This window comes from Hydrogenophaga sp. GW456-12-10-14-TSB4, from assembly GCF_059424305.1.
Genome location: NZ_JBWKZH010000054.1, coordinates 1 through 40,651 on the forward strand (window position 1 = coordinate 1; position 40,651 = coordinate 40,651).

Genomic DNA, 40,651 nt, shown 5'->3' on the forward strand with positions numbered 1-40,651 from the left:
CGCCCCGGTGAAACCCCCGCTGCCGGTGCCCACGCCGCTGCCCGACGAGCCCTCGTTCTTCGACCAACTGCGCGAAAACCCGCTGGCCCTGCCGCTGGCCGGCGGCCTGCTGGCTTTGCTGGCAGGTCTGGGCCTCTACCGCATGCGCCAGCGCAAGCACGGCTCCAGCGTGGACAGCTCCTTCCTTGAAAGCCGGTTGCAGCCCGATTCGTTCTTCGGCTCCAGCGGCGGTCAGCGCATCGACACGGCAGAGTCCGTGGCCTCTGGCTCGTCCATGGTGTACTCGCCCAGCCAACTGGATGCGGCGGGTGATGTGGACCCGGTGGCGGAAGCCGATGTCTACCTGGCCTATGGCCGCGATCTGCAGGCCGAGGAAATCCTCAAGGAAGCGATGCGCAGCACCCCCACGCGCGTGGCCATCCACAACAAGCTGCTGGAGATCTATGCCAAGCGCCGCGATGCGCGCGCGTTCGAGGTGGTGGCCACGGAGGCTTATGGCCTCACGCAGGGCCAGGGCCCCGAGTGGGAGCACGCCTGCGAACTCGGCAAGGAACTGGATCCCTCCAACCCCCTGTACCAGCCGGGCGGCAGCCCTGCCGTCAAGGTCGCGGCCACGGCCGGCATTGCCGGTGCCGGTCTGAACACCATGCCCTTCACCGCCAGCACGCTCAACGAGCCCGGCAAGGCGGCCACCCCGTCCGGCTTGGGGGACCTCGACCTCGATCTCGACTTTTCACTCGACGAACCCTCGGACGCGGCACCGCTGTCGGCAGCGTCCGCCGCAGAGGCCGGCATGTCCAGCATGGACGACCTCAAGATGACCGAGGCCCTGACCAGCGCCCGCGTGCAGGAAAAAGAGGGCCCGTCCTCGTCGATGTCGATGGACTTCGATCTGGATTTCCCGTCGGGCCCTGCCCCGCTGCAGGAGCATGCGCCCGAGCCGGCGCAAGCCCTGGATCGCACGCCGGCGTCCGACTTCGACGCGCTGTCGTTCGACGATGGCCCGATCCTCGACCTTGACGCCTCGCACGCGCCGAATGCCAGCGCACCGACCCCGCCCCCGGCAGCGCCCGAGATGCTGTCGTTCGACCTGAACAACCTCAACCTCGACCTGAGCGCCCCGCCGGTGGAAGACGACGCCACCTCGGCCGGCCGCCTGACGGAAGAAAATCCGCTGGAGACCAAGCTGTCCCTGGCCGAAGAATTCCGCGCGATCGGTGACTTCGAGGGTGCACGTTCGCTGGCCGAGGAAGTGCTGGCCGAAGCCTCCGGTTCGCTCAAGGCCAAAGCCGGCACCTTCCTGGCGGACCTGGCCTGACGCGCACCCCGGGTTTCTCGCCTTTGCCCCAGCCACCCCAGGAGCCCAGCCGCACCCGCGTCGCACTGGGCGTGAGCTACAACGGTCGCGCCTACGACGGCTGGCAAAGCCAGCCGGGCGGGCGCACCGTGCAAGACCACCTCGAACAGGCGCTGGCGCGGTTCATCGCGCAGGACGCGGTGAAGACCCTTTGCGCCGGCCGCACCGATGCCGGCGTGCACGGCCTCATGCAGGTGGTGCACTTCGACACCCCGGTCGAGCGGCCGGAGAACGCCTGGGTTCGCGGCACCAACAGCTTTCTGCCCGACAACATCGCCGTGCAATGGGCGCGGCACGTGCCGCAGAGCTTTCATGCCCGGGCGAGCGCCCGCTCGCGCCGCTACGCCTATGTGCTGCTCGAATCGCCCGTGCGCCCGAGCGTGGACGCCGGCCAGGTCGGCTGGGTGTTCCGCCCTCTGGCGCTGGAGCCCATGCTGCAGGCCGCGCAGACCCTGCTGGGCGAACACGACTTCACCTCGTTCCGGGCAGCGCAGTGCCAGGCCCATTCGCCGGTCAAACACCTCATGCGGGTGGACATTGCACGCCGGGGAAGCTATTGGCGCTTCGAGTTCGAGGCCTCGGCCTTCCTGCACCACATGATCCGCAACATCATGGGCTGCCTGATCGCCATCGGCAGCGGCAACCGCCCCGCTGCCTGGATGACCGAGGTGCTGGAGGCCCGCAGCCGCGACGCCGCCGCCCCGACCTTTTCCCCTGACGGCCTGTACTTTCTCGGACCGGTCTACGATGCGGGGTTGGGCCTGCCCCAGCGCACACCCGCCTTCGACTGGCTGCCATGACCACCCACCACCGCACGCGCATCAAGATCTGCGGCCTCACCCGTGAGGCGGACGTGGACGCGGCCGTCCGGGCCGGCGCCGACGCCATCGGCTTCGTGCTGTACGCCCCAAGCCCGCGCCATGTGACGGCTCAGCGCGCGGGCGAGCTCGCACGCCGCCTGCCGCCCTTCGTGACGCCCGTGCTGCTGTTCGTCAACGCCTCCGCCGACCAGATCCGCCAGGGCTGCGAGGCGGTGCCCCAGGCCCTGCTGCAGTTCCATGGCGATGAAACGCCCGCTGAATGCCAGGCCGTCGGCCGCCCGTACCTGCGCGCGGCACGGATTCCCACCGGCCCTGCGGGAGCGGGCTTCGATCTTCTAAAATACGCTTCGGACCACTCGGCCGCCCAGGCCATCCTGCTCGACGCGCTCGTCGAGGGCTATGGCGGCGGTGGTCAATCCTTTGACTGGACAGCCTTCCCTTGGTCACATCCACTTCTAAACGCCAGCTCTCGCCTCGTTTTGTCTGGTGGACTCACGCCTGCAAACGTGACCGATGGCATCACGCGCGTGCGGCCCTGGGCCGTTGACGTGAGCTCCGGGGTCGAAGCCGCCAAAGGCATCAAGGACCCCGACAAGATGCTCGCCTTCGTGGCCGCCGTTCGGGCGGCCGATGCGCAGACTCCCTGCCCGACCTGATCCCCTCCATGGGGTCAGGCTGGCAGTCCCACCGAGACACCCCATGCAGACGACCTACCAACAACCCGACGCCCGCGGCCATTTCGGCATCTACGGCGGCAGCTTCGTGAGCGAGACGCTCACTCACGCGATCAACGAACTCAAGGCCGCGTACGCGAAGTACCAGCACGACCCCGAGTTCCTGGCCGAATTCGAGAGCGAGCTGGCCCATTTCGTGGGCCGCCCCAGCCCGGTCTACCACGCCGCGCGCATGAGCCGCGAGGCCGGCGGCGCGCAGATCTTCCTCAAGCGCGAAGACCTCAACCACACCGGCGCGCACAAGGTGAACAACACCATCGGCCAGGCCATGCTGGCGCGCCGCATGGGCAAGCCGCGTGTCATCGCCGAAACCGGCGCAGGCCAGCACGGCGTGGCCACCGCGACCATCTGCGCGCGCTATGGCCTGGAGTGCGTGGTCTACATGGGCAGCGAGGACGTGAAGCGCCAGAGCCCCAACGTGTACCGCATGAAACTGCTGGGCGCCACCGTGGTGCCGGTGGAGTCGGGCAGCAAGACGCTCAAGGATGCCCTGAACGAGGCCATGCGCGACTGGGTGGCCAACGTCGACAACACCTTCTACATCATCGGCACCGTGGCCGGCCCGCACCCCTACCCGATGATGGTGCGCGACTTCCAGAGCGTGATCGGCAAGGAGTGCCTGGTGCAGGTGCCCGAGATGCTGGCCGCCGCCGGATGCCGCGGCGAACAGCCCGACGCGGTGATCGCCTGCGTGGGCGGCGGCAGCAACGCCATGGGCATTTTCCACCCCTACATCCCCTATGAAGGCACCCGCCTCATCGGCGTGGAGGCCGCTGGCGAAGGCCTGGAGAGCGGCAAGCATTCGGCCTCCTTGCAAATGGGCAGCCCGGGCGTGCTGCACGGCAACCGCACCTACGTGCTGCAGGACGACAACGGCCAGGTGACCGAGACCCACAGCATCAGCGCGGGCCTGGACTACCCCGGCGTGGGCCCGGAACACGCCTTCCTGAAGGACATCGGCCGCGCCGAGTACGTCGGCATCACCGACACCGAGGCGCTGGAAGCCTTCCACCACCTGTGCCGCACCGAGGGCATCATCCCCGCGCTGGAGTCCAGCCACGCCGTGGCCTATGCCCTCAAGCTGGCCAAGACCATGAAGCCCGATCAATCCATCCTGGTCAACCTCTCGGGCCGGGGCGACAAGGACATCGGCACCGTGGCCGACCTGTCGGGTGTCGATTTTTATGACAGACCTTCCATGCGCGGGCTCACCGTGAAGGGGGGCAACGCCAAATGAGCCGCATCGAAAACACCCTCTCCCAGCTCAAGGCCCAGGGCCGCAAGGCCTTGATTCCTTACGTCACGGCCGGCTTCCCGTTCGCCGACATCACGCCCGACCTGATGCACGGCATGGCCGACGCCGGGGCCGACATCATCGAGCTGGGCGTCCCCTTCTCCGATCCGTCGGCCGACGGGCCCGTGATCCAGAAAGCCGGCGACCGCGCGCTGGCGCTGGGCATCGGCCTGACCCAGGTGCTGGCCATGGTGCGCAGCTTCCGCGAGCGCAACGACACCACGCCGGTGGTGCTCATGGGCTATGCCAACCCGGTGGAACGCTACGACCAGAAGCATGGCGCCGGCGCCTTCGTGCGCGATGCCAGCAGCGCGGGCGTGGACGGCGTGCTGATCGTCGACTACCCGCCCGAGGAATGCGAGGAATTCGCCGCCTCGCTGCGCGCACACGGCATGGACCTGATCTTCCTGCTGGCGCCCACCTCCACCGATGAGCGCATGGCGCAGGTGGCGCGCGTGGCCAGTGGTTATGTGTACTACGTGTCGCTCAAGGGCGTCACCGGTGCCGGCACGCTGGACGTCGGTCAGGTCGAGGCCATGTTGCCCCGCATCCGCGCGCACGTGAGCGTGCCGGTGGGCGTGGGCTTCGGCATCCGCGACGCCGAAACGGCGCGCGCCATCGGCCAGACGGCCGACGCGGTCGTCATCGGCAGCAAGATCATCCAGTTGCTGGAGAACGAACCCCACGAAAAGGTGGTGGCGGTGGCCATCCAGTTCCTTCGCACCATCCGGAAAGCGCTCGACGCATAACCGGGCCCCCACGCTCCACCGCTGCGCGGGTCGCTGCCCCCAAGGGGGCTGGGCCTGCCTTGGGGGCGGCCCGGCGGCTGGCCCGCGCCCGACCTCTCCCATGGTTTAATTCCCTTTGTCCCCCCGCAAGGAGAGAAACATGTCCTGGCTCGAAAAACTGCTCCCCCCCAAGATCACCCCCACCGACCCGACCGAGCGCCGCAGCGTGCCCGAGGGCCTGTGGATCAAGTGCCCGAGCTGCGAAGCCGTGCTCTACAAGAACGATCTGGAAAAGAACCAGAACGTCTGCCCGCATTGCAGCCACCACCACCGCATCGGTGCGCGCGCGCGCCTCAATGCGTTCCTGGACGCCGAAGGCCGCTACGAGATCGCCCAGGAAGTGCTGCCGGTGGATGCGCTCAAGTTCAAGGACAGCCGCAAGTACCCGGAACGCCTGAAAGATGCGCTGGAAACCACGGGCGAGACCGATGCGCTGGTCGTCATGGGCGGCGCGGTGCGCGGCATCAGCCTGGTGGTGGCGTGCTTTGAATTCGACTTCATGGGCGGCTCCATGGGCTCGGTGGTCGGCGAGCGCTTCGTGCGCGGCGTTGAAGAGGCCATCGCCCAGAAGGTGCCGTTCATCTGCTTCACCGCCACCGGCGGTGCGCGCATGCAGGAAGGCCTGCTCTCGCTCATGCAGATGGCCAAGACCAACGCGGCCCTGACGCGCCTGGCCAAGAAGGGCCTGCCCTACATCAGCGTGCTGACCGACCCGACCATGGGCGGGGTGAGCGCGGGCTTCGCCTTCGTGGGCGATGTGGTGATCGCCGAACCCCGGGCGCTGATCGGCTTTGCCGGCCCGCGCGTGATCGAGAACACCGTGCGCGTGAAGCTGCCCGAAGGCTTCCAGCGCGCCGAGTTCCTGCAGACCAAGGGCGCGGTGGACTTCATCTGCGACCGTCGAGAACTGCGCGCCACCATCGCCAACGCGCTGGCCATGCTGCAGCGCCAGAGCGCCGACGCGGTGGTCGACGATTGAGTTCCACCTCCGGGACTGAGGCGCTCACGCTGTCGCAGCTCCCGCTGTTCCCGCTGCAGACGGTTCTGTACCCCGGCGGCTGGCTTTCGCTGCGCATCTTCGAGGTGCGCTACCTCGACATGATCGGCCGTTGCCACAAGACGGGCGCGCCCTTCGGCGTGGTCTGCCTGAGCGAAGGCAGCGAAGTGCGGCGCCTGGATCCCCAGGCGCCACCCGGCGGCGACGGTTTTGCCAAGGAAGTGTTTCACCCGGTGGGCACCCTGGCGCAGATCGAACACCTGGAACGGCCGCAGCCCGGTCTCATGATGATCCGATGCCGCGCCCTCCAGCGGTTTCACGTGCAGCGGCGCAGCCAGCTGCCCCATGGCCTCTGGGTGGCCGACGTGCAGCTCGACGAGCCGGAGGCCGTGGTGCCGGTGCCGGAGCACCTGGCCGGCACGCGCGACGGCCTGCAGCGCCTGCTGCAGAACCTGCAGGAACGCGACCCGGACAGCCTGGACCAGTTGCCCCTGCAGCCGCCCTACCAGTGGGACGACAGTGGCTGGGTGGCCAACCGCTGGGCCGAGCTGCTGCCCGCACCGGCCGAGCTCAAGCAGCGCCTGATGGCGCTCGACAACCCTTTGCTGCGCCTGGAGCTGGTGTCGGACCTGCTGGACAAGCTGAACCTGAACCGCTGAGCGGTCAGCCCGGCAGCAGCGACAAGGCCTGCATGTAGCGCTCGCTGACCATCAGCGCATCCCAGTCCGGCGCGGCCATGCGGGGCAGCAGCGCGAGGCGGCGTTCTTCGCTCGCCGCGCTGGGCTGCCAGCGGCCCTCCAGCACCGCCCGGGACAGGGCGTCGATCGCCTCGTCGATGGGGGCACCACCATCCACCACCGACTGGTTGCACAACAACACCATGTCGCCACCCGCCGTCAGTGCGGCCAGCGCGGCATCGGTGAAGCTCACTTCACGGCCGCCGATCTGCCTGGCCGCCGCCATGCTGAGGTCGTCGCTGAAGATCGCGCCGGTGAAGCCGAGGCGGTGCCGCAGGATGTCCTGCAGCCAGCGTGAAGAGAAACCGGCCGGCCGGTCGTCCACCTTGGGGTAGATCACGTGCGCCGGCATCACGGCCTGCAGGCTGGCCGAGAGCCAGCCATAGGGTGCGGCGTCCTCGGCCAGGATGGCTTTGAGGCTGCGCCGGTCCACCGGGATCGCGAGATGCGAGTCGGCCTTGACGAAGCCATGGCCGGGGAAATGCTTGCCGCAGTGACCCATGCCACTCTGCAGCAGGCCGTGCATCACGCCCTGCGCCAGCACCGTGACCAGGCGCGGATCGCGCCCGAAGGCGCGGTCGCCGATCACCGAGCTCTCGCCGTAATCCAGATCGAGCACCGGCGCGAAGGTGAGGTCCACGCCGCAGGCGCGCAACTCGGCGCCCAGCACGAAGCCCACGGCGGTCGCGGCGTTGCTCGCCTGCAGGGCCGGCGCGCCGTCGGGCTCACCGGCCTTGGGGCTGCGCAGCCACATCTCGCCCAGGGCGGCCATGGCCGGCAGGTGGGTGAAGCCGTCGGTGCGAAAGCGCTGCACTCGCCCGCCCTCGTGGTCCACCGCGATCAGCAGGTCGGGTCGCACGGCCTTGATCTGGCGGCACAGCGCCGTGAGTTGGGCCCGGTCCTGCCAATTGCGGCCGAACAGGATGGCGCCGCCGACCAGGGGATGGGCGAGGCGCTGGCGGTCCAGCGTGGTCAGGCTGTGGCCGGCCACGTCGATGATGAGAGGAGCGTGAGGGTTCATGGAAACAGATTCGGAAAAGTCAGTCCCGCTCCACCACCACGAAGCTGGCAGCGTAGTCGGTTTCGTCGGTCACGGTCACGTGCGCGCGCAGGCCCTGCGCCTCGAACCAGGTCTTCAGATCCCCGTGCAGGACGATGACGGGCTGGCCGCTGGGCAGGTTGTTGATCTCGCAGCGCCGCCAGGTCATGGGCAGGCGCATGCCCATGCCCACCGCCTTGGAAAACGCCTCCTTGGCGGAGAAGCGGGTGGCCAGGTAGCGCAGGCCGCGCTGGGGCCAGCGCGCGCTGCGCTTTTGCCAGACGGCGAATTCGGCATCGGTCAGCACCTTGCGCACGAAGCGCTCGCCTTGGCGCTGCAGCACGGCTTCGATGCGCCGGATGTCGCAGATGTCGGTGCCAATGCCGTAGATCATGGCGCGAAGGCGTCGGCGATGCAGCGGTTGTAGTCGGCGATGGTGGCGCTGTAGCCCAGCTCCAGCGCGTCGGCGATGAGGGCGTGGCCGATGGACACCTCGCTCACCCCACGCACCGCGCGCAGGAACGCCGTGAGGTTCTCTCGGTTCAGGTCGTGCCCGGCATTCACCCCCAGGCCGGCATCCAGCGCGGCCTGGGCGGCGACCCGGAAGCGCTGCAATTGCGCGTCGCGCTGCGGCGTGTGCCAGGCCGCCGCATAGGGCTCCGTGTAAAGCTCCACGCGATCGGCCCCCACCGCCTTGGCACCGGCCATCTGGTCGGGCTCGGCGTCCATGAACAGGCTCACGCGCACGCCCAGGGCGTGGGCCTCGGCGATCAGCGGGCGCAGGCGTTCGGCGTCGGCCGGGAAGCTCCAGCCGTGGTCGCTCGTGAACTGGCCTTCGCTGTCGGGGACGAAGGTGACCTGCTGCGGGCGCAGCTCGCGCACGAAGCCCATGAGGTTGTGAAACGGATTGCCTTCGATGTTGAACTCGCGGTCGGGCCATGCCTTGAGCAGATCGGCGAGGTCGTGCACGTCCTGCGCGCGGATGTGGCGCTCGTCGGGCCGCGGATGCACCGTGATGCCGCGTGCGCCGGCCTGCAGACACAGCGTGGCCGCCCGCGTGACCGACGGAATGCCCAGATGCCGCGTGTTGCGGACCAGCGCCACCTTGTTGAGGTTCACCGACAAGGCGGTCTGAGGATGCGGGGATCGGGGAGCCACGGTCATGGTGCGGTCGCGGTGGGAAGGGTGTCAGGGGAGGAACCGGTGCCAGGATCCGGCGGCGTTCGCGGCCGGGTCATGGCTTGCACATCGAGCATCAGCTGGCGGGTCTTGAACACGCGCACGCCGCAATGGTAGTGCAGCAGGTTGCGCAGGGGCACGCGCACGGCCTGCAGGCAGGCGGCGCAGGCGCGCAAGGTGGGGATGAAGGGCGCCGGTTCGTCCATGGCGGCCTGCAGGTCCAGCCAGTGTTCTCCGGTCAGCGCCTGGCTGTCGTCGTCCTGCGCGGGCACCAGACCGCTCTCGGGTACCAGCACATAGCGGCGCTGAGGGTCCAGGTCGGCCAGGGTGCTGCTCTCCTGGGCCAGGTCGGGCAACAGGCCCACATCGCGCAACAACAGCAGTTCAAACGCACGCAGGATGAGCGGTTGCGCATCGCTCTTCTCCGCCAGCAGCTGCACGGCGGTGGCGAAGTGGTCGAACAGGCGTTCGTGCGGATCGTCGCGCGCGAGCAGGCGCATGAGCAGCTCGTTCAGGTAGCTGCCCGAGATCAGCGCCTCGCCCGTGGGCATGACGTGCCCGCCCTGCCAGTGCGCCGCCTTGAGCGTCCGCACCTCGGCGCCACCGCTCCAGGACAGGCTCAGCGGCTGCAAGGGCAGCAACACGGGACGGAACTGGGAGGTGGGCCGCTTCACCCCTTTGGCGACCAGGGCGATGCGGCCCTGGCGGCGGGTGAAAACCTCCAGCACCAGGCTGGTCTCGCTCCAGTCGTAGCGGTGCAGGACAAAAGCGGGTTCGTCGGAGAAGCGTTTCAGGGCCATGCCGTCTGGCCTCGTGTGCCGGTCGCGGGTCCAGCGGCCGCCGGCTTACTCGTAGCCGAACGAACGCACGCGAGCGTCGTCGTCCGCCCAACCCGAGCGCACCTTCACCCACAGCTCCAGGAACACCTTGCAATCCCAGAGCTTCTCGAGTTCCTGCCGGGCCTCGGTGCCGATGCGCTTGAGCTTCTCGCCCTTCTCACCGATCACCATGCCCTTGTGCCCTTCGCGCTCGACCACGATGGTGGCGGCGATGCGCTTGAGCGTGCCCTCTTCCTCGAACTTGTCGATGATCACGGTGGAGGTGTAGGGCAGCTCGTCGCCGGTCAGGCGGAACAGCTTCTCCCGAACCATCTCGCTGGCCATGAAGCGCTCGCTGCGGTCCGTCAGGTCGTCCGGGTCGTGCATCCAGGGCTGCTGCGGCAGGTACTTCTCGCAGATCGAGAACAGGCGCTGGATGTCCTTGGGCGCCTTGGCCGACATGGGCACGAATTCGGCAAAAGGATGGCGCTCCTGCATGGAGCGCAGCCAGGGCGCCAGATCGCCCCGGCGGTGCACCAGGTCGAACTTGTTGGCCACCAGCATCACCGGCACATTGGCCGGCAGCAGCGAGAGCACCTTGGCGTCGGCCAGGTTGAAATGACCGGCCTCCACGACGAAGAGAATCAGGTCGACATCGTTCACCGCGCCCAGCACCGTCTTGTTCAAAGCGCGGTTGAGCGCGTTGCCGTGGCGGGTCTGGAAGCCCGGCGTGTCCACGAACACGAACTGCGTGGGCCCCACAGTGCGCATGCCGGTGATGCGGTGGCGCGTGGTCTGCGCCTTGCGCGAGGTGATGCTCACCTTCTGCCCGACGAGTGCGTTGAGCAAGGTGGATTTGCCCACGTTGGGCTTGCCGACGATGGCCACATAGCCGCAGCGCTGGTCTGCGGGGGCCACGGGCGCCGCCTCTGCCGTGGCGGGCGGCAGGTCACCCGCGGCCGGATCGCCGTCGGGTGCAGCGGCCGTGTCTTTGCCCAGGACCCGGGCCAGCATGGCGTCCAGGTCGGGGTTGGCGGATGGAGGTGGGGTGGGAGCGGACATGAATCAGGAAGACGGGTTGGTGCGGGACACCTTGGGGGCATCGGTGGGCTTGGCGGCGGTGGCCGGGCCGGTGGTCAGGTGCTGCAGCATGGCGGCGGCGGCGGCCTGCTCGCCGGCGCGGCGGGAGGCCCCGATGCCACGCTCGCTGTGTCCGGATTCCGTCACGGTGCACTCCACGTCAAAGGTCTGCTTGTGCGCTTCGCCGAGCGTGGCCACGACGCGGTAGACCGGGAGTTTCATTTTGCGCGCCTGGAGCCACTCCTGCAATTCGGTTTTCGGGTCCTTGCCCATCGCGCTCATCTGGGCGCTGAGTTCAACGCCGCTGAACAGGCGGTGCACCAGCGCCGCCGCGACCTCGAAACCCGCGTCGAGGTACACCGCGCCGATCACGGCTTCCAAAGCATCGGCCAGGATCGACGGGCGCTTGTGCCCGCCCGAGCGCTTTTCGCCGTCACCCAGGCGCAGGCAGGCCGAAAGCCCCAGGTCGGAAGCGATCTGGAACAAGGTGTCCTGTTTGACCAGGTTGGCGCGCACCCGGGACAGATCGCCTTCGGGCAACTGGTTGAGCTTCTCGAACAGCAGGCCTGAAATCGCCAGGCTCAGCACCGAATCACCCAGAAACTCCAGGCGCTCGTTGTGGTCGGCCGTGAAGCTGCGATGGGTCAGCGCGCGCTCCAGCAGGCGCGGGTTGGCAAACGGATGTTGGAGGCGCTTCTGCAGCGCCAGCAGTTCGGGGCTCAATGGGACCAGCGCCCGCCGGGGCGCTGCCGGTCCGTCGGGTTCTTCACTTCGAGCGGCCTTCGTATTTCATCACCAGGTGCGCCGGGCCCGCGAGGTGGATCTCGCGCTCATAGGCGAAGGACACCACGACACGATCCCCTTCCTTGCCCACCGTGAGGTCCTTGCCGGCAATGGTGCGGATGTCGTCGATTTGCGCCGCCTTGTCGAAAATGGTGCGCACCTCGGCCACCGTGCTGCCGGCAGCCGCCTTGTCGACGGCCTTCTGCACGGCGAGGTACTCGATGTAGGTGGGGGCCACCTGCGCCAGGATGACGCCCGCGTACGCCAGCAGGACACCGACGATGAGCAGGCCGAAAAAGGTCAAACCCTGTTGTTGTCGCTTCAGCTTCATGTGTTCATCCCCTTGAAACCAACCAGCAGGCTCACTCGAACGACCCGATGCGGCCGAGGTCCCCGAAATTCATCCAGACAAAAAAGGCCTTGCCCACGATGTTCGCGTCCGGCACGAAGCCCCAGTACCGCGAGTCCAGGGAATTGTCGCGATTGTCGCCCATCATGAAATAGTGACCCTGGGGCACCTTGCAGGTGACGCCCTCGACGGTGTACTTGCAGGCGTTGCTGAACGGGAACTCCGTGGTGCCCTGGATGAAGGCCGGCCGGTCGTCGTCGTTGAGCGTGTTGTAGCTGCGCGCGTCCAGGGTTTCGCGGAACTGCCGCGCATAGCGCATGGTCTCGCTGTCGAAGAACTCGGGTTGCGCCACACGCGGCACCGGCTTGCCGTTCACGGTGAGCTGCTTGTTCAGGTAGGCCACCTCGTCGCCCGGCACGCCGATCACCCGCTTGATGTAATCCAGGCTGGGTTGCGGCGGGTAGCGGAACACCATCACGTCGCCCCGCTGGGGGGTGTGGTTCTCCATGATCTTGGTGTTGAAGACCGGCAAGCGCACTCCATAGTGGAATTTGTTCACCAGTATGAGATCGCCCACGCGCAAGGTGGGGATCATGGAGCCAGACGGTATCTTGAAGGGCTCGAACAGAAAGGAGCGCAGCACAAAGACCGCCAGGATCACGGGAAACAGGCCCGCGGTCCAGTCCAGCCACCAAGGCTGGGCGAGCAGTTTCTGGCGCGCGTTGTCCACGTCGCCCTCGATGTGCGTGAAGCCCTGCTTGAGCAAGGCTTCCTTGCGCACGTTGTGCTCATCCAGCAGCCGCTGCGCCGCGCGGCGGCGGCGCGGCAGGAAGACCAGCTTCTCGGCGATCCAGTAAACCCCGGTCACCGCCGTCGCCAGCATCAGCAGCACGGCGAAATTGCCTTCCACCACACCGGTGTACCAAGCGACAGCGTAAGCGACGAACGCCGCCAGGATCACCGCGGTGATCGATGCCATGGCCGCCGGCATCAGTCCTGCACCTGCAAAATGGCGAGAAAGGCCTCTTGGGGCACTTCGACCGAGCCGATCTGTTTCATGCGCTTCTTGCCTGCTTTCTGTTTTTCGAGAAGTTTGCGTTTGCGGGTGATGTCACCGCCGTAGCATTTTGCCAGCACGTTCTTGCGCAGCGCCTTGATGGTTTCGCGGGCGATCACGTTGCCCCCGATGGCGGCCTGGATGGCCACGTCGAACATCTGGCGGCTGATGATCTCGCGCATCTTCGCGGCCACCGCCCGCCCCCGGTACTGCGCCTGGGTGCGGTGCACGATGATGGACAGCGCATCGACCTTCTCGCCGTTGAGCAGGATGTCGACCTTCACCACGTCGGAAGCACGGTACTCCTTGAACTCGTAGTCCATGGAGGCATAGCCCCGGCTGACCGACTTCAGCTTGTCGAAGAAGTCCAGCACGATCTCGCCCAGCGGCATGTCGTAGGTCAGCATGACCTGTTTGCCGTGGTAGGCCATGTTGATCTGCAGGCCCCGCTTCTGGTTGGCCAGCGTCATGACGGCACCCACGTACTCCTGCGGCATGTACAGGTGCACGGTCACGATGGGCTCGCGGATTTCCTCGATCCGGCCCTGGTCGGGCATCTTCGAGGGGTTTTCCACCATCAGGACCTCGCCGTCGGGCTTGACCACCTGGTAGACCACGCTGGGTGCCGTGGTGATCAGGTCCTGGTCGAACTCCCGTTCCAGGCGTTCCTGCACGATCTCCATGTGCAGCAGGCCCAGGAAACCGCAGCGGAAACCGAAACCCAGTGCCTGCGACACTTCCGGCTCGTAGTGCAGCGACGCGTCGTTGAGCTTGAGTTTCTCCAGCGCATCGCGCAGGGCGTCGTACTGGTTGGCCTCGGTCGGGTACAGCCCGGCGAACACCTGGGGTTGCACTTCCTTGAAGCCCGGCAGGGCTTCGGTGGCCGGGCCGGCATTGTTGGGCAGCTTCTTCTCGAGCGTGATGGTGTCGCCCACCTTCGCCGCCTGAAGCTCCTTGATGCCGGCGATGATGTACCCCACCTCGCCGGCTTCCAGGGCGTCGCGCGGCTCGTTGGCCGGCGTGAAGACGCCCAGGTTGTCGGCGTTGTAGACGGTGTTGGTCGCCATCATCTTGAAGCGCTCGCCCTTCTGCAGGCGACCGTCGACCACCCGCACCAGCATCACCACGCCCACGTAGGCGTCGTACCAGCTGTCCACGATCATCGCGCGCAGCGGCGCGTCGGGCCGGCCCTTGGGCGCCGGAATGCGCGCCACCACCGCCTCCAGAATGTCCTCCACGCCCATGCCGGTCTTGGCCGAGCACGGAATGGCGTCGGTGGCATCGATGCCGATCACGTCCTCGATCTCGCTCTTGGCGTTTTCGGGATCGGCATTGGGCAGATCCATCTTGTTGAGCACCGGCACCACCTCCACACCGAGGTCGAGCGCGGTGTAGCAGTTGGCCACGGTCTGGGCCTCGACCCCCTGGCTGGCGTCCACGACCAACAGCGCGCCTTCGCACGCAGAGAGCGAGCGAGACACCTCGTAGGAGAAGTCGACGTGCCCGGGGGTGTCGATCAGGTTGAGGTTGTAGACCTGACCGTCGCGGGCCTTGTACTTGAGCGCGGCGGTCTGCGCCTTGATGGTGATGCCGCGCTCCTTCTCGATGTCCATCGAGTCGAGCACCTGCTCGCTCATCTCGCGATCGGACAGCCCTCCGCACAGGGAAATGATGCGATCAGCGAGCGTGGACTTGCCATGATCGATGTGCGCGATGATCGAAAAATTGCGGATGTGGTTCATCAGGAAAGCGGCTCAGGCACGAGAAAAACGGCGCGTTCACACAGGAACGCGCGGCCATAAAAAAGGGCGCGTCAGCTGCTGACGCGCCCGTAACCAACAATCAATGGCAACTGCGATAGTTGGGGTTTCATTGTAGGCAAAAAGCCCGGAATGCACACCTCCGAACCACCGTCGTTACCCTGTTGCAGCGCAGCAACGTCAAAATTATGCACAGCTTACTCACAGGAAAACGGGACAACTTGTGAGGCAGCTGTGGATGACCTGGGAACATCCTGCGGCACTTCCACATCGTGGATCGATGCGGCACATGGGCACAGGAATTTGTTCAGAACGGGCGCTATTTTAACGAATTCGGTCATGAGACCGGCAATGGTTGTAAGCATTCACTAACAAAAAGAGGGTTTTCGACCCGCCGTACTGTGGAAAACCCCGTGTGGCGAATCGGCCACCGCAAAAAATAACCCCCAATCCCAATCGGGACAGGGGGTTATTGGGCAAGGAACGCGGGCTTAGCGTGCTGCGCGGATCACCGCGTACTGCGCCCACTCGCCACGGCGGAACAGCACGTTGATCGGCCGCGTCTTCTCGACCTTGCTCACCGCGGCTTCCACGTCCTTGACGTTGGCGGTCTCGGTGTTGGCGATGGCCACGATCACGTCGCCTTCGCGCAGCCCGGCACGCGCGGCCGGGCCTTCGGCCGAAGCCACGCGCACACCACCTTTGAGATTCAGCTCCTTCTTCTCGGCTGCCGTGAGCTCGGCCAGGCTCAGGCCCAACGCCTGCAGGGCGTTGCTGGACTGCGGCTTGGTCGGCTCCGGTGCGCTGGCCTTGGCCTCCGGGCGCTCCGGCTCGAGCTCGGCGACGATGACCGAAAGCTCGCGTTGGCTGCCCCGGCGGAACACCGTCATGCTGCTCTTGTTGCCCGGTTTGGTGTTGCCCACCAGGCGCGGCAGGTCGACGGACTTGTCGATCTCCTTGCCGTCGAACTTCACGATGATGTCGCCCGGCTCCACGCCGGCCTTGGCCGCCGGCGAATTGGGCTCCACCCCCCGCACCAGCGCGCCCTTGGGTTGGCCCAGGCCGATGGATTCGGCCACGTCCTTGCTCACCTGATCGATCTGCACGCCGATGCGGCCCCGCGTCACGCGCCCGGTGGCCCTGAGCTGGTCGGACACGCGCACCGCCTCGTCGATGGGGATCGCGAACGAGATGCCCTGAAAGCCCCCGGAACGCGAGTAGATCTGGCTGTTGATGCCCACCACCTCGCCGCGCATGTTGATCAGCGGGCCGCCCGAGTTGCCGGGGTTGATGGCCACGTCGGTCTGGATGAAAGGCAGGAAATCGCCCGTGTCGCGCTGTTTGGCACTCACGATGCCCGCGGTCACGGTGTTCTCCAGGCCGAAGGGGGAGCCGATGGCCATCACCCATTCGCCCACGCGCAAGCGGTTGACATCGCCGATCTTGACTGCCGTCAGACCCGTCGTCTCGATCTTCACCACGGCGACGTCGGTGCGCTTGTCGGCCCCCACGAGCTTGGCCTTGAATTCGCGCTTGTCCGGCAAGGTGACGATGAGTTCGTCGGCGCCTTCGACCACGTGCGCGTTCGTCATGATCAACCCGTCCGCACTCAGGATGAAGCCCGAACCCACGCCCCTGGGCTGCGCCTCTTCAGAGGGTGCACGCTCCTGGCGTGGGCCGCGCGGCGTCATGCCGGGTGGAATGGGAATGCCGAAACGGCGGAAGAACTCCAGCATCTGCTCGTCGGAGCTCGATCCGCCTGCGCCGTCCTTGCTGGCGCGTTCGAGCGTGCGGATGTTGACCACCGAAGGCCCCACGAGATCGACGAGGTCGGTGAAATCGGGCAGCCCGCGCACGCTGGCCGCCGGCGGGGCGGTCTGGGCCACGGCGACGGCAGGAAGCGCCAGACCCGCGGCACCGCTCGCCACCAGCGCGGCCATGGTCAGCAAGCCCGGGAAGAAGGAGCGCGAGGTGTCGGAGCGCGTCATGGAAATCCTTTACAGGTTCGCAAGAAAAGAGGATATGCCGAAACACAAAGAGCTGCTCGGCGCATGGCCGGCAGCCGCCCCGAACGGGGCGTGGACCCGCATCTACCGCGTGCGCTCCAGAGCCACCGCAAACCGGCGCAGGGTGGCCACAGGCACCTCGCCCATCACGGTGAGCCAATGCTCGCCCACGCGGCGATTGACAGAATTCGTGGCGCCCACAGTGGCCGACGCCTCCTGCGTGTGGCGCTGGGCGTCAAACGGCTCGACAAAGAGGGACACCGACGCCAGGCCATCCGAGAACACCCATTGCATGGAGGTCTGCTCTGAGCCACCGGGCGCCTCGCGGGTGTGGCAACTCATGGCGGCGAAGCCGGGCACCGGCTCCTTCAGACGCCAGCCTTCCGCCTCGGCCGTCGTTTTCTTCAGCGCGGGTTTGTGGACCTCGTACCCGCGGGTGTCCTTCATGAGCTTCGAGAGCTTCTCCATGCTCACGGGCGCATCCAGTTGCAGCTCGGAGAAGGCCACCTGCTCCATCACCGCACCCTGCTCGCCCAGGGTCTGCAATTTCACCACCAGGCCCGTCTGGCGCTCGGACCAGATGCGGTAACCGAAACGCAGGTCATCGCGCGGCAGGATCTCCACCATATCGGCCAGGTGCCCCGCCACCCGCTGCACACCGACCTCGCGCGCACTGTAGAACTGCGGAATGAGGTTGTTTGGCGTGCGCAGCAGCTCGGGGAACATGCCCAGCGAGTCGCGCTTTTCGACAAATGCGGTCTTCGCCTCCGGCACGAAGGTGATGACTTCCTTGTTGCGGCGAATGGTCGTTCGGGGCGCGCCGGTCAGTGTGTCGACCCGCTCCATCTGCTGCGAGCCGTCGCACACGTGCCAGATCTTCGATGCCGACATGGCACTGCCCGCGGAGACCACCAGGGTGCCGATGTAGGAGCGCCGGTTCGAGGCCTCGTGCATGCGCGTGAGCCACTCGTTGACACTTCGCACGTTGTTTGAAGGCGGGGCGCTCTGCCCGTGCACCGGCGCCATGAACCCCGATGCCAGCGCCACCAGGGCGGCCACCCCCCAGCGCCGGATGACGGGGCGCCGATGTCGGAACCGCAGCACGCTCACATCACCGCGAAAAGGCAGGGTCATAGCCAGCGTCATGGTGCCTCAGCGTCCTGCGGCGTCGTAGGTGGCATTGCGGATGAAGCCCGTGGGCATCTGAAGCGCCGACATGCCGCCATTCTGGCGGTGCTCGGCCAGCAGCTCTTCCAGGCGCGCGTCGCGGATCAGGGGCCCTTGCCCCGTGTTCACCACCACCGCACTGGACGGCGGCACCGCCACCGTGCCGACGGCCACCACAGCCTCCGCCGCCACGGGCGCGGAAGCCAGTTGAGGGCCGGACACGCCGCCCGCCCCTGAAGGCGCTCCGCTCAAGACCGTCCAGCTGACCGCCATGACGGCTGCCAGCGAGGCCGCGCCGGCCACCAGCTTCCAGCGGAACACCGCGTCGTTGGCCGCAGGCACCCGAACGAGCGACGCCGGGGGATTCTGCACAGGCATCCTCTCGTCGCTCACCGCCGGCACCACAGGCGCCGCCTCGGACCGCAGCCGCTCGCGCACGCCCGACAGAAAGTCGCCGGGCGCCTGCATCGGAGCCACCGCGCGGTTGCCTCGCAACACATCGCCGATCACCTGGTAGGCATGCCAACTCGAGAGCACCTCGGCAGCACTTCCCTCATCGGCCGTGAGCAAACCGTCAAGCAAGGCTCCGTCGGCCTCACCATCGACCAAGGCGGACAACACCTGCTCCGGCGCAACCGGATCGATCTCACTCTGAGAACGAAGGTTCAAATTGACTTGTGCGGCATTCATGATGAACTTCCTGAATTTCCCTACTCGCGGGGCGACGGGCAAGCTTTTCCATGCTCTGCCCCGCCTCTTCTACCAGCGTTTGCCCGTCTGGCGCTCCAACATCGGCTTGATGCGCCCCGAGATCGCCTCGCGCGCCCGGAAGATCCGGGAGCGCACCGTGCCGATGGGGCATTCCAGCGCCGTGGCGATCTCTTCATAGCTCATGCCCTCGATTTCCCGCAGGGTGATCGCCATGCGCAACTCTTCAGGCAGCGCATCCATCGCGGCGTTGACCGCTTCGGCAATTTCCTTGCTGGCCAGCACCGCTTCGGGCGTTTCGGTATCGGCCACTCCTGAATTTAGTTCGCGTTCCGGGCCGGAAGTTTCATCGTCTTCCCCGGATTTCATCTGGGATTGGAAGACCAGCGGATCCCGCTTGAGTTCCATCAGCTGCTTCTTGGCCGTGTTGACCGCGATCCGGTACAGCCAGGTGTAGAACTGCGCGTCGCCCCGGAACTGGGCCAGCGCACGGTATGCCCGGATGAAGGTCTCCTGGGCGATGTCCTGGACCAGGTCGGTGTCCCGGACCATGCGCCCGATCAGCCGCTCAACACGGCGCTGGTACTTGACCACCAGCATCTCGAAGGCGCGCTGCTCGCCAGCGAGCGTGCGCTGCACCAGCATGACATCGCTGTCGGGTGGCGGTGGAGCGGTGTGGTCTTCGAGAGTCATGCGCGCGGAAATATAACCCAGGCCTCCGGCCGGCTCATGACTGAGCCGCCGCCAGCGCCCGGCGCAGGTCGTTCCAGAGAGCCGGGTGGCGGGCACGCTCCACCCAGACCCAGCGGGCGGGCGCATCGACAGGTTGCAGGCGCAACAGGGCGGCAACCTGCCAATCCATGACCCGTTCCACCCGGCGCAAGGGGACGCCTTCGAGACACGATCCGCTGTGCCAATGCCAGGCGCCCGGTGGCCCGGCGGGGTCGGAGCGCTCCGAAGCGCTCCACCGGAGCTGCCCCACGGGCGAACGCTGCCAGGACCGCCAGGCGACAACCACCCAGGCCAGCCACAGCAGACACCCTGCCACGCCCGACCAGGCACCACCGGGAGCCCCGTCGAGCCAGCACCACAGGCCCAGCACCCCGGCGCTCAACGCCCCCAGACACCCGAGCAGGGCGCCATACAAACCACAACGCCCCACCGGAAACCTCACCGATGGGGCGTTGTGCATGCGGATGCGTCGTGAAGATAGGCGCGATCAGGACATTCAGGCGCGCCGGAACACCAGGGTTCCGTTGGTGCCGCCGAAGCCGAAGTTGTTTTTCACGGCCACGTCGATCTTCACGTCCCGCGCGGTATTGGCACAGTAGTCCAGGTCACATTCGGGGTCCTGGTTGAAGATGTTGATGGTCGGCGGCACCTTCTGGTGGTGCAGCGACAGCACGGTGAACACCGACTCGATACCCCCGGCGCCCCCCAGCAGGTGACCGGTCATGGACTTGGTCGAGCTGACCACCATGTTCCTGGCGTGGTCACCCAAGGCCGCCTTGATGGCGTTGGTCTCGTTGATGTCGCCCAGCGGCGTCGAGGTGCCATGGGCATTCAGGTAGTCGACCTGGTCGGGGTTGATCCCCGCGTTGCGCAGGGCACCCAGCATGGCACGGCGTGGGCCGTCCATGTTCGGGGCCGTCATGTGACCCGCATCGGCGCTCATGCCGAAACCGGACAGCTCCGCGTAGATCTTCGCACCGCGGGCCTTGGCATGCTCGTACTCCTCGAGCACCATCACGCCCGCGCCTTCGCCCAGCACGAAGCCGTCTCGGTCCTTGTCCCAGGGACGGGATGCGGTCTTGGGATCGTCGTTGCGGGTCGAGAGCGCGCGCATGGCGGCAAAACCGCCGATGCCCAGCGGCGACACGGTGGCTTCGGAGCCGCCCGCGATCATCACATCGGCGTCGCCGTATTCGATCATGCGGCCGGCCTCACCGATGCAATGCAGGCCGGTGGTACAGGCCGTGACGATGGCGATGTTCGGCCCCTTGAAGCCGAACTTCATCGATACGTGCCCCGAAATCATGTTGATGATCGAGGCCGGCACAAAGAAGGGGGTGATGCGCCGCGGACCTCGATTGGTCAACTCGGTGTGCGTTTCCTCGATCAGCGGCAAGCCGCCGATGCCCGAACCGATCACACAACCCACCCGCGTCGCCTGCTCCTCGCCCAGCTGATCGCCGGTCGGAAGCCCCGAGTCCGCCACCGCCTGCATGGCCGCAGCCACACCGTAATGGATGAACGTGTCCATCGTCCGCGCTTCCTTGGCGGTGATGTACTCATCCAGGTTGAACCCCTTGACCTCTCCCGCGAACTTGCAGGCGAAGTTCGACGCGTCGAACTTCGTGATGAAGTCAATGCCGGACTGTCCGGCCAGGAGGTTGGTCCAGGAATCGGCCACCGTGTTGCCCACGGGGCTGATGCAACCCAGACCGGTCACAACGACGCGGCGACGGCTCATCTGTGCTTCAGGCCTTCTGGTTGGCCAACGCGTAGTCGATGGCTTTCTGAACCGTGGTGATCTTTTCGGCTTCTTCGTCGGGGATCTCGATACCGAACTCGTCTTCCAGTGCCATCACCAGTTCAACCGTGTCCAGAGAATCGGCGCCCAGGTCGGCCACGAAGGCCTTTTCGTTGGTGACCTGTCCTTCTTCCACACCGAGTTGTTCGGCAATGATTTTCTTAACACGTGCTTCGATATCGCTCATAGGTCCCTCTGAGGGTGGTTGAAATACAGTCCGCCATTTTAGCCGTGCCGGGAATATGACCCAGGGTGGCCCGCCGGGCGGCTGACGCGGCGTGAAAAATCGCTGATGCCCCGAGAGGCTCAGGACATGAACATGCCGCCGTTGACGTGCAGTTCCTGCCCCGTGACATACGCCGCCTGAGGGCTGCTCAGGTAGGCCACCGCGTGCGCGATATCGGCCGGCTTGCCCAGATGCCCCAGGGGGATCTGGCCCAGCAGCGCTTTCTGCTGCTCCTCGGGCAAAGCGGCGGTCATGTCGGTTTCAATGAAGCCCGGTGCGACACAGTTGACCGTGATGTTGCGGCTGCCCAGCTCGCGCGCCAAGGCGCGCGTCATGCCCGCCACGCCGGCCTTGGCTGCCGCGTAGTTGGACTGACCCGCATTGCCCGAAGCACCCACCACGCTGGTGATGCTGACGATGCGGCCATAGCGCTGCTTCATCATCGGGCGGATGACGGCGCGGCTCATGCGGAACACGGCCTTGAGGTTGGTGTCCAGCACCGCATCCCAGTCGTCGTCCTTGAGGCGCATGGCCAGCATGTCGCGCGTGATGCCGGCGTTGTTCACCAGCACCTGCAGACCTCCATGGGCCTTCACGATTTCATCGATCAGCGCCTCGGCGGCAGCGGCGTCATTCACGTCCAGCTTCGCCCCCCGGCAACCGGCGGCAGCGCCGGCCACGGCGGACAGGGTCGCGCCGATGCGCGCCGCGCCATCGTCGCTGGTGGCGGTCCCGATCACGATCAGGCCGCGCGCCGCCAGCTCCAGTGCGATGGCCGCACCAATGCCCCTCGAGGCGCCCGTGACCAGGGCCACCTGGCCCGCAAACTTGATTTCAGACATGGGGTTCTCCAGACTTCAGGCCAGCAGGGCCTTGACTTCGGCCAGCGTGGCCGGGTCGAACAAGGCGGCGCCGGTCAAGGACGGGTCCACGCGCTTGACCATCGCGGCCAGCACCTTGCGCGGCCCGCATTCGACCAGGGTGTCGATGCCTCGGGCCTTGATGGCACCGACGCACTCGACCCAGCGCACCGGCCCGAAGGCCTGGCGGTACAGCGCCTCGCGAATGCGGTCCGGATCGGACTCCACTGCGACGTCGATGTTGTTGATCACCGGAATCTGCGGCGCGGCGAACGGCGTCGAGGCGAGCTTTTCCTTCAGCTTCTCAGCCGCCGGCTTCATCAGGCTCGAATGGAAAGGCGCCGACACCGGCAGCGGCAAGGTGCGCTTGGCGCCATGCGCCTTGAGCACCTCGCAGGCCTTGTCGACGGCGGCCTTGCTGCCCGCGATCACAGTCTGCACCGGATCGTTGTAATTCACGGCCTCCACCACCTCGGCGCTGCCGGCCCCGAAGCTGGCCTGCGCCTCCAGGCAGCCCGCGACCACGGCCGCGGCACTCAGGCCCAGCACGGCGGCCATGGCACCGGTGCCCGGCGGCACCGCATCCTGCATGGCCTGCGCGCGAAAGCGCACCAGCGGCGCGGCTTGCGCCAGGGTCAGGGATCCGGCGGCCACCAGCGCGGAGTACTCGCCCAGCGAATGGCCCGCCACCGCCATGGGCAAGGCGCCGCCTTCGGCGCGCCACACGCGCCAGGCCGCCACGCCCGCCACAAGCATCACCGGCTGGGTGTTCACGGTCATGGCCAGCACATCGGCCGGGCCTTCGTGGATCAGCTTGCCCAGGTCTTCGCCCATGGCATCCGATGCTTCCTTCAGTGTTTCCTGAACGGCAGGGTGGTCGCCCCAGGCATCGAGCATGCCCACAGCCTGAGAGCCCTGGCCCGGAAACACAAACGCAAAATTCTTCATGGAGGTATTCAGTTCAGACGAAAGCAGGAAGGCGTTGCTCAGAATTCCAGCAACACCGAGCCCCAGGTGAATCCGCCGCCGACGCCTTCGAGCATCAGCGTGTCGCCCTTCTTGACCTGCCCCTGCCGCACGGCGTGATCCAGCGCCAGGGGAATGGAGGCCGCCGATGTGTTGCCGTGCTGGTCGACGGTGACGACCACCTTGTCCAGCGGCAGTTTGAGCTTGCGCGCCGTGCTGTGCATGATGCGGATGTTCGCCTGGTGCGGGATCAGCCAGTCGATGTCTTCCGTGGTCTTGCCGGCCTTGGTCAACGTGGCCCGCGCTGTGTCCTCCAGCACGCCCACCGCCAGCTTGAAGACCGCCTGGCCGTCCATCTTGAGCAGAGGGTCGCCAAGGATCGCCCCGCCGGACACATGGCCCGGCACACACAGGATGCCCGTGTGCTTGCCATCTGCATGGATGTCGGTGGCCAGGATGCCCGGCGTGTCCGAGGCTTCCAGCACCACCGCCCCGGCCCCATCACCGAACAGCACACACGTGGTGCGGTCGTTGAAATCGAGCAGGCGACTGAAGATCTCGGTGCCGACCACCAGGGCCTTGCGCGAAGTGCCGGAGCGGATCAGGGCGTCCGCCACGGTCAACGCATAAATGAAGCCCGTGCACACGGCCTGCACGTCGAAGGCCGGACACCCCGCGATACCGAGCTTGCGCTGCAGGATCGTGGCGGTCGAGGGAAAGACCATGTCCGGCGTGGACGTGGCGACGATGATCAGGTCGATGTCGCCCGGCGTCGCCTGGGCGGCCGCCATGGCCCGTTGGCAGGCTTCGACGGCGAGGTCACTGGCGTACACCCCGTCGGCCACGAAATGGCGCGCCCGGATGCCCGTGCGCTCCACGATCCAGTCGTCGCTCGTCTCCACGCCGCGCGGCGCCAACAGCTCGACCATGTCGGCGTTGGTCAGGCGCTGAGGCGGCAGGCTGCTGCCAGTGCCGGTGATGCGGGCGTAACGTGTCATGCGACTGAGGGGCGAAATTTCAAAGGGTCGGAATGCTCTTGAGCTCGCTGGGCAAGGACTCCGGCGCAATCAAGGGCTTGGCGTGGGCGATGCGCTCCCGCACGTTGTCCAGCAATTTGTTGTGGGCCGCATCATAAGCCCGGCTCAGCGCATGCTCGAACGCGAACGCATCCGCCGACCCATGGCTCTTGAACACCAGGCCCTGCAGGCCGAGCAGGGCTGCACCGTTGTATCGCCGGTGATCTACGCGATTTTTAAACGACTTTAGAACCGGATAGGCAACGATAGCGGCCATTTTCCTAAAGATGTTTTTGGAAAACTCTTCCCGGATGAATCCGCTGATCATCGAGGCCAGGCCCTCGCTCGCCTTGAGCGCCACATTGCCGACAAAGCCGTCACAGACCACGATGTCCGTCGTGCCCTTGAAGACGTCATCCCCCTCGATATTGCCGAAGAAGTTCAGATCGCCGGTGTTGGACGCATTTCGCAGCAGGATGCCTGCCTGTTTGATGACTTCGCTGCCCTTGATGACTTCCTCGCCCACATTGAGCAGGCCCACGGTGGGTTCGGGGCGCCCCGTGGCCGCGGCCACCAGGGCAGAGCCCATCACAGCGAACTGCAGCAGGTGCTCGGCCGAACAATCGACATTGGCCCCCAGGTCCAGCACGGTGGTCGCACCGCCCCGGGCGTTGGGCATCTGGGTGGCGATCGCGGGACGATCGATGCCGTCCATGGTCTTCAGCACGTACCGGGCAATGGCCATGAGCGCCCCGGTGTTCCCGGCCGACACAGCCGCCTGCGCGGCACCGTCCTTGACCTGGTTGATGGCCACCCGCATCGAAGAATCCTTCTTGCGGCGCAGCGCCACCTCCACCGGGTCGTCCATGGACACGACCTCACTGGCCGGCACCACCTTGCAGCGCACGTTGTTGAGCAGCTGGGGCCAGGCATTGAAAACCTCGGGCTTGCCCACGAGCAGCAGTTGCGCCTGAGGGTGACTGGCCAGAAAGGCCATGCAGGCGGGCATGGTGACGGCCGGCCCGACATCCCCCCCCATGCAATCCACAGCGACGGTGATCATGACAACACCCCGGATCGGGTGCTTTGCGCACCCCAAGAACAAAAAAAGCCCGCATGCAGCATGCGGGCCTGTGCCTCACTGGCCAACCGGACCCCGTTCGCGACACCGCGGCGAGGTCCGTGGCGGCCCACCATCAGGCTTCGGATTTGTTTTTCAGCACCTGGCGACCACGGTAGAAGCCATTGGGGCTGATGTGGTGGCGCAGATGGGTTTCGCCGGTGGTCGGCTCCACGGCGATGCCGGGAACGTTCAGCGCGTTGTGCGAACGGTGCATGCCGCGCTTGGAGGGGGATTTTTTGTTTTGCTGAACAGCCATGGTGGGCTCCTGAAATCGGTAGGGTCAAACGGAGTGGCACAAACGGAGCCCTGAAATCGCTCCGTTCAACCGGTTGCGCGCCTGACCCGAGCACCTGAATGTGCGAATGGATACCAGCGCAAAGCCAAGCATTATAGCCCGAAGGCGGCGATACCGCCAGCCAGGGGCCCGTGGGGCGCCCGAATTTCACTTCTTGAGCTTGGCCAGTTCGGCAAACGGATTCTTCCGGGGTGCCGCCTCTTCAGGCGCCGCCTCGGGCCCGGCCGCGCCCAGAGGGATCGGCTCAGGGCACACGTCGTGCATGGGCACCAGGGGAAGTTCCATCAACAGTTCGTCCTCCAGCACATCGTGCAGGTTGGGCTTGGGCTCGAGCGCCAGCAAATCCTCTTCGCAGTCGTCGTCCTGGGCCTCGGCCGCGGCCTCATCGGCCACGAAGCGAAACCAGCGGTCCACGGTCAACGGGGTGTCCACGGGCGCGAGGCAGCGCTGGCACGTCAGGGGCACCCTGGCCTCGGCCTGCAGATGAAGCCAGACATCGGGCGTGCCGCCGGTGGCCGCCGCCCGCATCTCACCCGTGGCCTGCCAGCGCACCGGCGCAGGGGCGGCCCCATCATTCAGGGCGGCCTCGCCCTGCACACGGGGAAATGCCGAAAGGGGCTCCTCGCCCTGCAGGCTGGCGGCCGCCTGGGCGAAGGCCCGCATGTCCAGGCGCCGGGGGTTCCAGGCCGTCTTGGGGGTGTCTTTGGAGGGTAGGGACATAGTATTTCTACTATATCCCCCCCTAAGAACCGTACGTGCGCCTTTCAACGCATACGGCTCATGCACGACCACTGCGTCCACGGGTTCGTCGAGCTGCATAGCTCTACCCCGCGTACGTCAGATTAAAGTCCCCGTGCTGGGACCGGCTTGGTGACCTCCAAGCCTAGGGCGTGGATACGCCGGTGACACCATGGGTGTAGCAACACACGATTCTGCAAACTGTCCGTGCCACCCAGCCGTACTGGGACGATGTGGTGGTTGTCGAGCCTGCCTTCTTCGTGGTCCATCTCTGTTCCACAGTGCGCACATTTGCCGCTCTGGCTCATCCACAGTTCCAGCCTTTGCCCGCTCCAGACGGATTTCTTCATCCTGTCGCGTTGTAGGCCTTCCCCATAGACTTCCCATGCAGGGTCAAAGGGGTTGTATTCCCCCTTGACTTTCTTGGGGCGGACAATTTGCGTGTCTGCCAGCAGGTACAGCCGCAGCAGCATCTCCTCATTCCAGCGATTGCGCGCCGTTGCCTGGAACTCCCAGCGGCCAGAAGTGTGCTCCCAGTAATGCAGGAACACTTTCCCCCTGGTCCACCGTGAATGCCGGCGCATCCCCCACCGCCACAACCTCCAGAGAATCTGATGGTCGAGCTTGGTGAACGTCGCCTTGGCCACAGCGCCGCGATGGTATTGAGCCCAACCCCGAAGGATTGGGTTTAGCTTCGCGATCAGTACCGCTTTCGGTTGTGAGAGGTGGCTCGCGATGACATCCCGGACCTTGCCGTAGAACGCTTTCACGTTCTTCTGGCTTGGCTTGATGAGCAGTTTTTCCGAGTACTTTCGGAAATTCCACCCGAGAAAGTCAAACCCTTCGTCGATATGCACGATGCGCGTCTTCCCCGCGTGCAGTTGCAATCCTCGCTCGCGCAAGAACGCTTCCACCCAAGGCCTAACCACGGTTTCAAGCACCTCTTTCGAGTCGCCCGTCACCACGAAGTCATCGGCATACCGCACCAGATTGACCTTGGCTTTCCTTGCTTGGGCGATTCCCATTTGGCTCTGCAAGAACCGCCTGAGACCCACTTCAAGCCCGTCCAGCGTCAGGTTTGCCAGCAGCGGCGAGATGATCCCCCCTTGGGGTGTCCCCGCCTCCGTTTTCTGGAGCTGCTGTTTGTCCACCACTCCGCAGCGCAACCACTGCCCCAGCACCCGCTTGTTCATGCGAACGTTGGCGAGCAGCCAGTCGTGGTTGATGTTGTCGAAGAACCCCGTAATGTCCGCGTCCAGCACCCAGCAAGCCGAGGCTTTCTTGGATAAGGACAAGAACAATTGCTGCTGCGCGTCGTGCGTCGACCGACCTTTTCTGAACCCATACGAGTTTGGGTCGGCGTGACACTCCGCGGCGGGTTCCATAGCCAGCAAGCACAGGGCTTGCATTGCACGGTCCCGCATGGTCGGGATGCCCAAAGGGCGCTCCTTTCCATCGGCTTTTGGTATCCAAACCCGCTTTAGCGGCAGGGCCCGGTATCCGTTGGTGCTCAATCGACTAACTGCGTTCCATTTCTTTTGCGGCGTATCCCAAAGTTCGCGATCCACGCCACTGGTCCGCTTCCCTTGGTTCTCGGTCACTTTCCTGACGGCCAATGCCTTGGCTTGCCAGGATCGGGTCAGGCTCCGCTGGAGTCGTTTGACCCTGCGGAAATCCTTCGCCAGTTCTGCCTGCGCGATTCTCGATTGCGCTTTCCCTACGAAGTATTGAACAGCCTTCCAGTCAATGGAGTGCCACTCGCTCACCTCGTCCGGGGACGCAGCATCGAAATCGCTCTCGATGTAATCCATACCTTCTCCGGTTCGGTTAGGACCCGATTGAAGGCACCCATCCCCGGAGGAACAGATGCCCTCCGGGTCGGTTGTTGAAAGACGCTCACGGCTCGCGCCGTCGCACCTGTTGCAAGTCAGCAGGCTTTCACCCCGGGGCAAAGCTTGAACCCCTATGCCGCCCATTACAGACGGCCATTCGCTTTTTGCAACTTCCTCTGCCCGCTACACCATGGCCTTCGCTTGCGCTCGGGTTGCCACTACCCCGAGGGGTGATGGCGGTGCGTCGGGTTTACCTCGTTTCCCAAGATGCCCTGTCGGTCGGCAGACCGACAGATGGGGTTAGGGACTCACTATCCGCCGGATGCTCATCGGGGAACGAGTCGAGTTGTATGACACCCGACTCCCAGCATCGTGCCTTTTGGCCGCAGCTCCCCATCCCTAGGGATGAGACACAAGCGTGAGCTGACTACTGCTCGCGACGGTTCAGACGTGAGTTCACATTGCGTTTCCCATACCCTTTTCCTCGACATCCTCCTTCTGGCTTGCTTCGAAGGTCGAGCCATGCTCGCGCATGACCTGTGAGTCTTGCGGCTCAGGATGTTTATCCGCAGCTTCACACCCCCGGATTACTCCAGACGCATGTGCGGGCGAGGACACGTCGTTCCAGACGTGGTTCTGGTTGAGAACAAGACACCTTGAGCGGTGCCGCTCATAGATAGCTCTGCCGCCGAAGTCGATTGCAACGGTTTGTAAAACGCGCGCGACTCAACCTCCGAGCAGAGATTTGTGTCTCTTTTCAGCTACGAATCAGGTCCCGAGGGAGTCCGATCGAACGTTCGGAAACCCTTGTGGGGGTCCGTCAGTTGCAGCCGAGAGAGGGCCTTTCGGCTGCACAAATTGCCCCCATTTCAGAGGACGTTTCCCGCCTTCTCCATAGAGGAAACGGGCTATCGTTTTATGTCGTCATGTAGACGACTATGAAGCGACTTCGAGTCGCACCATCCGGGCAGTGTAAAAGAATGCAGGGAGAATACCGGGATGACCACCGCTTCCGATCCGTCATCCCATCCCTCGGCCCGCGCCCTCATCCTCGGCTCCACATCGCGCTACCGCCACGAGTTGCTGTCCCGCCTGGGCTTGCCCTTCGAGGCGGTCGCCCCCGACGTCGATGAAACCCCGCAAGCCGGGGAAAAACCCGCCGATCTGGCGCTTCGCCTCGCCATCGCCAAGGCCCGCGACGTCGCGCAGCGCCACCCGCAGGCCGTGGTGATCGGCAGCGACCAGGTGGCCGACCTGGCTGGCGAGCCGCTGGGCAAGCCGGGCACCCATGAACGCGCGGTGGCCCAGCTCAGGCGCATGCGAGGCCAGACCGTGGTGTTCCAGACCGCGCTGGCGGTGGTGTGCCAGGCCACCGGCTTTGAACACAGCGACATCGCCGCGGTGCGCGTGGTGTTCCGCGACCTGAGCGACGACGAGATCGAGCATTACCTGCGGGCAGAGCAACCCTATGACTGTGCCGGCAGCGCCAAAAGCGAGGGCCTGGGCATTGCCCTGCTCGAACGCATCGACAACGACGATCCGACCGCCCTGGTGGGCCTGCCGCTCATCCGCACCTGTCGCCTGATTCGAGCCGCCGGAGTAAAACTGCTATGAGCACTCACTCCGAAGATCGCGGCACGCTCTACCTCGTGCCCACCCCGCTGGACTTCGGCATCGCGCAGGACGCCCCCTCGTCGCTGGCCGAATGGCTGCCGGCTGAAACCCTCGCCACGGCCCGGCGGCTCACGCACTGGATCACCGAAAACGCCAAGAGCACGCGGGCGTTTCTCAAGCGGGTGGACGCCCTCGGTGGCTTGGCCGAACCCCTGCAGGCCCAAAAAATTGCCGAACTGCCCCGTGCGGCCCACAAGAAGGGCGACCATGCTCCACAGGCGGAAGGTGACGCGCAGGCCCGCGAGCTGCTGGCCCCCGCCCTGCTCGGACACGACATCGGCCTGGTCAGCGAAGCCGGCATGCCCGCGATTGCCGACCCTGGCAGTTCCATCGTGCGCGCGGCGCACGCACTGGGGCTGCGCGTCGTGCCGCTCACGGGGCCTATTTCGCTCATGCTGGCCCTGGCGGCCAGCGGATTGAACGGGCAAAGCTTCGCGTTTGTCGGCTACGTGCCCCAGGACACCAGCGAGCGCACCCGGCGGCTGCGCGAACTGGAGAGCCTGGCCCTGAAGACCGGGCAGACGCAGATCCTCATCGAAACGCCCTACCGCAACGCGGCCCTGCTGCAGGCCCTCCTGCAGACACTGCACCCCCACACACGCCTGGCCGTGTGCGGCGCGCTCACGCTGCCTCAGCAGGTCTGTCGCAGCGCGCTGGTGCAGGACTGGAAACGCAAGCCGCCGGCCCTGGCCGGCGAGCTGCCGCTGGAGGCACCTTGCGTGTTTCTGCTGGGCCGGTAAGCCCTTGAAAAATCAGACGTCCAGACGTTTCAGGTGCGCACGCACCGATGCGCTGAGCTCGGCATTGGCCAAGGCCAGATCGATGGTGGCCTCCAGGAAGCCCTCCTTGCTGCCGCAGTCGTAGCGTTTGCCGGCGTACCGGAAGGCCTGCACCTTTTCCTGGCCGATCAGGGCCGCGATACCGTCGGTGAGCTGGATCTCGCCCCCGGCGCCCCGCGGCTGCCGGCGAATGCTCTCGAACACCGCCGGCGTGAGGATGTAGCGGCCGGCCACAGCCAGTGTGGACGGTGCCACGTCAGGCGCCGGCTTCTCTACCATCGCGAACACCTCGGCCAGCGCCTGATTGGCGCCGTGCACATCGACGACGCCATAGCGGCGGGTCTCGGCACGCGGCACGTCCTGCACCGCGAGCACCGTGCCGGGGCTGGACTCGTAAGCCTGCACCATCTGCTGCAGCACGGTGGCACCGCCCTGGGCCTGGTCCTGGCCCATCATCAGGTCGTCGGCCAGCAGCACGGCGAACGGCTCGTTGCCGACCAGCCGTTCGGCGCAGAGCACCGCATGGCCCAGGCCCAGCGCCCGAGGCTGTCGCACGTAGACGCAGTCCATGTCGTCGGGCTTGATGGAGTGCACCAGTTCCAGCAGGGCAGACTTGCCTGCGGCTTCCAGCTCCATCTCCAGTTCGTACGCGGTGTCGAAGTGGTCTTCGATCGCGCGCTTGTGGCGCCCTGTCACGAAGATCATCTCGCGGATGCCGGCGGCGTAGGCCTCCTCCACGGCGTACTGCATCAGCGGCTTGTCCACCACCGGCAGCATCTCCTTGGGAATTGCCTTGGTGGCGGGCAGGAAACGGGTGCCCAGGCCACCCACGGGAAATACGGCTTTGCGGATCGTCATCTTGGTTTGGCTCGCTCGTTCGTGAAGAAAGGCTCACCATGTTAACGGCGCACACGCCGGCGTCCATCGAAAGGCTACACTGCAGCGGATTGAAAGCGGGGCACACGCCCCACCGGTTCAACCCACACCCATCTGGCATGAGCATCACCCCCGTCATCCTTTGCGGCGGCTCCGGCACCCGTCTGTGGCCCTTGAGCCGCCAAAGCTTTCCCAAGCAGTTCGTGCCCCTCGTCGGTGACAAAAGCCTGCTGCAGCTGACCCTGGACCGCCTCGCCTGGTGCGACAACCCGGTCATCTGCGTGGCCGCCGAAGACCATCGTTTCCTCGTGGCCGATGCCATCGAAGCGGAGAACGTGCCCGGGCAGGTGCTGCTCGAGCCGGCGGCGCGCAACACCGCCGCCGCCATGGCACTGGCCGCCCTGCTTGCCCGCGCCAAGGACAACGCCGACCCCCTGCTGCTGTTCTGCCCCTCCGACCACCACATTCCGGACGCCGCGGCCTTCGCCGAGACCGTCCGCCAGGGCGTGCCCGCGGCCGAGGCCGGCGCGATCGTCACCTTCGGCGTGATGCCCAGCTTCCCCAGCAGCGCCTATGGCTACATCCAGCAGGGCGACCACCGCGCCGATGGCAGCCGCAAGGTGGCCCGCTTCATTGAAAAACCCGCACCGGCCGCCGCCCAGGCCCTGCTGCTGCAGGGCAATGTGCTGTGGAACGCGGGCATCTTTCTCGCGCGCGCCAGCACGCTGCTCGCCGCGCTCGGGCAGCACGCCGCCGACATCCTGCAGGCGTGCGAACAGGCCATGGCAAAGACCCGGCAAGACCAGGTGGGACAGATCCACTTCGTTCGCCCCGAAGCCGAACCCTTCCTGGCCTGCCGCTCGCAGAGCATCGACTACGCGGTGATGGAGCCGCACGACGACGTGGCCGTGGTGCCCTTCCAGGGCCAGTGGAGCGACGTCGGCAGCTGGAACGCGGTGGCCGAACTGAGCACCGCCGACGGCGAAGGCAACCGCGTCACCGGGCAGGGCCACGCGCTGAACGCGCGCAACACCTTCATCCACGCGCCGGACCGCACGGTGGTGGCCCTGGGCACGCAAGACCTGCTGATCATCGACACCCCGGACGCCCTGTTGGTGGCCCAGCGGGACCATGCCGAACAGGTCAAGGACGTGGTCGCCCACCTCTCGCAGCGCAAGGTGCCGCAGGCGGCGATGCACCGCCGCGTGGCGCGGCCCTGGGGCTGGTACGACAGCGTGGACATGGGCGAGCGCTTCCAGGTCAAGCGCATCGGCGTGAAGCCGGGCGCCTCGCTCAGCCTGCAGAAGCACCACCACCGCGCCGAGCACTGGATCATCGTCAAGGGCACGGCCGAAGTCACGCGCGGACAGGAGGTCTACCTGCTGTCGGAAAACCAGTCGACCTACATCCCCATCGGCGAAGTGCATCGTCTGCACAACCCCGGCAAGATGGTGCTGGAGATGATCGAGGTCCAGTCGGGCAGCTACCTCGGCGAGGACGACATCGTGCGGCTGGAGGACATCTACGGCCGCCAGCCCGACCCCGCCAACAAGAAGTAAAAGAATGAAAGTTCTGCTCACCGGCGGCGCCGGCTACATCGGCAGCCACACAGCCGTGGCCCTCATCGAAGCCGGCTTCGAGCCGGTGTTGCTGGACAACTTCGCCAACAGCCACCCGGTGGTGCTGGAGCGTCTCGCGCGGATCACCGGCCAGACGATGCCGCTCGAACAGGGCGACGTGCTGGACACGCCCTGGCTCGAGGCCGTGCTGCGCCGCCACCGCCCCGTGGGTGTGATCCACTTCGCCGGCGACAAGGCCGTGGGTGAGAGCGTGGCGCTGCCCCTGAAGTACTTTCACAACAACATCGGCGGCGCGGTCAGCCTGCTGCGCGCGATGGAGACCGTGCACGCGGAAGACCCGTCGCTGGCGCCCACGCTGGTGTTCTCCAGCAGCGCGACGGTGTACGGCGACCCGGCCACCGTGCCCATCACCGAAGACTTTCCGCGCAGCCACACCAACCCGTACGGCCACAGCAAGCTGGTCATCGAAGACATGCTCACCGCCCTGTGCGCGGCCCGCCCGGCCTGGCGCGTGGGCACGCTGCGCTATTTCAATCCGGTCGGCGCCCACCCCAGCGGCCTGATCGGCGAAGACCCGGCAGGCATTCCCAACAACCTGATGCCCTATGTGGCGCAGGTGGCGGTGGGCCAGCGTGAGCACCTCAACGTGTATGGCAACGACTACCCCACGCCCGACGGCACGGGCGTGCGCGACTACATCCATGTGCAGGACCTGGCCGCCGGCCACGTGGCTGCCATCCAGGCGCTGCTGCGCCGCGGCGAGAGCTTCACGGTGAACCTGGGCACGGGCAACGGCCACAGCGTGCTGGACGTGGTGCGCGCCTTCGAGAAGGCCAGCGGCCGGCCGGTGCCCTACAAGATCGCGCCGCGCCGCGCGGGTGACGTGGCCCAGTGCTGGGCCGATCCGGCGCTGGCCCTGCGCCTGCTGGGCTGGCAGGCGAAACACACGCTCGACCAGATGTGCGCCGATGCCTGGCGCTGGCAGAGCGCCAACCCCCAGGGCTACCGGGGCTGAGCGCCCCCTTCTTGGGGCCTCACTTCAGCTGCACACCGGCGGCACGGGCCGCCAGGAACATGCCTTCACCGATGCTGGCGCCGAAGCGCTTGGCCAGGCGCAGGCCCACGTTCTCGCGGCGCGTGTAGTCCACGATCTCCTCGGCCTTGACGATCTCGCGCGCCACGTAGTCGAGGTTGCCCAGGCCGTCGGCGAGCCCGAGCGCCACCGCCTGCTGACCGTTCCAGACCAGGCCACTGAAGGTGTCGCCGTTTTCCTTCAGGCGGTCGCCGCGGCCCTTCTTCACCACGCCGATGAACTGGGCGTGGATCTCGCCCAGCATGGCCTGGATGTAGGCTTTCTGCGCCTCGTCCTGCGGGCTGAACGGGTCCAGCATGGCCTTGTTGGCACCGGCCGTCATGAGGCGGCGCTCGATCCCGAGCTTGTCCATCAGGCCGGTGAAGCCGAAGCCGTCCATGAGCACGCCGATGCTGCCGACCAGGCTGGCCTTGTCCACATAGATGTCGTCCGCCGCCGCGGCGATGTAATAGGCGGCCGAGGCACAGGTTTCCTCCACCACCGCGTACACCTTCTTGCCGTGCAGGCCTTTGAGGCGGGTGATCTCGTCATTGATGATGCCGGCCTGCACCGGGCTGCCGCCCGGCGAGTTGATCAGCAGCACCACCGCCTGCGCGCCCTCGTCCTCGAACGCGGAGCGCAGGGAAGCCACCACGTACTCCGCGCTGGCTTCGGCACCGCTGGCGATCTCGCCCTTGATGTCGACCACCGCCGTGTGCGGGGTGCTCACCGTGGTGGTGGTGTTGCTGTTGTAGACGAACCAGGCAATGGCGCCGAACACCGCCAGCCAGAGCAGCCGGCTGAACATCTTCCAGCGGCGCGCGGACTGCTGCTCGCGAATGGTCGCAAACACCAGTTTCTCGAGGGTGGCGCGCTCCCAGGCGACGCCCGGCGTGCGGTCGCTGGAGGCGTTGGCGGACGGGCCGGGGAAATCGTCGTTCATGGTCGAAGGCTCTCAGAATTCAAGGGGTTTGAGGTGGTATTGTGACCGCCAGTGGACCACCCCGTCGTGCTCCACCAGCTCGATCTTGACCAACCCGCCCCGGCACGGGCCACCCTGGCAGGCGCCGGTGTCGGGCTCGTACACCGCGCCGTGCGTGGCGCACAGCAGCCAGCGGCCGCTGTCGTCGAAAAAGCGGTCGGGCTGCCAGTCCATCTCCATCGCCACATGGCTGCAGCGGTTCAGGTAGGCGTGAGGCTGCCCCAGATAGCGGATCGCAAACGCGCGGCAGGTCTGGCCGGCGTACACCACGTCGAACGACACGGCGCGCCCCCCATCGACCAGGTCCCGGCTGTTGCACAGCGCGTAGACCGGATCGTCGGTGGGCATGTTCATGGCGGGCTCAGGCGTTGGCGTTCAGCCAGTCGTGCAGCTCGCGCACCGAATGCGCCACGTGCAAGGGGTTGAGCTCGCCGAAGGACGTCGGCTCGTGCGCACCGTAGCTCACGCCAACGCTCGCGCAGCCCGCGTTGACGGCCATCTGCAGGTCGTGCGTGGTGTCGCCGATCATCAGGGTGCGCTCGGGCGCCACGCCGAACTCGCGCATCAGCTCGTGCAACATGCGGGGATGGGGCTTGCCGGCGGTCTCGTCGGCGGTGCGCGATCCGTCGAACACGCCTTGCAGCTCCACCGTCTGCAGCACCTCGTTGAGGCCTGCCCGGCTCTTGCCGGTGGCCACCGTCAACCAGTGGTGTCGGCTTTTGAGCTCGGCCAGCAGCGGCAACACCCCCTCGAACAGGCTCAGCTCGTGCTGCGCCGCCATGTAGTGATGGCGGTATCGCTGGCCCAGTTGCGGGTACCGGTCGGGCGGCACGTCGGGCGCGGCGTGGGCCAGGGCCTGCATGAGACCCATGCCGATCACGTAGCTGGCTGCCTCGCGCGTGGGCGGCGCACCGCCGACGTCCACCACCGCCAACTGGATGCAGCGGGTGATGAGCGCCGTGGAATCGAACAGGGTGCCGTCCCAGTCGAAGGCGATGAGATCGAATTGCCGTGGGCGCATGGGGTCAGGCACAGAGGGTTTGCGCATGGTGGCGCAGGTGGTCTTCGATGAAGCTGGCGATGAAGTAGTAACCGTGGTCATACCCCTCGTGCCGGCGCAGCGTGAGCGGCTGGCCCGCCTGCTTGCAGGCTGCCTCGAACAGGTGCGGGTGCAACTGGGCGGCCAGGAAATTGTCGGCCAGGCCCTGGTCGATCAGCAAGGGCGGTGCCTTGCGCCCAGCCTTCACGAGCTCGGTGGCATCGTGCCCGGCCCAGGCGGCGCGGTCGGCCCCCAGGTAGCCGCCGAAGGCTTTCTCACCCCACGGACACTGCATCGGTGCGGCGATCGGCGCAAACGCCGAGACGCTCTGGTACAGCCCGGGGTGGCGCAAGGCCAGCGTGAGCGCACCATGGCCGCCCATGGAGTGGCCGAAGAGGCCGACGCGGTCCGCCCGGGCGGGGAACTGAGAAAGCACCTGCTCGCGCAGCTCTTTCGTGACCCAGCTCTCCATGCGGAAATGCGCCGCCCACGGCGCCTGCGTGGCGTCGAGGTAGAAACCCGCGCCGTGGCCGAAGTCCCAGGCCGCGCTGGCACCCTCGATGCCGGTGTCGCGCGGGCTGGTGTCGGGCGAGACCAGCATCAGGCCCAGCTCGGCCGCCACGCGCTGCGCGCCGGCCTTGATGGCGAAGGTCTCCTCGGTGCAGGTCAGGCCCGCCAGGTAGAACAGCACCGGCACCGGGCCCTGCGCGGCCTGCGGCGGCACGAACACGCCGAACTTCATCGGCAGGCCGATCTCGGTCGAGGCATGGCGGTAGAAGCCCTGCACGCCGCCGAAGCAGCGGTGCTCGCTCAAGGTCTCCAGGGCCATCAGAACTCCACGACGGCGCGGATGGACTCGCCGCGCTTCATGAGCGCAAAGCCTTCGTTGATGTCGGCCAGCTTGAGCTTGTGGGTGATCAGGTCGTCGATGTTGATCTTGCCGTCCATGTACCAGTCCACGATCTTGGGCACGTCGGTGCGGCCGCGCGCGCCACCGAAGGCCGAACCCTCCCATTTGCGGCCGGTGACCAGCTGGAACGGGCGCGTGCTGATCTCGGCGCCGGCTTCGGCCACGCCGATGATGATGCTGCGGCCCCAGCCCTTGTGCGTGCACTCCAGCGCCTGGCGCATCACCTGCGTGTTGCCGATGCACTCGAAGCTGTAGTCGGCCCCGCCGTCGGTGAGCTGCACGATGGCGTCGACCACGTTCTCCACCTCCTTGGGGTTGATGAAGTGCGTCATGCCGAACTTGCGCGCCATCTCCTGGCGGGCCGGGTTGAGGTCCACGCCGATGATCTTGTCCGCGCCCACCATCTTCGCGCCCTGGATCACGTTCAGGCCGATGCCGCCCAGGCCGAACACCACCACGTTGGCGCCCGCCTCCACCTTGGCGGTGAAGATCACCGCACCGATGCCGGTGGTGACGCCGCAGCCGATGTAGCAGACCTTGTCGAACGGTGCGTCTTCACGGATCTTGGCCAGCGAGATCTCGGGCGCCACGGTGTAGTTGCTGAAGGTGCTGGTGCCCATGTAGTGAAAGATGGGCTTGCCGTCCAGGCTGAAACGGCTGGTGGCGTCGGGCATCAGGCCCTTGCCCTGCGTGCCGCGGATCAGCTGGCACAGGTTGGTCTTGCGGCTCAGGCAGAACTTGCACTGGCGGCATTCGGGCGTGTACAGCGGGATGACGTGGTCGCCCTTCTTGAGCGTGGTCACGCCCGGGCCCACGTCCACCACGATGCCCGCGCCTTCGTGGCCCAGGATGGCCGGGAAGATGCCCTCGGGGTCCGCGCCCGAGAGCGTGTAGTAATCGGTGTGGCAGATGCCGGTGGCCTTGATCTCGACCAGCACTTCGCCGAATTTCGGACCCTGCAGGTCCACGGTTTCAATGGTCAGGGGCTGGCCTGCTTTCCAGGCCACGGCGGCTTGCGTCTTCATGGTGTGCTCTGCTCGGAGGTTGTGAAATCGGTCACGAGGTTACCGCAGATCACATACCCTCCGACGCACAGCGCCCATCCCTCACTCCGTCTTGGCGCCGCCCTTGAACCATTGGCCGATCAGGGCGCGCTCTTCCTCGGTGAGCCCGGTCGCGTTGTTCATCGGCATCAGCCGCGTGACCACCGCCTGCTGGTACACCGCCTGCGCGTGCTGCTTGAGCCCGTCGGCCGTGTCCAGCCGCACGTTCTTGGACTGCAGCGCCTCGCCGTGGCACATCACGCAGCGCTGGTCGATCACCGGCTTGACCTGTGCGTAGCTCACGGTGGCGGGCACCGCCACGGCCTGCACCGAGGCCGGCCTGAGCCAGACGATGAGCGCGATCAGCACCACCACGCCCGCCACGGCATAAGGCCAGGGGTGTGGGTTGCGGCCCAGCTTGTAACCGTGGCGCATCACGAAGAACTGGCGGATCGCCGCGCCGGCAAACATCATGCCGATCAGGATCAGCCAGTTGTAGGGGTGCGTGTAGGTGAAGCTGTAGTGGTTGCTCAGCATCGCGAACAGCACCGGCAACGTGAAGTAGGTGTTGTGCACGCTGCGCTGCTTGCCGCGCTTGCCGTGGATGGGATCGACCGGACGGCCGGCCTTGAGGTCGGCCACCACCGTGCGCTGGCCCGGGATGATCCAGAAGAACACGTTGGCGCTCATGGCGGTGGCGATCATCGCGCCCATCAGCAGGAAGGCCGCGCGCCCGGCGAACAGCTGGGTGGCCAGCCAGGCCGCCGCGCACACCAGCACCAGCACCAGCGCGCCCACCTTGGCGTCGCCGTTCTCCTTCTGGCCCAGCGTGCGGCAGATCGCGTCGTACAGCAGCCAGAACACCACGAGGAAACCCAGTGCGGTGGCGATCGCCGCAGCCGGCGACCACTCGAACACCTTGGGGTCGATCAGGTAGACGCTCGGGCTCCAGAGGTAGGAAATGAGAAACAGCGCGAAGCCCGAGAGCCAGGTGGAGTAGCTCTCCCAGTAGAACCAGTGCAGGTGGTCGGGCAGCTTGGGCGGCGAGACCGCGAACTTCACCGGGTGGTAGAAACCGCCGCCATGCACGGCCCAGAGCTCACCGCTGACGCCGTCCTTCTTGAGCTGCTCGTCCTCCGGGGGGGTCAGGCTGCTGTCGAGAAAAACGAAATAGAAGGAAGAGCCAATCCAGGCAATGGCCACGATCACGTGCAGCCAGCGAAGCAGCAGATTGGCCCAGTCGAGCAGGTAAGTTTCCATGGCACCTCAAGGCAAGGTCAGGGCTTGCGACTCACCACCGCGGGCGCTCTGAGTCGGCTGAGGGCCGCGATTGGGTGTTCCTGGAACACCTGCTCCGCTGCGACCGGTCGGCCAAAGTGTATACACTTTTTGAGAACATTCAAGAGGTCAAATGCGCATCGGACGTGGTTTCGCAGACTAGCAACAACTGCGCCACCACCGAGGCGGCGATCACGGCGGGCGCCTTGCCCTGAATGCCCGGCAGGCCGATGGGACAGGTGATGCGCGAGAGCTCGGCCTCGCTGAAGCCGCGCTGGCGCAGGCGGCGCCGGAAGGTCGCCCACTTGGTCTTGCTGCCGATGAGCCCCACGAAGCCCAGATCGCCGTGCTGCCGCTGCCGCTGCAGGCAGGCCGCCACGATGTCGAGGTCTTCGGCGTGCGAGAAGCTCATGATCAGCACGCTGGAACGCGGCGCCAGATCGCGCACCGCGAGCTGCACCGGTTCGGAATACTCCGTGCGCACACTGGGCGGCAGGTCGTGCGGGAACACCTCATCGCGGCTGTCGATCCAGGTCACGTCGAACGGCAGCGGCGCCAGCGCCTGCACCAGGGCGCGGCCCACGTGACCGCCGCCGAACAGCGCCAGCGGCGCATGGCCGTGGGTCAGGCGCCGGCGCAGCGCCTCGCGGCAGGACGCATCCACAGGCTCGAAATGCAGCACCAGGGCCCCGCCGCAGCATTGGCCCAGGCTGGGCCCCAGGGTGACCGCCTGCGACCAGGGGGCGAACCGCTCAGCGGCCCCGCGCCCCAGTGCCTCGCGCGCATGGCGCATCGCATCCCACTCCAGGTGGCCGCCCCCGATGGTGCCGACCGCACCGCCCGCCGCTCCGGCGAACACCGCCATCCACGCGCCGGTTTCGCGCGGCACGGAGCCGCGCGTCGCGCCGACCGTCACCAGCACGGCGCGCTCCGTCGCCAGACGCAATAAAAAGGCTTCGAGGTCTGAGAGCATCTGTGGCGCCGACGTCAAAAAAGATGTATGGATACGTAATCGCGATCGAGGACACCCAGTATCCGCCGTACTGTACCCACGCTCTGCTGAAAACACCCATACACTTCATCCGCCTCGGCATATGGTCCCACCGAAGGTCCCGCCCGGCCCCCGATCCCTTTGCAGGTCAGCCACCATGAGAG

General features: G+C 66.2%; 42 protein-coding genes. 11 read left to right on the plus strand and 31 right to left on the minus strand.

Annotated features, from left to right (window positions below; translation table 11 throughout):
- The 7 genes from AC07ZS_RS22080 to AC07ZS_RS22110 all read left to right on the plus strand — a co-directional run.
- Positions 1 to 1,318: FimV/HubP family polar landmark protein (locus tag AC07ZS_RS22080; RefSeq protein ID WP_494800681.1), on the plus strand; the 1,318-nt coding region annotated here is incomplete at its 5' end.
- 23 nt (positions 1,319 to 1,341) lie between these two features.
- Positions 1,342 to 2,157: a tRNA pseudouridine(38-40) synthase TruA gene (truA, locus tag AC07ZS_RS22085; protein ID WP_494800682.1), complete on the plus strand. Its 816-nt coding sequence runs from the start codon at positions 1,342 to 1,344 to the stop codon at positions 2,155 to 2,157.
- Positions 2,154 to 2,834, plus strand: coding sequence for a phosphoribosylanthranilate isomerase (locus tag AC07ZS_RS22090; protein WP_494800683.1), 681 nt, complete (start codon positions 2,154 to 2,156; stop codon positions 2,832 to 2,834). The genes truA and AC07ZS_RS22090 overlap by 4 nt, the downstream gene beginning before the upstream one ends.
- Positions 2,835 to 2,877: 43 nt before the next feature.
- On the plus strand, positions 2,878 to 4,149 hold the full coding sequence (trpB, locus tag AC07ZS_RS22095; protein WP_494800684.1) for a tryptophan synthase subunit beta: 1,272 nt from the start codon (positions 2,878 to 2,880) through the stop codon (positions 4,147 to 4,149).
- Positions 4,146 to 4,955: a tryptophan synthase subunit alpha gene (trpA, locus tag AC07ZS_RS22100; RefSeq protein ID WP_494800685.1), complete on the plus strand. Its 810-nt coding sequence runs from the start codon at positions 4,146 to 4,148 to the stop codon at positions 4,953 to 4,955. The genes trpB and trpA overlap by 4 nt, the downstream gene beginning before the upstream one ends.
- A gap of 139 nt (positions 4,956 to 5,094) precedes the next feature.
- Positions 5,095 to 5,973: an acetyl-CoA carboxylase, carboxyltransferase subunit beta gene (gene accD, locus AC07ZS_RS22105; RefSeq protein WP_494800686.1), complete on the plus strand. Its 879-nt coding sequence runs from the start codon at positions 5,095 to 5,097 to the stop codon at positions 5,971 to 5,973.
- Entirely contained in the window at positions 5,970 to 6,650 is a 681-nt protein-coding gene (locus AC07ZS_RS22110; protein WP_494800687.1) for an LON peptidase substrate-binding domain-containing protein, read from the plus strand. Before accD ends, AC07ZS_RS22110 begins: the two co-directional genes overlap by 4 nt.
- A 4-nt stretch (positions 6,651 to 6,654) precedes the next feature.
- Here the strand turns inward: AC07ZS_RS22110 and nagZ are convergent, their stop codons facing one another.
- From nagZ to ltrA, 23 genes are all read right to left on the minus strand, one after another.
- Entirely contained in the window at positions 6,655 to 7,749 is a 1,095-nt protein-coding gene (gene nagZ / locus AC07ZS_RS22115) for a beta-N-acetylhexosaminidase (RefSeq protein ID WP_494800688.1), read from the minus strand.
- A gap of 19 nt (positions 7,750 to 7,768) precedes the next feature.
- Positions 7,769 to 8,161: a holo-ACP synthase gene (gene acpS, locus AC07ZS_RS22120; protein ID WP_494800689.1), complete on the minus strand. Its 393-nt coding sequence runs from the start codon at positions 8,159 to 8,161 to the stop codon at positions 7,769 to 7,771.
- Positions 8,158 to 8,931, minus strand: a complete 774-nt coding sequence (locus tag AC07ZS_RS22125; protein WP_494800690.1) for a pyridoxine 5'-phosphate synthase — start codon at positions 8,929 to 8,931, stop codon at positions 8,158 to 8,160. Before AC07ZS_RS22125 ends, acpS begins: the two co-directional genes overlap by 4 nt.
- On the minus strand, positions 8,928 to 9,746 hold the full coding sequence (gene recO / locus AC07ZS_RS22130) for a DNA repair protein RecO (protein ID WP_494800691.1): 819 nt from the start codon (positions 9,744 to 9,746) through the stop codon (positions 8,928 to 8,930). The genes AC07ZS_RS22125 and recO overlap by 4 nt, the downstream gene beginning before the upstream one ends.
- A gap of 45 nt (positions 9,747 to 9,791) precedes the next feature.
- The gene (era, locus tag AC07ZS_RS22135) at positions 9,792 to 10,826 is read right to left on the minus strand and encodes a GTPase Era (protein ID WP_494800692.1); all 1,035 of its coding nucleotides are present in this window, start codon (positions 10,824 to 10,826) and stop codon (positions 9,792 to 9,794) included.
- Positions 10,827 to 10,829: 3 nt separating this feature from the next.
- Entirely contained in the window at positions 10,830 to 11,567 is a 738-nt protein-coding gene (rnc, locus tag AC07ZS_RS22140) for a ribonuclease III (protein ID WP_494800693.1), read from the minus strand.
- Between the two features lie 43 nt (positions 11,568 to 11,610).
- Positions 11,611 to 11,958, minus strand: a complete 348-nt coding sequence (locus AC07ZS_RS22145) for a DUF4845 domain-containing protein (protein ID WP_494800694.1) — start codon at positions 11,956 to 11,958, stop codon at positions 11,611 to 11,613.
- A 31-nt stretch (positions 11,959 to 11,989) separates the two neighbouring features.
- Positions 11,990 to 12,955: a signal peptidase I gene (gene lepB, locus AC07ZS_RS22150; RefSeq protein ID WP_494800695.1), complete on the minus strand. Its 966-nt coding sequence runs from the start codon at positions 12,953 to 12,955 to the stop codon at positions 11,990 to 11,992.
- A gap of 11 nt (positions 12,956 to 12,966) precedes the next feature.
- The gene (gene lepA, locus AC07ZS_RS22155; RefSeq protein ID WP_494800696.1) at positions 12,967 to 14,775 is read right to left on the minus strand and encodes a translation elongation factor 4; all 1,809 of its coding nucleotides are present in this window, start codon (positions 14,773 to 14,775) and stop codon (positions 12,967 to 12,969) included.
- A gap of 509 nt (positions 14,776 to 15,284) precedes the next feature.
- A complete protein-coding gene (locus tag AC07ZS_RS22160; protein WP_494800697.1) occupies positions 15,285 to 16,781 on the minus strand; it encodes a DegQ family serine endoprotease in 1,497 nt (498 codons plus the stop codon).
- A gap of 102 nt (positions 16,782 to 16,883) precedes the next feature.
- Complete coding sequence (locus AC07ZS_RS22165; RefSeq protein WP_494800698.1) at positions 16,884 to 17,945, minus strand: MucB/RseB C-terminal domain-containing protein; 1,062 nt, start codon at positions 17,943 to 17,945, stop codon at positions 16,884 to 16,886.
- Positions 17,946 to 17,951: 6 nt separating this feature from the next.
- The gene (locus AC07ZS_RS22170) at positions 17,952 to 18,656 is read right to left on the minus strand and encodes a sigma-E factor negative regulatory protein (protein ID WP_494800699.1); all 705 of its coding nucleotides are present in this window, start codon (positions 18,654 to 18,656) and stop codon (positions 17,952 to 17,954) included.
- A gap of 69 nt (positions 18,657 to 18,725) precedes the next feature.
- Positions 18,726 to 19,367: an RNA polymerase sigma factor RpoE gene (rpoE, locus tag AC07ZS_RS22175; protein ID WP_494800719.1), complete on the minus strand. Its 642-nt coding sequence runs from the start codon at positions 19,365 to 19,367 to the stop codon at positions 18,726 to 18,728.
- A gap of 34 nt (positions 19,368 to 19,401) precedes the next feature.
- Positions 19,402 to 19,536, minus strand: a complete 135-nt coding sequence (locus AC07ZS_RS22180) for a hypothetical protein (RefSeq protein WP_494800720.1) — start codon at positions 19,534 to 19,536, stop codon at positions 19,402 to 19,404.
- Between the two features lie 366 nt (positions 19,537 to 19,902).
- Positions 19,903 to 21,147, minus strand: coding sequence for a beta-ketoacyl-ACP synthase II (gene fabF / locus AC07ZS_RS22185; protein WP_494800700.1), 1,245 nt, complete (start codon positions 21,145 to 21,147; stop codon positions 19,903 to 19,905).
- Positions 21,148 to 21,154: 7 nt separating this feature from the next.
- Positions 21,155 to 21,394 carry an acyl carrier protein gene (acpP, locus tag AC07ZS_RS22190; RefSeq protein WP_066269448.1) on the minus strand — a complete coding sequence of 80 codons (240 nt, stop codon included), beginning with the start codon at positions 21,392 to 21,394 and terminating at the stop codon, positions 21,155 to 21,157.
- 119 nt (positions 21,395 to 21,513) lie between these two features.
- Complete coding sequence (fabG, locus tag AC07ZS_RS22195) at positions 21,514 to 22,275, minus strand: 3-oxoacyl-ACP reductase FabG (RefSeq protein ID WP_494800701.1); 762 nt, start codon at positions 22,273 to 22,275, stop codon at positions 21,514 to 21,516.
- A 15-nt stretch (positions 22,276 to 22,290) separates the two neighbouring features.
- Positions 22,291 to 23,241: an ACP S-malonyltransferase gene (gene fabD, locus AC07ZS_RS22200; RefSeq protein ID WP_494800702.1), complete on the minus strand. Its 951-nt coding sequence runs from the start codon at positions 23,239 to 23,241 to the stop codon at positions 22,291 to 22,293.
- Between the two features lie 38 nt (positions 23,242 to 23,279).
- Positions 23,280 to 24,257 carry a beta-ketoacyl-ACP synthase III gene (locus AC07ZS_RS22205; RefSeq protein ID WP_494800703.1) on the minus strand — a complete coding sequence of 326 codons (978 nt, stop codon included), beginning with the start codon at positions 24,255 to 24,257 and terminating at the stop codon, positions 23,280 to 23,282.
- 19 nt (positions 24,258 to 24,276) lie between these two features.
- Positions 24,277 to 25,338: a phosphate acyltransferase PlsX gene (gene plsX / locus AC07ZS_RS22210; protein WP_494800704.1), complete on the minus strand. Its 1,062-nt coding sequence runs from the start codon at positions 25,336 to 25,338 to the stop codon at positions 24,277 to 24,279.
- Positions 25,339 to 25,471: 133 nt separating this feature from the next.
- The gene (gene rpmF, locus AC07ZS_RS22215; protein WP_005794249.1) at positions 25,472 to 25,654 is read right to left on the minus strand and encodes a 50S ribosomal protein L32; all 183 of its coding nucleotides are present in this window, start codon (positions 25,652 to 25,654) and stop codon (positions 25,472 to 25,474) included.
- A gap of 186 nt (positions 25,655 to 25,840) precedes the next feature.
- Positions 25,841 to 26,413 carry a YceD family protein gene (locus tag AC07ZS_RS22220; protein WP_494800705.1) on the minus strand — a complete coding sequence of 191 codons (573 nt, stop codon included), beginning with the start codon at positions 26,411 to 26,413 and terminating at the stop codon, positions 25,841 to 25,843.
- Between the two features lie 122 nt (positions 26,414 to 26,535).
- On the minus strand, positions 26,536 to 28,242 hold the full coding sequence (gene ltrA, locus AC07ZS_RS22225; RefSeq protein ID WP_494800706.1) for a group II intron reverse transcriptase/maturase: 1,707 nt from the start codon (positions 28,240 to 28,242) through the stop codon (positions 26,536 to 26,538).
- A gap of 1,020 nt (positions 28,243 to 29,262) precedes the next feature.
- Here ltrA and AC07ZS_RS22230 point away from each other — a divergent pair.
- Together AC07ZS_RS22230 and AC07ZS_RS22235 are read left to right on the plus strand one after the other, a co-directional pair.
- A complete protein-coding gene (locus AC07ZS_RS22230) occupies positions 29,263 to 29,877 on the plus strand; it encodes a Maf family protein (RefSeq protein WP_494800707.1) in 615 nt (204 codons plus the stop codon).
- Positions 29,874 to 30,677 (plus strand): SAM-dependent methyltransferase, encoded by an 804-nt coding sequence (locus AC07ZS_RS22235; RefSeq protein ID WP_494800708.1) that lies wholly within the window; start codon positions 29,874 to 29,876, stop codon positions 30,675 to 30,677. The genes AC07ZS_RS22230 and AC07ZS_RS22235 overlap by 4 nt, the downstream gene beginning before the upstream one ends.
- A gap of 12 nt (positions 30,678 to 30,689) precedes the next feature.
- Here AC07ZS_RS22235 and galU read toward each other — a convergent pair whose 3' ends face one another.
- Positions 30,690 to 31,574 carry a UTP--glucose-1-phosphate uridylyltransferase GalU gene (galU, locus tag AC07ZS_RS22240; RefSeq protein ID WP_494800709.1) on the minus strand — a complete coding sequence of 295 codons (885 nt, stop codon included), beginning with the start codon at positions 31,572 to 31,574 and terminating at the stop codon, positions 30,690 to 30,692.
- Positions 31,575 to 31,711: 137 nt separating this feature from the next.
- Here galU and AC07ZS_RS22245 point away from each other — a divergent pair, with 137 nt between their 5' ends.
- Both AC07ZS_RS22245 and galE read left to right on the plus strand, forming a co-directional pair.
- Positions 31,712 to 33,151 (plus strand): mannose-1-phosphate guanylyltransferase/mannose-6-phosphate isomerase, encoded by a 1,440-nt coding sequence (locus AC07ZS_RS22245; protein ID WP_494800710.1) that lies wholly within the window; start codon positions 31,712 to 31,714, stop codon positions 33,149 to 33,151.
- Positions 33,152 to 33,155: 4 nt separating this feature from the next.
- Complete coding sequence (gene galE, locus AC07ZS_RS22250) at positions 33,156 to 34,187, plus strand: UDP-glucose 4-epimerase GalE (RefSeq protein WP_494800711.1); 1,032 nt, start codon at positions 33,156 to 33,158, stop codon at positions 34,185 to 34,187.
- A gap of 19 nt (positions 34,188 to 34,206) precedes the next feature.
- Here galE and AC07ZS_RS22255 read toward each other — a convergent pair whose 3' ends face one another.
- The 7 genes from AC07ZS_RS22255 to xdhC form a co-directional block, all read right to left on the minus strand.
- Entirely contained in the window at positions 34,207 to 35,187 is a 981-nt protein-coding gene (locus AC07ZS_RS22255; RefSeq protein ID WP_494800712.1) for a S49 family peptidase, read from the minus strand.
- A 12-nt stretch (positions 35,188 to 35,199) separates the two neighbouring features.
- Positions 35,200 to 35,580, minus strand: coding sequence for a Rieske (2Fe-2S) protein (locus tag AC07ZS_RS22260; RefSeq protein WP_494800713.1), 381 nt, complete (start codon positions 35,578 to 35,580; stop codon positions 35,200 to 35,202).
- Between the two features lie 7 nt (positions 35,581 to 35,587).
- Positions 35,588 to 36,247 carry an HAD family hydrolase gene (locus AC07ZS_RS22265; protein ID WP_494800714.1) on the minus strand — a complete coding sequence of 220 codons (660 nt, stop codon included), beginning with the start codon at positions 36,245 to 36,247 and terminating at the stop codon, positions 35,588 to 35,590.
- A 4-nt stretch (positions 36,248 to 36,251) separates the two neighbouring features.
- The gene (fghA, locus tag AC07ZS_RS22270; protein ID WP_494800715.1) at positions 36,252 to 37,094 is read right to left on the minus strand and encodes an S-formylglutathione hydrolase; all 843 of its coding nucleotides are present in this window, start codon (positions 37,092 to 37,094) and stop codon (positions 36,252 to 36,254) included.
- Positions 37,094 to 38,200, minus strand: coding sequence for an S-(hydroxymethyl)glutathione dehydrogenase/class III alcohol dehydrogenase (locus tag AC07ZS_RS22275; RefSeq protein WP_494800716.1), 1,107 nt, complete (start codon positions 38,198 to 38,200; stop codon positions 37,094 to 37,096). The genes fghA and AC07ZS_RS22275 overlap by 1 nt, the downstream gene beginning before the upstream one ends.
- 81 nt (positions 38,201 to 38,281) lie before the next feature.
- Complete coding sequence (locus AC07ZS_RS22280; protein WP_494800717.1) at positions 38,282 to 39,478, minus strand: urate hydroxylase PuuD; 1,197 nt, start codon at positions 39,476 to 39,478, stop codon at positions 38,282 to 38,284.
- 139 nt (positions 39,479 to 39,617) lie between these two features.
- On the minus strand, positions 39,618 to 40,469 hold the full coding sequence (xdhC, locus tag AC07ZS_RS22285; protein WP_494800718.1) for a xanthine dehydrogenase accessory protein XdhC: 852 nt from the start codon (positions 40,467 to 40,469) through the stop codon (positions 39,618 to 39,620).
- Positions 40,470 to 40,651 lie beyond the last annotated feature (182 nt).

Coding starts and splice junctions, on each gene's coding strand:
- AC07ZS_RS22255 (WP_494800712.1), bottom strand. CDS start 35,187: ATGAACGACGATTTCCCCGGCCCGTCCGCCAACGCCTCCAGCGACCGC.
- AC07ZS_RS22245 (WP_494800710.1), top strand. CDS start 31,712: ATGAGCATCACCCCCGTCATCCTTTGCGGCGGCTCCGGCACCCGTCTG.
- lepB (WP_494800695.1), bottom strand. CDS start 12,955: ATGGCATCGATCACCGCGGTGATCCTGGCGGCGTTCGTCGCTTACGCT.
- AC07ZS_RS22235 (WP_494800708.1), top strand. CDS start 29,874: ATGAGCACTCACTCCGAAGATCGCGGCACGCTCTACCTCGTGCCCACC.
- trpB (WP_494800684.1), top strand. CDS start 2,878: ATGCAGACGACCTACCAACAACCCGACGCCCGCGGCCATTTCGGCATC.
- AC07ZS_RS22220 (WP_494800705.1), bottom strand. CDS start 26,413: ATGTCCCTACCCTCCAAAGACACCCCCAAGACGGCCTGGAACCCCCGG.
- AC07ZS_RS22160 (WP_494800697.1), bottom strand. CDS start 16,781: ATGACGCGCTCCGACACCTCGCGCTCCTTCTTCCCGGGCTTGCTGACC.
- nagZ (WP_494800688.1), bottom strand. CDS start 7,749: ATGAACCCTCACGCTCCTCTCATCATCGACGTGGCCGGCCACAGCCTG.
- AC07ZS_RS22090 (WP_494800683.1), top strand. CDS start 2,154: ATGACCACCCACCACCGCACGCGCATCAAGATCTGCGGCCTCACCCGT.
- galU (WP_494800709.1), bottom strand. CDS start 31,574: ATGACGATCCGCAAAGCCGTATTTCCCGTGGGTGGCCTGGGCACCCGT.
- rpmF (WP_005794249.1), bottom strand. CDS start 25,654: ATGGCTGTTCAGCAAAACAAAAAATCCCCCTCCAAGCGCGGCATGCAC.
- plsX (WP_494800704.1), bottom strand. CDS start 25,338: ATGATCACCGTCGCTGTGGATTGCATGGGGGGGGATGTCGGGCCGGCC.
- trpA (WP_494800685.1), top strand. CDS start 4,146: ATGAGCCGCATCGAAAACACCCTCTCCCAGCTCAAGGCCCAGGGCCGC.
- accD (WP_494800686.1), top strand. CDS start 5,095: ATGTCCTGGCTCGAAAAACTGCTCCCCCCCAAGATCACCCCCACCGAC.
- AC07ZS_RS22125 (WP_494800690.1), bottom strand. CDS start 8,931: ATGACCGTGGCTCCCCGATCCCCGCATCCTCAGACCGCCTTGTCGGTG.
- fabG (WP_494800701.1), bottom strand. CDS start 22,275: ATGTCTGAAATCAAGTTTGCGGGCCAGGTGGCCCTGGTCACGGGCGCC.
- AC07ZS_RS22230 (WP_494800707.1), top strand. CDS start 29,263: ATGACCACCGCTTCCGATCCGTCATCCCATCCCTCGGCCCGCGCCCTC.
- rpoE (WP_494800719.1), bottom strand. CDS start 19,367: ATGACTCTCGAAGACCACACCGCTCCACCGCCACCCGACAGCGATGTC.
- recO (WP_494800691.1), bottom strand. CDS start 9,746: ATGGCCCTGAAACGCTTCTCCGACGAACCCGCTTTTGTCCTGCACCGC.
- AC07ZS_RS22275 (WP_494800716.1), bottom strand. CDS start 38,200: ATGAAGACGCAAGCCGCCGTGGCCTGGAAAGCAGGCCAGCCCCTGACC.
- fghA (WP_494800715.1), bottom strand. CDS start 37,094: ATGGCCCTGGAGACCTTGAGCGAGCACCGCTGCTTCGGCGGCGTGCAG.
- AC07ZS_RS22260 (WP_494800713.1), bottom strand. CDS start 35,580: ATGAACATGCCCACCGACGATCCGGTCTACGCGCTGTGCAACAGCCGG.
- AC07ZS_RS22180 (WP_494800720.1), bottom strand. CDS start 19,536: ATGGATTGGCAGGTTGCCGCCCTGTTGCGCCTGCAACCTGTCGATGCG.
- ltrA (WP_494800706.1), bottom strand. CDS start 28,242: ATGGATTACATCGAGAGCGATTTCGATGCTGCGTCCCCGGACGAGGTG.
- xdhC (WP_494800718.1), bottom strand. CDS start 40,469: ATGCTCTCAGACCTCGAAGCCTTTTTATTGCGTCTGGCGACGGAGCGC.
- AC07ZS_RS22165 (WP_494800698.1), bottom strand. CDS start 17,945: ATGACGCTGGCTATGACCCTGCCTTTTCGCGGTGATGTGAGCGTGCTG.
- AC07ZS_RS22145 (WP_494800694.1), bottom strand. CDS start 11,958: ATGAAGCTGAAGCGACAACAACAGGGTTTGACCTTTTTCGGCCTGCTC.
- acpP (WP_066269448.1), bottom strand. CDS start 21,394: ATGAGCGATATCGAAGCACGTGTTAAGAAAATCATTGCCGAACAACTC.
- AC07ZS_RS22280 (WP_494800717.1), bottom strand. CDS start 39,478: ATGGAAACTTACCTGCTCGACTGGGCCAATCTGCTGCTTCGCTGGCTG.
- AC07ZS_RS22205 (WP_494800703.1), bottom strand. CDS start 24,257: ATGACACGTTACGCCCGCATCACCGGCACTGGCAGCAGCCTGCCGCCT.
- AC07ZS_RS22265 (WP_494800714.1), bottom strand. CDS start 36,247: ATGCGCCCACGGCAATTCGATCTCATCGCCTTCGACTGGGACGGCACC.
- fabF (WP_494800700.1), bottom strand. CDS start 21,147: ATGAGCCGTCGCCGCGTCGTTGTGACCGGTCTGGGTTGCATCAGCCCC.
- era (WP_494800692.1), bottom strand. CDS start 10,826: ATGTCCGCTCCCACCCCACCTCCATCCGCCAACCCCGACCTGGACGCC.
- galE (WP_494800711.1), top strand. CDS start 33,156: ATGAAAGTTCTGCTCACCGGCGGCGCCGGCTACATCGGCAGCCACACA.
- lepA (WP_494800696.1), bottom strand. CDS start 14,775: ATGAACCACATCCGCAATTTTTCGATCATCGCGCACATCGATCATGGC.
- AC07ZS_RS22170 (WP_494800699.1), bottom strand. CDS start 18,656: ATGAATGCCGCACAAGTCAATTTGAACCTTCGTTCTCAGAGTGAGATC.
- fabD (WP_494800702.1), bottom strand. CDS start 23,241: ATGAAGAATTTTGCGTTTGTGTTTCCGGGCCAGGGCTCTCAGGCTGTG.
- acpS (WP_494800689.1), bottom strand. CDS start 8,161: ATGATCTACGGCATTGGCACCGACATCTGCGACATCCGGCGCATCGAA.